Source organism: Streptomyces sp. TN58 (assembly GCF_001941845.1).
Classification (GTDB): Bacteria; Actinomycetota; Actinomycetes; order Streptomycetales; family Streptomycetaceae; genus Streptomyces.
Genome location: NZ_CP018870.1, coordinates 4,384,732 through 4,438,537 on the forward strand (window position 1 = coordinate 4,384,732; position 53,806 = coordinate 4,438,537).

Annotated in this window: 66 protein-coding genes (2 of these 66 running past the window's edge); 56 read left to right on the forward strand and 10 right to left on the reverse strand. The window is 70.0% G+C overall.

Annotated elements, in window-relative coordinates; all coding sequences use genetic code 11:
* From rplC to glmM, 35 genes are all read left to right on the forward strand, one after another.
* Window positions 1–401 carry the 3' portion of a 50S ribosomal protein L3 gene (gene rplC / locus BSL84_RS19960; protein WP_007265899.1) on the forward strand. The gene continues 244 nt to the left of window position 1, outside the view, so 401 of the gene's 645 nt are visible here — the last part of the coding sequence; its start codon lies beyond the left edge, outside the window; it ends in the stop codon at window positions 399–401.
* Between the two features lie 5 nt (window positions 402–406).
* Window positions 407–1,057: a 50S ribosomal protein L4 gene (rplD, locus tag BSL84_RS19965; protein WP_030026322.1), complete on the forward strand. Its 651-nt coding sequence runs from the start codon at window positions 407–409 to the stop codon at window positions 1,055–1,057.
* A complete protein-coding gene (gene rplW / locus BSL84_RS19970; protein ID WP_007265901.1) occupies window positions 1,057–1,380 on the forward strand; it encodes a 50S ribosomal protein L23 in 324 nt (107 codons plus the stop codon). Before rplD ends, rplW begins: the two co-directional genes overlap by 1 nt.
* Before the next feature lie 39 nt (window positions 1,381–1,419).
* Window positions 1,420–2,256: a 50S ribosomal protein L2 gene (gene rplB, locus BSL84_RS19975; protein WP_030026325.1), complete on the forward strand. Its 837-nt coding sequence runs from the start codon at window positions 1,420–1,422 to the stop codon at window positions 2,254–2,256.
* Between the two features lie 12 nt (window positions 2,257–2,268).
* Window positions 2,269–2,550, forward strand: a complete 282-nt coding sequence (rpsS, locus tag BSL84_RS19980; RefSeq protein ID WP_007265903.1) for a 30S ribosomal protein S19 — start codon at window positions 2,269–2,271, stop codon at window positions 2,548–2,550.
* Between the two features lie 43 nt (window positions 2,551–2,593).
* Window positions 2,594–2,941 (forward strand): 50S ribosomal protein L22, encoded by a 348-nt coding sequence (rplV, locus tag BSL84_RS19985; RefSeq protein WP_007265904.1) that lies wholly within the window; start codon window positions 2,594–2,596, stop codon window positions 2,939–2,941.
* Window positions 2,941–3,780 carry a 30S ribosomal protein S3 gene (gene rpsC, locus BSL84_RS19990; RefSeq protein WP_007265905.1) on the forward strand — a complete coding sequence of 280 codons (840 nt, stop codon included), beginning with the start codon at window positions 2,941–2,943 and terminating at the stop codon, window positions 3,778–3,780. Before rplV ends, rpsC begins: the two co-directional genes overlap by 1 nt.
* Before the next feature lie 5 nt (window positions 3,781–3,785).
* Window positions 3,786–4,205: a 50S ribosomal protein L16 gene (rplP, locus tag BSL84_RS19995; protein ID WP_030026326.1), complete on the forward strand. Its 420-nt coding sequence runs from the start codon at window positions 3,786–3,788 to the stop codon at window positions 4,203–4,205.
* A complete protein-coding gene (gene rpmC / locus BSL84_RS20000; protein ID WP_008739703.1) occupies window positions 4,205–4,429 on the forward strand; it encodes a 50S ribosomal protein L29 in 225 nt (74 codons plus the stop codon). The genes rplP and rpmC overlap by 1 nt, the downstream gene beginning before the upstream one ends.
* Entirely contained in the window at window positions 4,429–4,710 is a 282-nt protein-coding gene (gene rpsQ / locus BSL84_RS20005; protein ID WP_030026328.1) for a 30S ribosomal protein S17, read from the forward strand. The genes rpmC and rpsQ overlap by 1 nt, the downstream gene beginning before the upstream one ends.
* Before the next feature lie 110 nt (window positions 4,711–4,820).
* Complete coding sequence (gene rplN / locus BSL84_RS20010) at window positions 4,821–5,189, forward strand: 50S ribosomal protein L14 (RefSeq protein ID WP_003956455.1); 369 nt, start codon at window positions 4,821–4,823, stop codon at window positions 5,187–5,189.
* Window positions 5,190–5,191: 2 nt separating this feature from the next.
* Complete coding sequence (gene rplX, locus BSL84_RS20015) at window positions 5,192–5,503, forward strand: 50S ribosomal protein L24 (protein ID WP_030026329.1); 312 nt, start codon at window positions 5,192–5,194, stop codon at window positions 5,501–5,503.
* Window positions 5,503–6,054: a 50S ribosomal protein L5 gene (rplE, locus tag BSL84_RS20020; protein ID WP_030026331.1), complete on the forward strand. Its 552-nt coding sequence runs from the start codon at window positions 5,503–5,505 to the stop codon at window positions 6,052–6,054. The genes rplX and rplE overlap by 1 nt, the downstream gene beginning before the upstream one ends.
* Before the next feature lie 5 nt (window positions 6,055–6,059).
* On the forward strand, window positions 6,060–6,245 hold the full coding sequence (locus BSL84_RS20025) for a type Z 30S ribosomal protein S14 (RefSeq protein ID WP_003956452.1): 186 nt from the start codon (window positions 6,060–6,062) through the stop codon (window positions 6,243–6,245).
* Between the two features lie 220 nt (window positions 6,246–6,465).
* Window positions 6,466–6,864 (forward strand): 30S ribosomal protein S8, encoded by a 399-nt coding sequence (rpsH, locus tag BSL84_RS20035; protein ID WP_007265911.1) that lies wholly within the window; start codon window positions 6,466–6,468, stop codon window positions 6,862–6,864.
* A gap of 20 nt (window positions 6,865–6,884) precedes the next feature.
* Complete coding sequence (rplF, locus tag BSL84_RS20040) at window positions 6,885–7,424, forward strand: 50S ribosomal protein L6 (protein WP_030653648.1); 540 nt, start codon at window positions 6,885–6,887, stop codon at window positions 7,422–7,424.
* A gap of 2 nt (window positions 7,425–7,426) precedes the next feature.
* The gene (rplR, locus tag BSL84_RS20045; protein ID WP_030026334.1) at window positions 7,427–7,810 is read left to right on the forward strand and encodes a 50S ribosomal protein L18; all 384 of its coding nucleotides are present in this window, start codon (window positions 7,427–7,429) and stop codon (window positions 7,808–7,810) included.
* 45 nt (window positions 7,811–7,855) lie between these two features.
* Complete coding sequence (gene rpsE / locus BSL84_RS20050; RefSeq protein WP_015035588.1) at window positions 7,856–8,458, forward strand: 30S ribosomal protein S5; 603 nt, start codon at window positions 7,856–7,858, stop codon at window positions 8,456–8,458.
* Window positions 8,458–8,640 (forward strand): 50S ribosomal protein L30, encoded by a 183-nt coding sequence (gene rpmD / locus BSL84_RS20055; RefSeq protein WP_005313525.1) that lies wholly within the window; start codon window positions 8,458–8,460, stop codon window positions 8,638–8,640. The genes rpsE and rpmD overlap by 1 nt, the downstream gene beginning before the upstream one ends.
* 2 nt (window positions 8,641–8,642) lie before the next feature.
* Entirely contained in the window at window positions 8,643–9,098 is a 456-nt protein-coding gene (gene rplO, locus BSL84_RS20060) for a 50S ribosomal protein L15 (RefSeq protein ID WP_030026337.1), read from the forward strand.
* A 187-nt stretch (window positions 9,099–9,285) separates the two neighbouring features.
* Window positions 9,286–10,599: a preprotein translocase subunit SecY gene (gene secY / locus BSL84_RS20065; RefSeq protein WP_030026339.1), complete on the forward strand. Its 1,314-nt coding sequence runs from the start codon at window positions 9,286–9,288 to the stop codon at window positions 10,597–10,599.
* Entirely contained in the window at window positions 10,599–11,246 is a 648-nt protein-coding gene (locus BSL84_RS20070) for an adenylate kinase (protein WP_030026341.1), read from the forward strand. The genes secY and BSL84_RS20070 overlap by 1 nt, the downstream gene beginning before the upstream one ends.
* 170 nt (window positions 11,247–11,416) lie before the next feature.
* Window positions 11,417–12,268, forward strand: a complete 852-nt coding sequence (map, locus tag BSL84_RS20075) for a type I methionyl aminopeptidase (protein WP_045323411.1) — start codon at window positions 11,417–11,419, stop codon at window positions 12,266–12,268.
* Between the two features lie 138 nt (window positions 12,269–12,406).
* Entirely contained in the window at window positions 12,407–12,628 is a 222-nt protein-coding gene (infA, locus tag BSL84_RS20080; RefSeq protein ID WP_003956442.1) for a translation initiation factor IF-1, read from the forward strand.
* A gap of 73 nt (window positions 12,629–12,701) precedes the next feature.
* The gene (rpmJ, locus tag BSL84_RS20085; protein WP_003956441.1) at window positions 12,702–12,815 is read left to right on the forward strand and encodes a 50S ribosomal protein L36; all 114 of its coding nucleotides are present in this window, start codon (window positions 12,702–12,704) and stop codon (window positions 12,813–12,815) included.
* 199 nt (window positions 12,816–13,014) lie between these two features.
* On the forward strand, window positions 13,015–13,395 hold the full coding sequence (rpsM, locus tag BSL84_RS20090) for a 30S ribosomal protein S13 (RefSeq protein WP_007265919.1): 381 nt from the start codon (window positions 13,015–13,017) through the stop codon (window positions 13,393–13,395).
* 54 nt (window positions 13,396–13,449) lie between these two features.
* Window positions 13,450–13,854, forward strand: coding sequence for a 30S ribosomal protein S11 (gene rpsK, locus BSL84_RS20095; RefSeq protein ID WP_003956432.1), 405 nt, complete (start codon window positions 13,450–13,452; stop codon window positions 13,852–13,854).
* A 157-nt stretch (window positions 13,855–14,011) separates the two neighbouring features.
* Entirely contained in the window at window positions 14,012–15,034 is a 1,023-nt protein-coding gene (locus tag BSL84_RS20100; protein ID WP_007265920.1) for a DNA-directed RNA polymerase subunit alpha, read from the forward strand.
* Between the two features lie 106 nt (window positions 15,035–15,140).
* Entirely contained in the window at window positions 15,141–15,617 is a 477-nt protein-coding gene (gene rplQ, locus BSL84_RS20105; RefSeq protein WP_007265921.1) for a 50S ribosomal protein L17, read from the forward strand.
* Window positions 15,618–15,719: 102 nt separating this feature from the next.
* Entirely contained in the window at window positions 15,720–16,571 is an 852-nt protein-coding gene (gene truA, locus BSL84_RS20110; RefSeq protein WP_075970845.1) for a tRNA pseudouridine(38-40) synthase TruA, read from the forward strand.
* Window positions 16,572–16,624: 53 nt separating this feature from the next.
* Window positions 16,625–18,244, forward strand: coding sequence for an ABC-F family ATP-binding cassette domain-containing protein (locus tag BSL84_RS20115; RefSeq protein WP_030026345.1), 1,620 nt, complete (start codon window positions 16,625–16,627; stop codon window positions 18,242–18,244).
* A gap of 18 nt (window positions 18,245–18,262) precedes the next feature.
* The gene (locus BSL84_RS20120) at window positions 18,263–19,546 is read left to right on the forward strand and encodes a glycosyltransferase 87 family protein (protein WP_075970846.1); all 1,284 of its coding nucleotides are present in this window, start codon (window positions 18,263–18,265) and stop codon (window positions 19,544–19,546) included.
* A 242-nt stretch (window positions 19,547–19,788) separates the two neighbouring features.
* Window positions 19,789–20,232: a 50S ribosomal protein L13 gene (gene rplM / locus BSL84_RS20125; RefSeq protein WP_030031260.1), complete on the forward strand. Its 444-nt coding sequence runs from the start codon at window positions 19,789–19,791 to the stop codon at window positions 20,230–20,232.
* A gap of 42 nt (window positions 20,233–20,274) precedes the next feature.
* The gene (rpsI, locus tag BSL84_RS20130; protein ID WP_030031261.1) at window positions 20,275–20,790 is read left to right on the forward strand and encodes a 30S ribosomal protein S9; all 516 of its coding nucleotides are present in this window, start codon (window positions 20,275–20,277) and stop codon (window positions 20,788–20,790) included.
* A gap of 135 nt (window positions 20,791–20,925) precedes the next feature.
* A complete protein-coding gene (glmM, locus tag BSL84_RS20135) occupies window positions 20,926–22,284 on the forward strand; it encodes a phosphoglucosamine mutase (protein ID WP_075970847.1) in 1,359 nt (452 codons plus the stop codon).
* Between the two features lie 181 nt (window positions 22,285–22,465).
* Here the strand turns inward: glmM and coaA are convergent, their stop codons facing one another.
* On the reverse strand, window positions 22,466–23,515 hold the full coding sequence (gene coaA, locus BSL84_RS20140; protein WP_030030570.1) for a type I pantothenate kinase: 1,050 nt from the start codon (window positions 23,513–23,515) through the stop codon (window positions 22,466–22,468).
* 263 nt (window positions 23,516–23,778) lie between these two features.
* On the opposite strand from coaA, the gene BSL84_RS20145 reads away from it, so the two are divergent.
* The 8 genes from BSL84_RS20145 to BSL84_RS35565 all read left to right on the forward strand — a co-directional run bounded on the left by BSL84_RS20145 (window position 23,779) and on the right by BSL84_RS35565 (window position 31,815).
* The gene (locus BSL84_RS20145; RefSeq protein ID WP_075970848.1) at window positions 23,779–24,552 is read left to right on the forward strand and encodes a hypothetical protein; all 774 of its coding nucleotides are present in this window, start codon (window positions 23,779–23,781) and stop codon (window positions 24,550–24,552) included.
* 115 nt (window positions 24,553–24,667) lie between these two features.
* Window positions 24,668–26,515: a glutamine--fructose-6-phosphate transaminase (isomerizing) gene (glmS, locus tag BSL84_RS20150; protein WP_030030568.1), complete on the forward strand. Its 1,848-nt coding sequence runs from the start codon at window positions 24,668–24,670 to the stop codon at window positions 26,513–26,515.
* Window positions 26,516–26,535: 20 nt separating this feature from the next.
* Window positions 26,536–26,904, forward strand: a complete 369-nt coding sequence (locus BSL84_RS20155; protein ID WP_030030567.1) for a holo-ACP synthase — start codon at window positions 26,536–26,538, stop codon at window positions 26,902–26,904.
* A gap of 4 nt (window positions 26,905–26,908) precedes the next feature.
* Window positions 26,909–28,312 carry a bifunctional ADP-dependent NAD(P)H-hydrate dehydratase/NAD(P)H-hydrate epimerase gene (locus BSL84_RS20160; RefSeq protein WP_075970849.1) on the forward strand — a complete coding sequence of 468 codons (1,404 nt, stop codon included), beginning with the start codon at window positions 26,909–26,911 and terminating at the stop codon, window positions 28,310–28,312.
* 335 nt (window positions 28,313–28,647) lie between these two features.
* Window positions 28,648–29,784, forward strand: a complete 1,137-nt coding sequence (gene alr, locus BSL84_RS20165; RefSeq protein ID WP_045324207.1) for an alanine racemase — start codon at window positions 28,648–28,650, stop codon at window positions 29,782–29,784.
* The gene (locus BSL84_RS20170; protein ID WP_079273249.1) at window positions 29,729–30,988 is read left to right on the forward strand and encodes an alpha/beta fold hydrolase; all 1,260 of its coding nucleotides are present in this window, start codon (window positions 29,729–29,731) and stop codon (window positions 30,986–30,988) included. Before alr ends, BSL84_RS20170 begins: the two co-directional genes overlap by 56 nt.
* Entirely contained in the window at window positions 30,939–31,505 is a 567-nt protein-coding gene (tsaE, locus tag BSL84_RS20175; protein WP_234308593.1) for a tRNA (adenosine(37)-N6)-threonylcarbamoyltransferase complex ATPase subunit type 1 TsaE, read from the forward strand. Before BSL84_RS20170 ends, tsaE begins: the two co-directional genes overlap by 50 nt.
* A gap of 121 nt (window positions 31,506–31,626) precedes the next feature.
* A complete protein-coding gene (locus tag BSL84_RS35565) occupies window positions 31,627–31,815 on the forward strand; it encodes a hypothetical protein (RefSeq protein ID WP_075970851.1) in 189 nt (62 codons plus the stop codon).
* A 100-nt stretch (window positions 31,816–31,915) separates the two neighbouring features.
* On the opposite strand, the gene BSL84_RS20185 is transcribed toward BSL84_RS35565, so the two are convergent.
* Entirely contained in the window at window positions 31,916–32,476 is a 561-nt protein-coding gene (locus BSL84_RS20185; protein WP_075970852.1) for a hypothetical protein, read from the reverse strand.
* 128 nt (window positions 32,477–32,604) lie between these two features.
* On the opposite strand from BSL84_RS20185, the gene tsaB reads away from it, so the two are divergent.
* The 4 genes from tsaB to BSL84_RS20205 are packed head-to-tail and all read left to right on the forward strand — an operon-like array spanning window position 32,605 to window position 35,228.
* On the forward strand, window positions 32,605–33,267 hold the full coding sequence (tsaB, locus tag BSL84_RS20190) for a tRNA (adenosine(37)-N6)-threonylcarbamoyltransferase complex dimerization subunit type 1 TsaB (RefSeq protein ID WP_075970853.1): 663 nt from the start codon (window positions 32,605–32,607) through the stop codon (window positions 33,265–33,267).
* A gap of 26 nt (window positions 33,268–33,293) precedes the next feature.
* A complete protein-coding gene (gene rimI, locus BSL84_RS20195; RefSeq protein ID WP_037662599.1) occupies window positions 33,294–33,773 on the forward strand; it encodes a ribosomal protein S18-alanine N-acetyltransferase in 480 nt (159 codons plus the stop codon).
* The gene (tsaD, locus tag BSL84_RS20200) at window positions 33,766–34,959 is read left to right on the forward strand and encodes a tRNA (adenosine(37)-N6)-threonylcarbamoyltransferase complex transferase subunit TsaD (RefSeq protein ID WP_075970854.1); all 1,194 of its coding nucleotides are present in this window, start codon (window positions 33,766–33,768) and stop codon (window positions 34,957–34,959) included. Before rimI ends, tsaD begins: the two co-directional genes overlap by 8 nt.
* Window positions 34,960–34,973: 14 nt before the next feature.
* On the forward strand, window positions 34,974–35,228 hold the full coding sequence (locus BSL84_RS20205; RefSeq protein ID WP_037662602.1) for a hypothetical protein: 255 nt from the start codon (window positions 34,974–34,976) through the stop codon (window positions 35,226–35,228).
* Between the two features lie 15 nt (window positions 35,229–35,243).
* Here BSL84_RS20205 and BSL84_RS20210 read toward each other — a convergent pair whose 3' ends face one another.
* Window positions 35,244–36,494 (reverse strand): THUMP-like domain-containing protein, encoded by a 1,251-nt coding sequence (locus tag BSL84_RS20210; protein ID WP_051873237.1) that lies wholly within the window; start codon window positions 36,492–36,494, stop codon window positions 35,244–35,246.
* Between the two features lie 139 nt (window positions 36,495–36,633).
* Here BSL84_RS20210 and BSL84_RS20215 point away from each other — a divergent pair, with 139 nt between their 5' ends.
* Both BSL84_RS20215 and BSL84_RS20220 read left to right on the forward strand, forming a co-directional pair.
* Window positions 36,634–37,512, forward strand: coding sequence for a polysaccharide deacetylase family protein (locus BSL84_RS20215; RefSeq protein ID WP_030029508.1), 879 nt, complete (start codon window positions 36,634–36,636; stop codon window positions 37,510–37,512).
* Between the two features lie 14 nt (window positions 37,513–37,526).
* Window positions 37,527–38,411, forward strand: coding sequence for a polysaccharide deacetylase family protein (locus tag BSL84_RS20220; protein WP_079273463.1), 885 nt, complete (start codon window positions 37,527–37,529; stop codon window positions 38,409–38,411).
* A 1,805-nt stretch (window positions 38,412–40,216) separates the two neighbouring features.
* Here BSL84_RS20220 and BSL84_RS20225 read toward each other — a convergent pair.
* Window positions 40,217–41,608 (reverse strand): FtsW/RodA/SpoVE family cell cycle protein, encoded by a 1,392-nt coding sequence (locus tag BSL84_RS20225; RefSeq protein WP_037662159.1) that lies wholly within the window; start codon window positions 41,606–41,608, stop codon window positions 40,217–40,219.
* Between the two features lie 454 nt (window positions 41,609–42,062).
* Between BSL84_RS20225 and groES the strand changes: the two genes are divergently transcribed.
* The gene (gene groES / locus BSL84_RS20230) at window positions 42,063–42,371 is read left to right on the forward strand and encodes a co-chaperone GroES (RefSeq protein ID WP_030011064.1); all 309 of its coding nucleotides are present in this window, start codon (window positions 42,063–42,065) and stop codon (window positions 42,369–42,371) included.
* A gap of 111 nt (window positions 42,372–42,482) precedes the next feature.
* A complete protein-coding gene (gene groL, locus BSL84_RS20235) occupies window positions 42,483–44,111 on the forward strand; it encodes a chaperonin GroEL (RefSeq protein WP_030028865.1) in 1,629 nt (542 codons plus the stop codon).
* Window positions 44,112–44,185: 74 nt separating this feature from the next.
* On the opposite strand, the gene BSL84_RS20240 is transcribed toward groL, so the two are convergent.
* The 3 genes from BSL84_RS20240 to BSL84_RS20250 all read right to left on the reverse strand — a co-directional run bounded on the left by BSL84_RS20240 (window position 44,186) and on the right by BSL84_RS20250 (window position 46,504).
* Window positions 44,186–44,896, reverse strand: a complete 711-nt coding sequence (locus tag BSL84_RS20240) for an ester cyclase (RefSeq protein WP_030028867.1) — start codon at window positions 44,894–44,896, stop codon at window positions 44,186–44,188.
* Between the two features lie 116 nt (window positions 44,897–45,012).
* The gene (locus tag BSL84_RS20245; protein ID WP_030028868.1) at window positions 45,013–45,786 is read right to left on the reverse strand and encodes an SDR family NAD(P)-dependent oxidoreductase; all 774 of its coding nucleotides are present in this window, start codon (window positions 45,784–45,786) and stop codon (window positions 45,013–45,015) included.
* A 31-nt stretch (window positions 45,787–45,817) separates the two neighbouring features.
* Window positions 45,818–46,504, reverse strand: a complete 687-nt coding sequence (locus BSL84_RS20250; protein ID WP_030028869.1) for an MOSC domain-containing protein — start codon at window positions 46,502–46,504, stop codon at window positions 45,818–45,820.
* 88 nt (window positions 46,505–46,592) lie between these two features.
* Here BSL84_RS20250 and BSL84_RS20255 point away from each other — a divergent pair, with 88 nt between their 5' ends.
* A complete protein-coding gene (locus BSL84_RS20255) occupies window positions 46,593–47,492 on the forward strand; it encodes a LysR family transcriptional regulator (protein WP_045323141.1) in 900 nt (299 codons plus the stop codon).
* Between the two features lie 173 nt (window positions 47,493–47,665).
* Here the strand turns inward: BSL84_RS20255 and BSL84_RS20260 are convergent, their stop codons facing one another.
* Window positions 47,666–47,992, reverse strand: coding sequence for a WhiB family transcriptional regulator (locus BSL84_RS20260; protein WP_030027725.1), 327 nt, complete (start codon window positions 47,990–47,992; stop codon window positions 47,666–47,668).
* Between the two features lie 389 nt (window positions 47,993–48,381).
* On the opposite strand from BSL84_RS20260, the gene BSL84_RS20265 reads away from it, so the two are divergent.
* From BSL84_RS20265 to BSL84_RS20280, 4 genes are all read left to right on the forward strand, one after another.
* Window positions 48,382–48,993 carry a response regulator transcription factor gene (locus BSL84_RS20265; protein ID WP_003948568.1) on the forward strand — a complete coding sequence of 204 codons (612 nt, stop codon included), beginning with the start codon at window positions 48,382–48,384 and terminating at the stop codon, window positions 48,991–48,993.
* Between the two features lie 374 nt (window positions 48,994–49,367).
* Complete coding sequence (locus tag BSL84_RS20270) at window positions 49,368–49,997, forward strand: sigma-70 family RNA polymerase sigma factor (RefSeq protein ID WP_030659530.1); 630 nt, start codon at window positions 49,368–49,370, stop codon at window positions 49,995–49,997.
* 126 nt (window positions 49,998–50,123) lie between these two features.
* Window positions 50,124–51,632 carry an IMP dehydrogenase gene (gene guaB / locus BSL84_RS20275; protein WP_030027727.1) on the forward strand — a complete coding sequence of 503 codons (1,509 nt, stop codon included), beginning with the start codon at window positions 50,124–50,126 and terminating at the stop codon, window positions 51,630–51,632.
* A 160-nt stretch (window positions 51,633–51,792) separates the two neighbouring features.
* On the forward strand, window positions 51,793–52,917 hold the full coding sequence (locus BSL84_RS20280) for a GuaB3 family IMP dehydrogenase-related protein (RefSeq protein WP_030027728.1): 1,125 nt from the start codon (window positions 51,793–51,795) through the stop codon (window positions 52,915–52,917).
* Window positions 52,918–52,984: 67 nt separating this feature from the next.
* Here the strand turns inward: BSL84_RS20280 and BSL84_RS20285 are convergent, their stop codons facing one another.
* Window positions 52,985–53,302 carry a type II toxin-antitoxin system PemK/MazF family toxin gene (locus BSL84_RS20285; protein WP_075970855.1) on the reverse strand — a complete coding sequence of 106 codons (318 nt, stop codon included), beginning with the start codon at window positions 53,300–53,302 and terminating at the stop codon, window positions 52,985–52,987.
* Between the two features lie 53 nt (window positions 53,303–53,355).
* Window positions 53,356–53,806, reverse strand: the 3' portion of a protein-coding gene (locus BSL84_RS20290; protein WP_030027730.1) for a hypothetical protein. Its footprint extends 17 nt past the window's final position; only the last 451 of its 468 coding nucleotides appear in the window; its start codon lies beyond the right edge, outside the window; its stop codon occupies window positions 53,356–53,358.

The following is a 53,806-nucleotide window of genomic DNA, read 5'->3' on the forward strand; positions in this document are numbered from 1 at the left end:
ACCTGGTGGAGCTCCGCACCTCCGACGCCAGCGAGTACACGCTCGGCCAGGAGATCACTGCTGAGGTGTTCGAGTCCGGCGTCAAGGTCGACGTCACGGGCAACAGCAAGGGCAAGGGCTTCGCCGGTGTCATGAAGCGGCACAACTTCCGGGGCCTCGGCGCCGGTCACGGTGTGCAGCGCAAGCACCGCTCCCCCGGTTCGATCGGTGGCTGTGCCACCCCTGGGCGTGTCTTCAAGGGCATGCGCATGGCCGGTCGCATGGGTAACGAGCGCGTCACCACCCAGAACCTGACCATCCACGCGGTAGACGCGGAGAAGGGTCTGCTCCTCATCAAGGGCGCAGTCCCCGGTCCGAACGGCGGCCTCGTCCTGGTCCGTACCGCGGCCAAGGGGGCTTGAGGTTAATGAGCACCATTGACATCCTTTCGCCGGCAGGCGACAAGGCCGGTACCGTCGAGCTCCCCGCGGAGATCTTCGACGCGAAGACCAGCGTTCCGCTGATCCACCAGGTCGTCGTCGCACAGCTGGCCGCTGCCCGTCAGGGCACGCACAAGACCAAGACCCGTGGCGAAGTCCGTGGTGGTGGCAAGAAGCCTTACCGCCAGAAGGGCACCGGCCGCGCCCGTCAGGGTTCGACCCGCGCTCCGCAGTTCGCCGGCGGTGGCGTCGTCCACGGCCCGCAGCCGCGTGACTACTCGCAGCGGACCCCCAAGAAGATGAAGGTCGCCGCCCTCCGCGGTGCCCTCTCGGACCGCGCGCGTCACTCCCGCATCCACGTCGTCACCGGCGTGGTCGAGGGTGCCGCCTCCACGAAGGCCGCCAAGACGCTGTTCGGCAAGATCTCGGAGCGCAAGAACCTGCTCCTGGTCGTCGAGCGCGCCGACGAGGCCGCGTGGCTGTCCGCCCGCAACCTGCCCCAGGTTCACATCCTGGAGCCGGGCCAGCTGAACACGTACGACGTGATCGTCTCTGACGACGTGGTCTTCACCCAGGCCGCGCTGGAGTCCTTCGTGTCTGGCCCCAAGGCCGACGAGACCGAAGGGAGCGACGCCTGATGTCTGAGGCGACCGTTACCAGCAAGACCTTCACCGACCCGCGCGACCTGCTGATCAAGCCGGTCGTCTCGGAGAAGAGCTACGCGCTGCTGGACGAGAACAAGTACACGTTCATCGTCGCGCCCGGCGCCAACAAGACCCAGATCAAGCAGGCCGTCGAGGCGGTCTTCTCGGTCAAGGTCACCGGGGTCAACACGATCAACCGTCAGGGTAAGCGCAAGCGCACCAAGACCGGTTTCGGCAAGCGCGCCAACACCAAGCGCGCCATCGTGACCCTTGCCGAGGGCAACCGTATCGACATCTTCGGCGGCCAGGCCTCCTAACGGAGGTCTAGTCGTCCGGAATCGGACGAGGACTGAGAAATGGGTATCCGCAAGTACAAGCCGACGACCCCGGGCCGTCGTGGCTCCAGCGTCGCCGACTTTGTCGAGATCACGCGGTCCACGCCGGAGAAGTCGCTGGTCCGCCCCCTGCACAGCAAGGGCGGCCGTAACAACACCGGTCGTGTGACCGTTCGCCACCAGGGCGGTGGCCACAAGCGCGCCTACCGCGTGATCGACTTCCGTCGTCACGACAAGGACGGCGTGCCGGCCAAGGTCGCGCACATCGAGTACGACCCCAACCGCACCGCGCGCATCGCGCTGCTGCACTACGCCGACGGCGAGAAGCGCTACATCATCGCGCCGCGCGGTCTGCAGCAGGGTGACCGGATCGAGAACGGCCCCACGGCCGACATCAAGCCGGGCAACAACCTCGCGCTCCGCAACATCCCGGTCGGTACCACGATCCACGCGATCGAGCTCCGCCCCGGTGGCGGCGCCAAGTTCGCGCGTTCCGCTGGTGCCTCCGTGCAGCTGCTGGCGAAGGAGGGCGTGATGGCCCACCTTCGTATGCCGTCCGGTGAGATCCGTCTCGTCGACGCGCGCTGCCGCGCCACGGTCGGCGAGGTCGGCAACGCCGAGCAGTCGAACATCAACTGGGGCAAGGCCGGCCGCATGCGCTGGAAGGGCGTCCGCCCCTCCGTCCGCGGTGTCGCGATGAACCCGGTTGACCACCCGCACGGTGGTGGTGAGGGCAAGACCAGTGGTGGTCGCCACCCGGTCTCCCCGTGGGGTCAGAAGGAGGGTCGTACTCGTTCGCCGAAGAAGGCTTCGAACAAGTACATCGTCCGCCGCCGCAAGACGAACAAGAAGCGCTAGGAGCGGGTTTAGATGCCGCGCAGTCTCAAGAAGGGGCCCTTCGTCGACGACCACCTCGTAAAGAAGGTGGACGCCCAGAACGAAGCCGGCACCAAGAACGTCATCAAGACCTGGTCCCGTCGCTCGATGATCATCCCCAGCATGCTGGGTCACACCATCGCGGTGCACAACGGCAAGACCCACGTCCCGGTGTTCGTCACCGAGTCGATGGTCGGCCACAAGCTCGGCGAGTTCTCGCCGACTCGCACCTTCCGCGGCCACGTCAAGGACGACCGGAAGTCGAAGCGCCGCTAAAGGCGGGGTGGTTACGACTATGACTTACACCGAAGGGACAACCATGGAAGCCAGGGCCCAGGCGCGGTACATCCGCGTCACGCCCATGAAGGCCCGCCGCGTGGTGGACCTTATCCGTGGCATGGATGCCACGGAGGCTCAGGCGGTCCTGCGTTTCGCCCCGCAGGCCGCGAGCGTGCCGGTCGGCAAGGTGCTGGACAGCGCCATTGCCAACGCCGCGCACAACTACAACCACCCGGACGCCTCCACGCTGGTCATCAGCGAGGCGTACGTGGACGAGGGCCCGACCCTGAAGCGGTTCCGTCCGCGCGCCCAGGGCCGTGCCTACCGGATCCGCAAGCGGACCAGCCACATCACCGTGGTCGTCAGCAGCAAGGAAGGTTCCCGGTAATGGGCCAGAAGGTAAACCCGCACGGGTTCCGACTCGGCATCACCACGGACTTCAAGTCCCGTTGGTACGCCGACAAGCTGTACAAGGACTACGTCAAGGAAGACGTCGCCATCCGTCGGATGATGACGTCCGGCATGGAGCGCGCCGGCATCTCGAAGGTTGAGATCGAGCGCACCCGTGACCGCGTGCGTGTGGACATCCACACCGCTCGTCCGGGCATCGTCATCGGCCGCCGTGGCGCCGAGGCCGACCGCATCCGCGGCGACCTCGAAAAGCTCACGGGCAAGCAGGTCCAGCTGAACATCCTCGAGGTCAAGAACCCCGAGCTCGACGCTCAGCTGGTTGCCCAGGCCGTTGCCGAGCAGCTCTCCTCCCGCGTCTCCTTCCGTCGTGCCATGCGCAAGAGCATGCAGGGCACCATGAAGGCCGGCGCCAAGGGCATCAAGATCCAGTGCGGCGGCCGTCTCGGCGGCGCCGAGATGTCCCGCTCCGAGTTCTACCGCGAGGGTCGTGTGCCGCTGCACACGCTGCGCGCGAACGTGGACTACGGCTTCTTCGAGGCCAAGACCACCTTCGGCCGTATCGGCGTGAAGGTCTGGATCTACAAGGGCGACGTCAAGAACATCGCCGAGGTTCGCGCCGAGAACGCTGCGGCCCGTGCGGGTAACCGCCCGGCCCGTGGTGCCGGCGCTGGCGACCGTCCCGCCGGCCGTGGTGGCCGTGGTGGCGAGCGCGGCGGCCGTGGTGGCCGCAAGCCGCAGCAGGCTGCTGGTGCCGAGGCCCCCAAGGCCGACGCTCCCGCCGCCGCTCCGGCTGAGAGCACCGGAACGGAGGCCTGACCGACATGCTGATCCCTCGTAGGGTCAAGCACCGCAAGCAGCACCACCCGAAGCGCCGCGGTATGGCCAAGGGCGGTACTGAGGTCTCGTTCGGCGAGTACGGCATCCAGGCGCTGACCCCGGCGTACGTGACGAACCGCCAGATCGAGGCGGCTCGTATCGCGATGACCCGCCACATCAAGCGTGGCGGCAAGGTCTGGATCAACATCTACCCGGACCGCCCGCTCACGAAGAAGCCCGCCGAGACCCGCATGGGTTCCGGTAAGGGTTCTCCCGAGTGGTGGATCGCCAACGTGCACCCGGGCCGGGTCATGTTCGAGCTGTCCTACCCGAACGAGAAGATTGCTCGTGAGGCGCTCACCCGCGCTGCTCACAAGCTTCCGATGAAGTGCCGGATTGTTCGGCGCGAGGCAGGTGAGTCGTGATGGCGACGGGAACCAAGGCGTCCGAGCTGCGTGAGCTCGGCAACGAGGAGCTCGTTGGCAAGCTGCGCGAGGCCAAGGAGGAGCTGTTCAAGCTCCGCTTCCAGGCGGCCACGGGTCAGCTGGAGAACAACGGCCGGCTCAAGTCCGTCCGTAAGGACATCGCTCGCATCTACACCCTGATGCACGAGCGTGAGCTCGGTATCGAGACGGTGGAGAGCGCCTGATGAGCGAGAAGAACGTGACTGAGACGAACGAGCGCGGTTTCCGCAAGACCCGTGAGGGTCTCGTCGTCAGCGACAAGATGGACAAGACCGTCGTCGTCGCCGTCGAGGACCGCGTCAAGCACGCGCTGTACGGCAAGGTCATCCGCCGTACGAACAAGCTCAAGGCGCACGACGAGCAGAACGCTGCCGGCGTCGGCGACCGCGTCCTCATCATGGAGACGCGTCCGCTGTCGGCGAGCAAGCGCTGGCGCATCGTCGAGATCCTCGAGAAGGCCAAGTAATCAAGTCCGGGGGGTTTCCCCCGGATTCGTTCCGCCAGGCTCGGTGGGGGCCACCGCTCTTCGGAGTGTGAGGCCCCCGCCGGGAACCGGCAGACAAACAGGAGATAGACGTGATCCAGCAGGAGTCGCGACTGCGTGTCGCCGACAACACTGGTGCCAAGGAGATCCTTTGCATCCGTGTTCTCGGTGGCTCCGGTCGCCGCTACGCGGGCATCGGTGACGTCATCGTCGCCACCGTCAAGGACGCGATCCCCGGTGGCAACGTGAAGAAGGGTGACGTCGTCAAGGCGGTCATCGTTCGCACCGTCAAGGAGCGCCGCCGCCAGGACGGCTCGTACATCCGCTTCGACGAGAACGCCGCCGTCATTCTGAAGAACGACGGCGACCCTCGCGGCACCCGTATCTTCGGCCCCGTCGGCCGTGAGCTGCGCGAGAAGAAGTTCATGAAGATCATCTCGCTCGCGCCGGAGGTGCTGTAAGCATGAAGATCAAGAAGGGCGACCTGGTACAGGTCATCACCGGTAAGGACAAGGGCAAGCAGGGCAAGGTCATCGTCGCCTTCCCCGCCGAGAACCGCGTCCTGGTCGAGGGTGTCAACCGGGTCAAGAAGCACACCAAGGCCGGACAGAACCAGGCCGGCGGCATCGTGATCACCGAGGCCCCGGTCCACGTGTCCAACGTCCAGCTGGTCGTGGAGAAGGACGGCAAGAAGGTCGTCACCCGCGTCGGTTACCGCTTCGACGACGAGGGCAACAAGATCCGCGTTGCCAAGCGCACGGGTGAGGACATCTGATGGCTACCACTCCGCGTCTGAAGACGAAGTACCGCGAGGAGATCGCGGGCAAGCTGCGTGAGGAGTTCTCCTACGAGAACGTCATGCAGATCCCCGGCCTCGTCAAGATCGTCGTGAACATGGGTGTCGGCGACGCCGCCCGTGACTCGAAGCTGATCGACGGCGCCATCCGCGACCTGACGACGATCACCGGTCAGAAGCCGGCCGTCACGAAGGCCCGCAAGTCCATCGCGCAGTTCAAGCTGCGCGAGGGTCAGCCGATCGGCTGCCACGTCACCCTCCGTGGTGACCGTATGTGGGAGTTCCTGGACCGTACGCTGTCGCTCGCGCTGCCGCGTATCCGTGACTTCCGTGGTCTGTCGCCGAAGCAGTTCGACGGCCGTGGCAACTACACCTTCGGTCTCACGGAGCAGGTCATGTTCCACGAGATCGACCAGGACAAGATCGACCGTACCCGGGGTATGGACATCACCGTGGTCACCACGGCGACCAACGACGCTGAGGGCCGCGCGCTCCTTCGTCACCTCGGCTTCCCCTTCAAGGAGGCGTAAGCGAGATGGCGAAGAAGGCTCTCATCGCGAAGGCTGCCCGTAAGCCCAAGTTCGGTGTGCGTGCGTACACCCGCTGCCAGCGCTGCGGTCGCCCCCACTCCGTGTACCGCAAGTTCGGCCTCTGCCGCGTGTGCCTCCGTGAGATGGCTCACCGTGGCGAGCTGCCGGGCGTGACCAAGAGCTCCTGGTAATCCCCACGCCCTTTGGGTGTTGAGGTTTTCCAGACGCTCTCGGTAAGCATCAGGTCGGCGGACCGCCCTGCCCGCATGCCGTAGGCTTGTGGGGTTGGGCGTCCGCCGCCCTATCGACTTACTACGCCGTAGGTCCCCGTGCCGCACCCGTCCCGCCACTGAGTGGGGAGAGGGATGGCGCATACAGGAAACCCCGGCGAGAGAGGCCGAAGGCCACTTCATGACCATGACTGACCCCATCGCAGACATGCTCACGCGTCTGCGTAACGCTAACTCGGCGTACCACGACACCGTCGTGATGCCGCACAGCAAGATCAAGTCGCACATCGCGGAGATCCTCAAGCAGGAGGGTTTCATCACCGGCTGGAAGGTCGAGGACGCCGAGGTCGGCAAGAACCTCGTCCTTGAGCTGAAGTTCGGGCCGAACCGTGAGCGCTCCATCGCGGGCATCAAGCGGATCTCGAAGCCCGGTCTGCGCGTGTACGCGAAGTCCACCAACCTGCCGAAGGTCCTCGGCGGCCTGGGCGTGGCGATCATCTCCACGTCCCACGGTCTCCTGACCGGCCAGCAGGCAGGCAAGAAGGGCGTAGGTGGGGAAGTCCTCGCCTACGTCTGGTAGTCGGGAACGGAGGAAAAGCAATGTCGCGAATCGGCAAGCTCCCCATCCAGGTTCCCGCCGGTGTGGACGTCACCATCGATGGCCAGACGGTCAACGTGAAGGGCCCCAAGGGTTCCCTCGCGCACACCGTCAAGGCGCCCATCGCAGTTGTCAAGGACGAGGACGGCGTTCTGAACGTCACCCGTCCGAACGACGAGCGTCAGAACAAGGCCCTGCACGGCCTGTCCCGCACGCTGGTGGCGAACATGATCACCGGTGTGACCACGGGATACGTCAAGGCCCTTGAGATCAGCGGTGTCGGTTACCGCGTGGCCGCGAAGGGCTCCAACCTGGAGTTCCAGCTCGGCTACAGCCACCCGATCCTGGTGGAGGCGCCCGAGGGCATCTCCTTCAAGGTCGAGTCGCCGACCAAGTTCTCGGTCGAGGGCATCGACAAGCAGAAGGTCGGCGAGGTCGCCGCCAACATCCGCAAGCTGCGGAAGCCCGACCCGTACAAGGCCAAGGGTGTCAAGTACGCCGGCGAGGTCATCCGCCGCAAGGTCGGAAAGGCTGGTAAGTAGCCATGGCATACGGTGTGAAGATCGCCAAGGGCGACGCGTACAAGCGCGCTGCCAAGGCTCGCCGCCACATCCGCATCCGCAAGAACGTCTCGGGTACGGCGGAGCGTCCGCGCCTCGTCGTGACGCGTTCCAACCGCAACATCGTTGCTCAGGTCATCGACGACCTCCAGGGCCACACCCTGGCGTCGGCGTCGACCCTGGACGCTTCGATCCGCGGTGGCGAAGGCGACAAGAGCGCCCAGGCCCAGGCTGTCGGCGCGCTCGTCGCCGAGCGTGCCAAGGCCGCGGGTGTCGAGACCGTCGTCTTTGACCGCGGTGGCAACCGATACGCCGGGCGCATTGCCGCTCTGGCTGACGCCGCCCGCGAAGCCGGGCTGAAGTTCTAAGCCCCGGTTCCGGGACTCACGGACGTAACAGAGAGAGGTAATCCAATGGCTGGACCCCAGCGCCGCGGAAGCGGTGCCGGTGGCGGCGAGCGGCGGGACCGGAAGGGTCGCGACGGTGGCGCTGCCGCCGAGAAGACCGCTTACGTTGAGCGCGTTGTCGCGATCAACCGTGTCGCCAAGGTTGTCAAGGGTGGTCGTCGCTTCAGCTTCACCGCGCTCGTCGTGGTGGGTGACGGTGACGGCACCGTAGGTGTCGGTTACGGCAAGGCCAAGGAAGTTCCCGCGGCCATCGCCAAGGGCGTCGAGGAAGCCAAGAAGAACTTCTTCAAGGTTCCCCGCATCCAGGGCACCATCCCGCACCCGATCCAGGGCGAGAAGGCGGCCGGCGTTGTCCTGCTGAAGCCTGCTTCCCCCGGTACCGGTGTTATCGCCGGTGGCCCGGTGCGCGCCGTTCTGGAGTGCGCCGGCGTTCACGACATCCTGTCGAAGTCCCTGGGCTCCGACAACGCGATCAACATCGTGCACGCGACCGTGGAGGCCCTCAAGGGCCTGCAGCGTCCCGAGGAGATCGCGGCTCGCCGTGGTCTGCCCCTTGAGGACGTCGCTCCCGCGGCTCTGCTCCGTGCGCGGGCTGGGGCGGGTGCGTAATGGCTCGCCTCAAGATCACGCAGACGAAGTCGTACATCGGCAGCAAGCAGAACCACCGCGACACGCTGCGTTCGCTCGGGCTCAAGCGCCTGAACGACGTCGTCGTCAAGGAGGACCGCCCCGAGTTCCGCGGAATGGTGCACACCGTCCGCCACCTCGTGACGGTTGAGGAGGTTGACTAATCATGGCTGAGAACAGCCCGCTGAAGGCCCACAACCTCCGTCCCGCCCCCGGTGCCAAGACCGCGAAGACCCGTGTGGGTCGCGGTGAGGCGTCGAAGGGTAAGACGGCCGGTCGTGGTACGAAGGGCCAGAAGGCCCGTTACCAGATCCCGCAGCGCTTCGAGGGTGGGCAGATGCCCCTCCACATGCGCCTGCCGAAGCTCAAGGGCTTCAAGAACCCGTTCCGCACCGAGTTCCAGGTTGTCAACCTGGACAAGCTCGGCGCTCTCTACCCCGAGGGTGGAGAAGTCACGGTGGCCGACCTGGTCGCCAAGGGCGCGGTTCGCAAGAACAGCCTCGTCAAGGTCCTGGGCCAGGGCGAGCTCTCCGTGGCGCTGCAGGTTTCGGTTGACGCCGTTTCCGCCTCCGCCAAGGAGAAGATCACCGCTGCCGGCGGTACCGTCACCGAGCTCGTCTAAGACGATTTCAGTGGCTGAATAGCTCAAAACCCGACCGGGGATGCCTCACATATGGGGCATCCCCGGTTGGTCGTTCCACGGGGGGCACACTCGCCGGTAAGGTGGCGTGCACCATTGCTTTGTCGTATACGTCGATCCCTCAGACCGTCACCTCTGACGCAGTAGCGCGGGGGTCGCAGGAGGCACCGTGCTCACCGCGTTCGCCCGGGCGTTCAAGACGCCCGACCTGCGCAAGAAGCTGCTCTTCACGCTCGGCATCATCGTGCTGTTCCGGCTCGGGTCCCATGTCCCCGTACCCGGCGTGAGCTACAAGAACGTACAGATCTGCGTGGAACAGGCCGGAAGCAGCAATGGTCTGTTCGGCCTCGTCAACATGTTCAGCGGCGGTGCGCTGCTGCAGATCACGATCTTCGCGCTCGGCATCATGCCGTACATCACGGCGAGCATCATCCTGCAGCTGCTGACCGTGGTCATCCCGAAGCTGGAGACCCTCAAGAAAGAGGGCCAGTCCGGCACGGCGAAGATCACTCAGTACACGCGTTATCTGACGGTCGCGCTCGCGATCCTCCAGGGCACCGGCCTCGTCGCCACCGCCCGTACCGGCGCCCTGTTCCAGGGCTGCCAGGTCGCCAGCCAGATCGTTCCCGACCGGTCGATCTTCACCACGGTCGTGATGGTGGTCACCATGACCGCCGGTACCTGCGTCGTGATGTGGCTCGGTGAGCTCATCACCGACCGCGGCATCGGCAACGGCATGTCGATCCTCATGTTCATCTCGATCGCCGCCGGCTTCATCGGCGCCCTCTGGCAGATCAAGCTCCAGGGCAAGATCGCGGACGGCTGGGTCGAGTTCGGCGTGGTCATGCTGGTCGGCCTCGCGATGGTCGGCCTGGTGGTCTTCGTCGAGCAGGCGCAGCGCCGGATCCCGGTCCAGTACGCGAAGCGCATGATCGGCCGCCGCGCCTACGGCGGCACCTCCACCTACATCCCGCTCAAGGTGAACCAGGCGGGCATCATCCCCGTCATCTTCGCCTCGTCGCTGCTCTACATCCCGGCGCTGGTCGTGCAGTTCAGCGGGTCCACCGCGGGCTGGGCCACCTGGATCCAGAAGCACTTCGTCAAGGGCGACCACCCGTACTACATCGCGGTCTACTTCCTCCTGATCGTCTTCTTCGCGTTCTTCTACGTGGCGATCTCGTTCAACCCCGAGGAAGTTGCAGACAACATGAAGAAGTATGGTGGGTTCATCCCGGGTATCCGTGCCGGCCGACCCACCGCCGAGTACCTGAGCTACGTGCTCAACCGGATCACCTGGCCGGGGTCGCTGTACCTGGGTCTCATCGCTCTTGTGCCGACGATGGCGTTGGCCGGCTTCGGAGCGAACCAGAACTTCCCGTTCGGCGGGACGAGCATCCTCATCATCGTGGGTGTGGGTCTGGAAACCGTGAAGCAGATCGAGAGCCAGCTCCAGCAGCGTAATTACGAAGGGTTCCTCCGCTGATGCGAATCGTCCTCGTCGGACCGCCCGGTGCGGGCAAGGGAACGCAGGCCGCGTTCCTTGCCAAGAACCTGTCGATCCCGCACATCTCCACGGGCGACCTGTTCCGGGCCAACATCAGCCAGGGCACCGAGCTGGGCAAGCAGGCGAAGGCGTTCATGGACGCCGGCGACCTGGTCCCCGACGAGGTGACCATCGGCATGGCGAAGGACCGGATGGAGCAGGCCGACGCCGCGGGCGGGTTCCTGCTCGACGGCTTCCCGCGCAACGTCTCGCAGGCCGAGGCGCTCGACGTGATGCTCCAGGCGGAGGGCATGAAGCTCGACGCCGTCCTCGACCTGGAGGTTGAGGAGGACGAGGTCGTCAAGCGCATCGCCGGCCGCCGGATCTGCCGCAACGACTCCGCGCACGTCTTCCACGTGACGTACGCCCCGCCGAAGGCCGAGGGTGTCTGCGACACCTGCGGCGGCGAGCTGTACCAGCGCGGTGACGACTCGGAGGCGACGGTCCGCAACCGGCTGGAGGTCTACCACACGCAGACCGAGCCGATCATCGACTACTACAAGGCCCAGGGCCTGCTGGTGACGATCCCTGCCCTCGGTGAGGTCTCCGACGTCACCAAGCGCGCCATGGACGCTCTCCAGAAGTAGTCAGCCCCTTGCTGTGCAGGCACGGCCGCGGTGTCCCCTCGGGGCACCGCGGCCGTCTGCATGACGCGCCGCGGTACGACATCAGCCGATAATTGAGCAATCACAGCGGACGGCGACCTCGTCCGCGAGAGCGGCGGCGGTTCAGCCGCAGAAGACGGAAGGCACGCTTAATGGTGCAGATCAAGACCCCCGAGCAGATCGCGAAGATGCGCGAGGCGGGGCTGGTCGTCGCCGCGATCCATGCCGCGACCCGTGAGGCGGCCGTACCGGGTGCCACGACGCGGGACCTGGACATGGTGGCCCGCAAGGTCATCGCGGACGCCGGGGCGAAGTCGAACTTCCTCGGCTACGGCGGTTTCCCCGCGACGATCTGCACCTCGGTCAACGAGGTCGTCGTCCACGGCATCCCGGACGACAAGACCGTCCTCAAGGACGGCGACGTCATCTCCATCGACGCCGGCGCGATCGTGGACGGCTGGCACGGCGACGCGGCGTACACCGCCTTCGTCGGTACCGGTCACGCGCCCGAGCTGGTGGAGCTCTCCCGGGTGACGGAGGAGTCGATGTGGGCCGGCATCGCCGCGATGAAGCTGGGCAACCGCCTCGTGGACATCTCCAAGGCGATCGAGACGTACATCAAGCGCCAGCCCCGCCCCGCCACCGGTGAGAACAGCCGCGGCAAGTTCGGGATCATCGAGGACTACGGCGGCCACGGCATCGGGTCCGAGATGCACATGGACCCCCACCTGCTGAACTACGTCTCGCGCAAGCGGGGCAAGGGGATCAAGCTCGTCCCGGGTGTCTGCCTGGCGATCGAGCCGATGGTCTCCCTGGGCACCGCCCAGACGGAGGTCCTCTCGGACGACTGGACGGTCATCACCACGGACGGCACCTGGTCCTCGCACTGGGAGCACTCCGTCGCACTGACGGAGGCCGGTCCGATCGTCCTGACCAGTCCGGACTGCGGCAAGGCGAAGCTGGCGGAGTACGGGGTCACGACGGCCCCGGACCCCCTCGGTTAATGATCTAGACTCTGGGGCAAACTTTCCGGATTCGTCTTTCTGGGTGCCCTGACGTAGACTGACTCGTCGGCTCTCGTGCACTTCCATGTCTCCATGGCGCGCGAGGCCGATCAAGGTAGCCGATTCGAAAGGCGAAGCGTGGCCAAGAAGCAAGGTGCCATCGAAATCGAGGGCACCGTGATCGAGTCCCTCCCGAACGCCATGTTCAAGGTGGAGCTCCAGAACGGTCACAAGGTCCTCGCGCACATCAGCGGGAAGATGCGCATGCACTACATCCGCATCCTGCCCGATGACCGGGTTGTCGTGGAGCTCTCTCCCTACGACCTGACGCGTGGCCGGATCGTCTACCGATACAAGTAGATCTTGCTCTCACTCCTGCCTGGGCGTCCGTCCCGGTGCGGGTGGTGGCACTGACCCGGAGAACCTCACCAACATGAAGGTCAAGCCGAGCGTCAAGAAGATCTGCGACAAGTGCAAGGTGATCCGCCGTCACGGCCGGGTCATGGTCATCTGCGACAACCTGCGCCACAAGCAGCGCCAGGGCTGACGCACGCCGACCGACCTGCCTTAACGCAGTTCTTCGCGCGACGTAAGAAAACGTACATACGCAGAACCCGCCCAGCCCCGCAAGGGCCGGCGGCACCTCCGGCGGGGGCCGGGGACCCGGACGTACCATCACCCGACACGGGTGGTCGGCGGTCGGGATCGGTTCTGTGGAAGACCCCCGAACACACAGGAGCCATTGAATGGCACGCGTTTCCGGTGTTGACATCCCGCGCGAAAAGCGTGTGGAGATCGCACTCACCTACGTCTTCGGTATCGGGCGCACCCGGTCCAAGGAGATCCTCGCCTCCACCGGCGTGAACCCGAACACCCGCGTTCGTGACCTGGCCGAAGAGGACCTCGTCAAGATCCGCGAGTACGTGGACGCCAACCTCCGTACCGAGGGTGACCTCCGCCGCGAGATCCAGGGCGACATCCGCCGCAAGATCGAGATCCAGTGCTACCAGGGCATCCGCCACCGTCGCGGCCTCCCGGTGCACGGTCAGCGCACCAGCACGAACGCGCGTACCCGCAAGGGCCCGCGTCGCGCGATCGCCGGTAAGAAGAAGCCGGGCAAGAAGTAGTCCTGTTCAGCGGTCTTGCGCTGTAGGACCGACCACCTCCCGTAGGAGATTTAGATGCCCCCCAAGGGTCGTCAGGGCGCTGCCAAGAAGGTGCGCCGCAAGGAAAAGAAGAACGTCGCTCACGGGCACGCCCACATCAAGAGCACGTTCAACAACACCATCGTTTCGATCACGGACCCGTCCGGCAACGTGATCTCCTGGGCCTCCGCCGGCCACGTCGGCTTCAAGGGCTCGCGCAAGTCCACCCCCTTCGCCGCGCAGATGGCCGCCGAGTCGGCCGCCCGCCGCGCGCAGGAGCACGGCATGCGCAAGGTCGACGTCTTCGTCAAGGGTCCCGGCTCCGGCCGTGAGACCGCGATCCGCTCCCTCCAGGCCACCGGCCTCGAAGTCGGCTCGATCCAGGACGTCACCCCCACCCCGCACAACGGCTGCCGCCCGCCGAAGCGCCGCCGCGTCTGACGCAGCGGACGCACAGTGCGTCTTTGAGTGTCCGGGCGGTACGACCCCTTCGGGGGGCGTACCGCCCGTACCCTTGCAGTAGCCGTCCCGGGCAGCGCCCGGTACGGCCCCCGTCGGGCGTCAAATAGTGGGCGTCCACGAATGAAGGAACACAGACATGCTTATCGCTCAGCGTCCGTCGCTGACCGAAGAGGTCGTAGACGAGTACCGCTCGCGCTTCGTGATCGAGCCGCTGGAGCCGGGCTTCGGTTACACCCTCGGCAACTCCCTGCGCCGTACCCTCCTGTCCTCCATCCCGGGTGCCGCTGTCACCAGCATCCGCGTGGACGGCGTCCTGCACGAGTTCACCACCGTGCCGGGCGTCAAGGAAGACGTCACGGACATCATCCTCAACATCAAGCAGCTGGTCGTCTCCTCGGAGCACGACGAGCCGGTCGTGATGTACCTGCGCAAGCAGGGTCCCGGCCTGGTCACCGCTGCCGACATCGCGCCCCCGGCCGGTGTCGAGGTGCACAACCCGGACCTCGTCCTCGCCACGCTCAACGGCAAGGGCAAGCTGGAGATGGAGCTGACCGTCGAGCGCGGTCGCGGCTACGTCTCCGCCGTCCAGAACAAGCAGCTGGGCCAGGAGATCGGCCGCATCCCGGTCGACTCCATCTACAGCCCGGTCCTCAAGGTCACCTACAAGGTCGAGGCGACCCGAGTCGAGCAGCGCACCGACTTCGACAAGCTGATCGTCGACGTCGAGACCAAGCAGGCCATGCGCCCGCGCGACGCCATGGCGTCCGCCGGCAAGACCCTGGTCGAGCTGTTCGGTCTGGCCCGCGAGCTCAACATCGACGCCGAGGGCATCGACATGGGCCCGTCCCCGACGGACGCCGCCCTGGCCGCCGACCTGGCGCTGCCGATCGAGGAGCTGGAGCTCACCGTTCGGTCGTACAACTGCCTCAAGCGCGAGGGCATCCACTCCGTGGGTGAGCTCGTCGCCCGCTCCGAGGCCGACCTGCTCGACATCCGCAACTTCGGTGCGAAGTCGATCGACGAGGTCAAGGCGAAGCTGGCCGGCATGGGCCTGGCCCTGAAGGACAGCCCGCCCGGATTCGACCCGACCGCCGCCGCCGACGCCTTCGGCGCCGACGACGACGCGGACGCCGGTTTCGTCGAGACCGAGCAGTACTGAGAAAGCTTGCGGGGGGCTCGCGCCCCCCGCACCCACCCTCTCGCGACCGCCTGAGGGAACTGACACCGGTACCTGACACGGCCGGTGCAGATGTGAAGGAGTAACAATGCCGCGTCCCGCAAAGGGTGCCCGCCTGGGCGGCTCCGCCGCACACGAGAAGCACCTGCTCGCGAACCTCGCGAAGGCGCTCTTCGAGCACGGCCGCATCACCACCACCGAGGCCAAGGCCCGCCGCCTGCGTCCCTACGCCGAGCGTCTGGTCACCAAGGCCAAGAAGGGCGACATCCACAACCGTCGCCTGGTGCTGCAGACGATCACGGACAAGAGCATCGTGCACACGCTGTTCACCGAGATCGCCCCGCGCTACGAGAACCGCCCCGGTGGTTACACGCGCATCACCAAGATCGGCAACCGTCGCGGCGACAACGCCCCGATGGCCGTGATCGAGCTGGTCGAGGCCCTTACGGTCGCCCAGCAGGCCACCGGCGAGGCCGAGGCCGCCACGAAGCGCGCGGTCAAGGAGGCGGAGGCCAAGGCCGAGGCCACCGAGACCGAGGCCGTCGAGGAGACCAAGGAGGCCTGATCCCGCTCCGGGATCGAGCTTGCTTGATCGGCTCTGAACGGGCCCGCCCCTTCCCGGGGCGGGCCCGTTCTGCATATGGGTGACTCTGAGAGGATCGGTCACGTGAGTGACGAGGTGGAGCCCGGGCACGTCCGGGTACGGCTGGACCTGAGCTACGACGGCAGGGACTTCTCCGGCTGGGCGAAGCAGCGCACGCTGCGGACCGTCCAGGGAGAGCTGGAGAGCGCCCTGCAGACCGTGATGCGGCTGAAGCAGCCGGTCGAGCTGACCGTGGCCGGGCGTACGGACGCGGGCGTCCACGCCCGCGGGCAGGTCGCGCAGTTCGACCTCGCCGAGGAGGTCTGGGCCGAGCACCACGACAGACTGCTGCGCCGCCTCGCCGGCCGCCTCCCGCACGACGTACGGGTGTGGAAGGTCGCCGAGGCCCCCGAGGGCTTCAACGCCCGCTTCTCCGCCGTCTGGCGCCGCTACGCCTACCGCGTCGGCGACCACCAGGGCGGCGTGGACCCGCTGCGCCGCGGCCACGTCCTCTGGCACCAGTGGCCCCTCGACGTGGCCGCCATGAACGAGGCGGCCACCGCGCTGCTGGGCGAGCACGACTTCGCCGCCTACTGCAAGAAGCGCGAGGGCGCCACGACCATCCGCACGCTCCAGCAGCTCAGCTGGGAGCGCGCCGAGGACGGCATCGTCACCGCGACGGTCCGCGCCGACGCCTTCTGCCACAACATGGTCCGCTCCCTAGTGGGCGCCCTGCTGCACGTCGGCGACGGCCACCGGCCCGTCGACTGGCCCGGCAAGGTGCTGGCGGCCGGCGTACGGGACTCCTCGGTGCACGTGGTCAAGCCGCACGGGCTGACCCTGGAGGAGGTCGGCTACCCGGCCGACGAGCTGCTGGCCGCGCGCAGCCGGGAAGCCCGCAACATGCGGACCCTGCCGGGCGCCGGCTGCTGCTGAGCCGCCGGCAAATCGTTTGGGCGTATCCGGCGCCGCCCTGGACAATGCCCGGCATGGGACATCTCGAAGCCAGCCATCTGGAGTACTACCTTCCCGACGGGCGGGTACTGCTCCCCGACGTCTCCTTCCGCGTGGGGGAGGGGGCGGTGGCCGCCCTGGTCGGGGCGAACGGCGCCGGCAAGACCACCCTGCTGAAGCTGATCTCCGGCGAGCTCCAGCCGCACGGCGGCGGCGTGTCCATCAGCGGCGGGCTCGGCGTGATGTCCCAGTTCGTGGGCTCCGTACGGGACGAGACGACCGTACGGGACCTGCTGGTGTCGGTGGCCCAGCCGCGGATCCGGGAGGCCGCGAAGGCCGTCGACCGCGCCGAGCACCTGATCATGACGGTGGACGACGAGGCCGCCCAGATGGCCTACGCCCAGGCCCTCAGCGACTGGGCGGACGTCCAGGGCTACGAGGCGGAGACCCTGTGGGACGTCTGCACGATGGCCGCGCTGGCCATCCCGTACGACTCCGCGCAGTTCCGCGAGGTGCGCACGCTCTCCGGCGGTGAGCAGAAGCGGCTCGTGCTGGAGGCGCTGCTGCGCGGGCCGGACGAGGTGCTGCTGCTCGACGAGCCGGACAACTACCTCGACGTACCCGGCAAGCGGTGGCTGGAGGAGCAGCTGAAGGCGACCCGCAAGACGGTCCTGTTCGTCTCCCACGACCGGGAGCTGCTGACCCAGGCGGCCGAGAAGATCATCAGCCTGGAGGCGAGCCCGACCGGCTCCGACGTCTGGGTGCACGGTGCGGGCTTCGCCACCTACCACGACGCCCGCAAGGAGCGCTTCGCCCGCTTCGAGGAGCTCAAGAGGCGCTGGGACGAGGAGCACGCCCGCCTCAAGGCCCTGGTACTGCGGCTGCGAAACCAGGCCGCGAGCAGCCCCGACATGGCGTCGCGCTACCGGGCGATGCAGACCCGCTTCCAGAAGTTCGAGGAGGCCGGCCCGCCGCCGGAGCCGCCGCGCGAGCAGGACATCAAGATGCGGCTCAAGGGCGGCCGGACCGGCGTGCGCGCGCTGACCGTGGAGAACCTGGAGCTCACCGGGCTGATGAAACCGTTCTCCCTGGAGGTCTTCTACGGGGAGCGGGTCGCGGTGCTCGGCTCGAACGGCTCCGGCAAGTCGCACTTCCTGCGGCTGCTGGCGGGCGAGGACGTCAAGCACACCGGCGACTGGAAGCTGGGCGCACGGGTGGTTCCCGGCCATTTCGCGCAGACCCACGCCCATCCGGAGCTGTTCGGCCGGACCCTCGTCGAGATCCTGTGGACGGAGGCCGCCAAGCCCCTGGGACAGGCCATGGGGGCCCTGCGCCGCTACGAGCTGGAGCGCCAGGCCGAGCAGCCCTTCGAGAAGCTGTCGGGCGGCCAGCAGGCACGTTTCCAGATCCTGCTGCTGGAGCTGGCGGGCACCACGGCGCTGCTGCTCGACGAGCCCACCGACAACCTGGACCTGGAGTCCGCGGAGGCCCTCCAGGACGGCCTGGAGTCCTACGACGGGACGGTGCTGTGCGTCACCCACGACCGCTGGTTCGCGCGCACATTTGACCGTTACCTGGTCTTCGGTTCGGACGGTGTTGTGCGGGAGACTCAGGAGCCCGTCTGGGACGAACGCAGGGTAGAACGCAAGCGCTGACGGTGAGGGAGAGGCGTCGTGGGCCTGAGGCCTGGCATCCGGCTCATGAGGTGGGAGGCGCTGAGGTCCGGCGACCGGTTCCTCCCCTGGCTGCTGCGGCCGGCTCCCCGGTCGTGGCAGGCGGCCTCCCTCGCGGTGCTCCTCGGGATCTGCGTCTCCACGAGCCTGCGGGCGAACTGGGGCTCTGACAACGCCTTCGTCGTCAAGGCGGCGCAGACGCTGCTGGAGGGCGGGTCGCCGTACGAGGACAAGCGCTTCCTCTACCTGCCCAGCGCCGTGCTCATGGCGGTGCCGGAGGCGCTGGTACCGCGGGAGGTGCTGCGCTGGATCCTGCCGGTCGGTATGTCGGGGCTGCTGGGCGTCGGCTGGCTGGCCGCCCTGCGGCTGTTCTCCGTGCCGCTGCGCTCCCGTCTCGCGGTCGGTGGTCTCGCCGTCTTCGCCCTCGCCTACAAGCCGTACGTGAACCTGGTGCTGATCGGCAACTGGACGGCCGTCTCGGCGGCCGCGCTGCCCGTGGCGCTGCTGCTCGCGCACCGGCGGTCGTGGGGGAGGGCCGGGCTGGTGGTGGGGCTGGCCATCGCCTGCAAGCCGATGCTGGTGCCGATCGGGCTGCTCTTCCTGCTGGCCCGCCGGTGGCGGGCGCTGGCCGCGGCGGTGCTGGTGCCGCTCGGGATCTCGCTGGCCGGGGCGCTGGTGATGCCGAGCCCGACGCTGTTCTTCACCAAGACCCTGCCGTTCCTGCTCCAGGGGCAGGACGCGTACGCGCTGCCCTGGGACGCCTCGCCGATCGCGGTGCTGCCGCGGCTGGGGGTGCCGCAGCCGGTGGCGGTGCTGGTGGCCTTCGCGGGGGCGGCGGCCGGCCTGTGGGCGGCCCGGGCGCGGTGGCGGCGTACGGACCAGGACGGCGACGGGGGTGAGCTGCGTCTCGTGGAGACGGCCTGCATGGCGATGCTCGCCGCGTTCCTGGTGTCGCGGCCGTCCTTCGACCACTACCTGCTGGTGGTGCTGCCGCTGCTGCTGGCGTCGGTCGTGAGACCGGGCTCGGCGGTGCGTTCGCCCTGGTTCTGGGTGGCCCTGGCGCCGCAGCTGGCCCTGGTCCCGTGGCCGTCGGAGCTGGACCGCAAACGGCGTGCCTTCAAGGACTGCGCGACCCTGTGCGGGCTCGCGATCGTGGTGGGGCGTCGTGCGCTGCGCTCCGGTCGGGTTATTCTGGAGCCCGTAACAACTGCGGGGTCCCCACCCAGGACCGAACCGGAGTGCGCCGCGACGCCAGCAGAATCGGCATCGCGGACCGCGTTTTGACCCGTACGGGTCTGCTTGGGTATCCTGCTGGTTTGTTATGCGTATTGGCTTTCTCATTCTCACGTGAAAGGGCCTTACGCCGGTCCACCGGACCGATGACCAGCAGTGGCCGTTCACCCGGGTTGCGTCCCCGAGGTGAACGAGGGCTGTCGTGATCGTCCGTGGTGACCCTGTCAGGACCCTTCCCGCAGGGCTTCGTGCCCTCTGGGATGACCCACCACTGAAGAAGCGAAGGCATACGCGTGCGTACGTACAGCCCCAAGCCCGGCGACATCTCGCGCCAGTGGCTCGTCATCGACGCCCAGGACGTCGTCCTCGGCCGTCTGGCGACCCAGGCCGCTGCCCTCCTCAAGGGCAAGCACAAGCCGACCTATGCGCCCCACATGGACATGGGCGACTTCGTCGTCATCATCAACGCCGACAAGGTGCACCTGTCCGGCAACAAGGCCTCCCAGAAGATGGCGTACCGCCACTCCGGTTTCCCGGGCGGTCTGCGCGCCGTGCGCTACGACGACCTCCTGGCGAACAACCCGGAGAAGGCCGTCGAGAAGGCCGTCAAGGGCATGCTCCCCAAGAACACCCTGGGCCGTCAGATGCTCTCGAAGCTGAAGGTCTACTCGGGCGACCAGCACCCCCACGCTGCCCAGCAGCCGGTGCCGTTCGAGATCACCCAGGTCGCGCAGTAGTTCCGGCCACCCCCTAAGACACAGAGAATTCTGAGGAGCATCGTGGCCGAGACCACCGCCGAGACCCCCGTCGACGAGTTCGAGGGCGTCGAGGAGTACACCACCGAGTCGGACGTCGCCGTCGAGGGCGACTACACCTCCGAGTCCCTTGCCGGTCGCTTCGGCGACCCCCAGCCGGCCGCCGGCCTGGGCCGTCGCAAGAACGCCATCGCCCGCGTCCGGATCGTCCCGGGCACCGGCAAGTGGAAGATCAACGGTCGCACCCTTGAGGACTACTTCCCCAACAAGGTGCACCAGCAGGAAGTCAACGAGCCCTTCAAGCTCCTGGAGCTCGACGGCCGCTACGACGTCATCGCCCGCATCTCGGGTGGCGGCGTCTCCGGTCAGGCCGGCGCCCTGCGCCTCGGCGTGGCCCGCGCGCTGAACGAGGCGGACGTGGACAACAACCGCCCGGCGCTGAAGAAGGCCGGCTTCCTCTCCCGCGACGACCGTGCGGTCGAGCGCAAGAAGGCCGGTCTCAAGAAGGCCCGTAAGGCTCCGCAGTACAGCAAGCGTTAATCTGCGCCTGCTGTTCTGCAACGAAACCGCCCCGGCAGCACTCTTTGTGCTGCCGGGGCGGTTCGTTTACCGCCACAAGCGGCACATACCTGACACAAGCGGTCACACGCGAAGCGCAAACTCGGGAGGACAACAGTGGGACGACTCTTCGGGACGGACGGTGTACGCGGCGTCGCCAACGCGGATCTGACGGCGGAGCTCGCGCTCGGCCTCTCCGTGGCAGCTGCCCACGTACTGGCCGAGGCGGGCACCTTTGAAGGCCACCGGGCGACCGCCGTGGTCGGCCGGGACCCCCGGGCCTCCGGCGAGTTCCTTGAGGCCGCGGTCGTGGCCGGCCTCGCGAGCGCGGGCGTGGACGTCCTGCGCGTCGGTGTGCTGCCCACCCCGGCGGTGGCGTATCTCACCGGTGCGCTGGGTGCCGACCTCGGCGTGATGCTCTCCGCCAGCCACAACGCCATGCCCGACAACGGCATCAAGTTCTTCGCCCGCGGCGGCCACAAGCTCGCCGACGAGCTGGAGGACCGTATCGAGTCGACCTACGAGGAGCACCGCACCGGCGCCCCCTGGGACCGGCCCACCGGCTCCGGTGTCGGCCGCGTCTCGGACTACACCGAGGGCTTCGAGAAGTACGTCTCCCACCTCATCGGCATCCTGCCCAACCGCCTGGACGGCCTGAAGGTCGTCCTCGACGAGGCGCACGGCGCCGCCGCCTACGTCTCGCCCGAGGCGTTCGCCCGGGCCGGCGCGGAGATCGTCACGATCGGTGCCGAGCCGGACGGCCTGAACATCAACGACGGCTGCGGCTCCACCCATCTCGGCCTGCTGAAGGCGGCCGTGGTCGAGCACGGGGCCGACTTCGGCATCGCGCACGACGGCGACGCGGACCGCTGCCTGGCCGTGGACGGCACCGGCGCAGAGGTCGACGGCGACCAGATCCTCGCGGTGCTGGCGCTGGCCATGCGCGAGGCCGGCCAGCTGCGCGAGAACACCGTGGTCGGGACCGTCATGTCCAACCTGGGCTTCAAGCTGGCCATGGAGGGCGAAGGCATCCAGGTCGTGCAGACCGGCGTCGGCGACCGGTACGTGCTGGAGTCCATGAAGGAGCACGGCTACGCGCTCGGCGGCGAGCAGTCCGGCCACGTGATCATCCTCGACCACGCGACCACCGGCGACGGCACGCTGACCGGGCTGCTGCTGGCGGCCCGCGTCGCGGCCACCGGCAAGTCGCTGGCCGAGCTGGCGGGCGTCATGCAGCGGCTGCCGCAGGTCCTGATCAACGTCCCCGACGTGGACAAGTCCCGGGTGACGACCTCGGCCGAGCTGGCGGCCGCGGTGACCGACGCCGAGCGCGAGCTCGGCACCGCCGGCCGGGTGCTGCTGCGCTCGTCCGGCACGGAGCCGCTCGTACGGGTGATGGTCGAGGCCGCCGACATCGAGCAGGCCCGCGCGGTCGCCGGCCGGCTCGCGGACGTCGTGAAGTCGGCGCTCGGCTAGCCGTCGGCTGCCCCTGGGTCTGCGTGGCGCACCCGTTGTCCGGATCATCCGGTTCCGGCGGGTGCGCCACCGCTGTGTCGGGGCTGTTGCCGGAGAGCTAGGGTCTGTATCGAGTTGCCCCGTGGAGCAAGGAGGGTGCGTGCCGGGCGTCGCGACGCCGCGGGGCAACTCGATACAGGCCCTAGAGCTTGCGCAGGCTCAGCTTCTGCACCTTGTGGTCCGGTCCCTTGCGGACGACGAGGGTGGCCCGGCCGCGGGTGGGCGCCACGTTCTCCAGCAGGTTGGGCCTGTTGATCGTCCGCCACATCGTCTGCGCGTACTCCATGGCCTCCTCCTCGGAGACCTGCGTGTACTTGCGGAAGTACGAGAACGGGTTCTGGAAGGCGGTCTCGCGCAGCTTGCGGAAGCGGTTGAGGTACCAGCGCTCGATGTCCTCGGGCCGGGCGTCGACGTACACGCTGAAGTCGAAGTAGTCGGCGAGCGCGACGCGGGTCCGGCCGTCGGTGCCGGGGAGCGCCGGCTGGAGCACGTTGAGACCCTCGACGATGAGGATGTCCGGGCGGCGTACGACGAGCTCCTCACCCGGCACGATGTCGTAGATCAGGTGCGAGTACACCGGGGCCCGCACCTCGTCCTTGCCGGCCTTGATGTCGGCGACGAAGCGGGTGAGCGCGCGGCGGTCGTAGGACTCGGGGAAGCCCTTGCGGGAGGTGAGCCCGCGGCGCTGGAGCTCCTTCATCGGGTACAGGAAGCCGTCGGTGGTGACCAGCTCCACCCGCGGGTGCTCCGGCCAGCGGGCGAGCAGCGCCTGGAGCAGGCGGGCCACGGTGGACTTGCCGACGGCGACGGATCCGGCCACACCTATGACGAAGGGGGTGCCCGCCTGCGCGCCGTGGCCGTTGCCGGCGTCGCCGAGGAAGGTGTTGAGGGTGCCCCGGAGGTTGCTGGTGGCGCCGACGTAGAGGTTCAGCAGGCGCGAGAGCGGCAGGTACACGTCGCGGACCTCGTCGAGATCGATGACGTCGCCGAGGCCGCGCAGGCGCTCCACCTCGTCGGCGGTGAGCGGCAGCGGCGTCCGCTCGCGCAGGGCGCTCCACTCGGCCCGGGTGAGGTCGACGTACGGCGAGGCCTCGGGCCCGCGGCGCTGCGCGGTGCGCGGGGACTGCCCCTCCCGGCCGGTGTGCTCCGTTGCACCCCCGGGCGTGCTGCTTCGTGGCGGCGAAGTGATCACACCGCCATTGTCGGGGCTCGGGGGCGGTTGTGGGTGGTGGGGTCGGTCACGTGACCAAAGGGACGGGGAGCGGCATCCGTCTCGATTCGGGGGGCGCGGGGTCTCGCCCCGGTCACGATCGGCCAGGAACGGCGTATTTGAGCGCGTGCATGTCAGCGGGGGCACGTACCTTTGATCACCGAGGTTCCGGCGAGCCCCTGGGGAGGGGGCGCCGTGCGAGCCGTTCCGATCGTCACCGCTTCACCCAATGGGGGAGATCTTCCGTGCGCACCACCCTGATCCGTCGTTCCGTCCTGTCCGCGTCCGCCGTCTCGCTGGCCCTGCTGGCCACCGCCTGCGGCTCCGACAAGACCGACACGAAGGCCGATGCCAAGCCGTCCGAGGCGTCCTCCTCCGCCCCCGCCGCGGCCAAGGGCAAGACGGCCGCCGAGCTGGAGGCCCTCCTGCTGACGCAGGCCGACGCCCCCAAGGACTCCGTCGTCAAGGCGCCCACCGCGGCCCAGCTCGCCGCGCTGACGGCCACCACAGACAAGGCCGACTGCAAGCCGCTCGTCCAGGCCGCCTCGATGGCGCCCCAGGGCACCTCCACCGGTGTGGCCCGTACCCAGGTCGGCGGCACCTCCGGCAAGGCCGCCGACCCCGGCGCCTCGGAGGCCGACAAGCTGAAGGCCGGCCTGGAGATGCTCACCGGCGCCACCGGCACCGCCGTGACGCTGACCTCCTACGACGGCAAGGGCGCCGAGGAGGCGTTCGCCGGCTTCAAGAAGGCCGGCACCGCCTGCGCCGGCGGCTACACGATGACGCAGGACGGCGAGACCGTGAAGGTCAACAAGGTGACGCCGGGTGACGCCGTCACGGCCGGCGACGAGGCCGTCTCCCTCATCGCGGACTTCGGCGACGCCGAAGCCCCGATGGCCGCCCAGCTGGTCATGGTCCGCAAGGGCAACACCCTCGCCACGTTCTCGGTGCAGAACCTCGGCGGCAAGCCCGCGCTCCCCAAGGACGTCATCGACGCCCAGGCCAAGAAGCTCGGCTGACCGCGGCCGCGCCCGGCCCCGCACCCCGACCCCGCTCCGGCAGCACCGCCGGGGCGGGGTTTTCGGCGTGTTCAGGTACGGGGCAGACGGCCAACTACGGCGTACGCTGCGGCCTATGTGCGGAATTGTGGGTTACGTGGGAGCGCAGTCTGCGCTCGATGTGGTCATCGCCGGGCTCAAGCGACTGGAGTACCGCGGCTACGACTCGGCAGGGGTCGCCGTACTCGCCGACGGCAGCATGGCCGCCGCCAAGAAGGCCGGCAAGCTCGTCAATCTGGAGAAGGAACTGGTCGCGCACCCGCTGCCGGCCGGTTCCACGGGACTCGGGCACACCCGGTGGGCGACGCACGGCGGGCCCACCGACGCCAACGCCCACCCGCACCTGGACAATTCGGGTCGTGTGGCCGTCGTGCACAACGGCATCATCGAGAACTTCGCCGCGCTGCGGGAGGAGCTCGCCGAGCGCGGGCACCGGCTGGAGTCCGAGACGGACACCGAGGTCGTGGCGCACCTGCTGGCCGAGCAGTTCTCGGCCGCCGGCGACCTCCCCGAGGCGATGCGGCAGGTGTGCCGCCGGCTGGAAGGCGCCTTCACCCTGGTGGCCGTGCACGCCGACGAGCCGGACGTGGTGGTCGGCGCCCGCCGGAACTCGCCCCTCGTGGTGGGCGTTGGAGAGGGAGAGAACTTCCTCGCCTCGGACGTGGCCGCGTTCATCGCCCACACGCGGTCCGCGATCGAGCTGGGGCAGGACCAGGTCGTCGAACTCCGCCGCGAAGGGGTCACGGTGACCAACTTCGACGGCACGCCCGCCACCGTGCGGGCGTACCACGTGGACTGGGACGCCTCGGCGGCCGAGAAGGGGGGATATGACTACTTCATGCTCAAGGAGATCGCCGAGCAGCCGAAGGCTGTCGCCGACACCCTCCTGGGCAGGATCGACGCGAGCGGCTCGCTGACCCTGGACGAGGTGCGCATTCCCGTCTCGGTGCTCAGGGAGGTCGACAAGGTCGTGATCGTGGCCTGCGGCACGGCCTACCACGCGGGCATGATCGCGAAGCTGGCCATCGAGCACTGGACCCGCATCCCGTGCGAGACGGAGCTGGCGAGCGAGTTCCGCTACCGCGACCCGATCCTGGACCAGCGGACGCTGGTGGTCGCGATCTCGCAGTCAGGCGAGACCATGGACACCCTGATGGCGCTGCGCCACGCACGCGAGCAGGGCGCCAAGGTGCTGGCCATCTGCAATACGAACGGGTCGACGATCCCGCGCGAATCGGACGCCGTGCTCTACACGCACGCCGGCCCGGAGGTCGCCGTCGCCTCCACCAAGGCCTTCCTGACACAGCTGGTGGCCTGCTACCTGGTCGCCCTGTACCTCGGGCAGGTCCGCGGCACCAAGTGGGGTGACGAGATCCAGGCGGTGATCCGCGAGCTGTCGGACATCGCCGCGGCCGTGGACACCGTCCTGGAGACCATGGAGCCCGTGCGCGAACTCGCCCGCTCCCTCGCCGAGAAGGACACCGTCCTCTTCCTCGGACGCCACGTGGGCTACCCGGTGGCGTTGGAAGGCGCCCTCAAGCTCAAGGAGCTGGCGTACATGCACGCCGAGGGCTTCGCGGCGGGCGAGCTCAAGCACGGGCCGATCGCGCTCATCGACAAGGACCTGCCGGTGGTCGTGGTCGTCCCGTCGCCGCGCGGCCGGTCGGTGCTCCACGACAAGATCGTCTCGAACATCCAGGAGATCCGGGCGCGCGGGGCCCGGACCATCGTGATCGCGGAGGAGGGCGACGAGGCGGTCGTCCCCTACGCCGACCACCTGATCCGCATCCCAGCCACGCCGACGCTGCTCCAGCCCCTGGTGGCGACGGTGCCGTTGCAGGTGTTTGCCTGCGAACTGGCCACGGCCCGCGGCAACGAGGTGGACCAGCCGCGTAACCTCGCAAAGTCCGTGACAGTGGAGTAGCCGGTAGTGGGGTGGGCCAAGTGATCGTCGGCGTCGGGATCGATGTGGCGGAGATCGAACGGTTCGGCGCGGCGCTGGAGCGCACGCCGGGACTCGCCGGGCGGCTGTTCGTCGAGGCTGAGCTGATGCTCCCGAGCGGCGAGCGGCGCGGTACCGCCTCGCTCGCCGCCCGGTTCGCCGCCAAGGAGGCGCTGGCCAAGGCGCTCGGCGCGCCGGCCGGGCTGCTGTGGACCGACGCCGAGGTCTACGTGGAGGACAGCGGGCAGCCGCGGCTGCGCGTGTCGGGGACGGTACAGGCGCGGGCGCTGGCGCTGGGCGTGAAGTCCTGGCACATCTCGCTGAGCCACGACGCCGGTGTGGCCTCCGCCGTGGTGATCGCCGAGGGTTGATGCCATGCGTACTGCCTACAGCGTGGACACCGTACGGGCCGCCGAGCGGGAGCTGATGGCCCGGCTGCCGGAAGGCACCCTGATGCAGCGGGCGGCGGCCGGACTGGCCGCCGCCTGCGCGGGACTCCTGGCACGGCGGCGCGGCCGGGTCTACGGCGCCCGGGTCGTGCTGCTCGTCGGGCCCGGCGACAACGGCGGCGACGCCCTGTACGCCGGCGCGCGGCTGGCCCGGCGCGGCGCCGGGGTGACGGCCGTGCCGATGGACCCCGAACGGATGCACACCGGCGGGCTGGCCGCCCTGCGGGCGGCCGGCGGCCGGGTGGAGCAGGCCGTACCGCAGCGCGCGGACCTGGTGGTGGACGGACTGCTCGGCATCGGCGGCCGGGGCGGGCTACGGCCCGCGGGCGCCGCACTGGTGGAGCGGATCCCGCCCGGGGTCCCCGTGGTCGCGGTGGACCTGCCCAGCGGGGTGGACGCCGACACCGGGGAGGTCGCCGGGCCCGCCGTCACCGCCGAGGTGACCGTGACGTTCGGGGCGTACAAGCCGGGGCTGCTGATCGACCCCGGTGCCTCCCGCGCGGGCGCGGTGCACCTGGTGGACATCGGGCTGGAGCTGCCGGAGCCGGAGCTGGAGGCCCTGCAGCACGCGGACGTGGCAGAGCTGCTGCCGGAGCCGACGGCGTCGAGCGACAAGTACCGGCGCGGCGTCGTCGGCATCGTCGCCGGATCGGCGCAGTACCCGGGAGCGGCCGTGCTGGCTGTCGCGGGAGCCCTGCGCGGCGGCGCGGGAGCGGTCCGCTACGTCGGCCCGGCCGCGGACGCCGTCCTGGCCCGCTACCCGGAGACGCTGATCGGGCCGGGCCGGGTGCAGGCGTGGGTGATCGGCCCGGGGCTGGGCGAGGGGCGCGCCGGTGAGGTCGCGGACGTCCTCGCGGGGGACGCGGCGGTACTCGTCGACGCGGACGGGCTGCGCGGCCTGGACCCGCAGGTGCTGCGCGCGCGGACGGCCCCGACCCTGCTGACCCCGCACGCGGGGGAGGCCGCGGCGCTGCTGGGGGTGGCGCGGGAGGCGGTGGAGGCCGGCCGGCTGGCGGCCGTACGGCGGCTGGCGGAGCGGTACGGGGCGACGGTCCTGCTGAAGGGCTCCACGACGCTGGTCGCCTCCGCGGGGGGCCGGCCGGTCCGGGTCAACCCGACGGGCACGCCGTGGCTGGCCACCGCGGGCAGCGGGGACGTCCTGTCCGGACTGGCCGGCTCCCTTCTGGCGGCCGGCCTGTCCGCGGCGGACGCCGGCTCGGTGGCGGCGTACCTGCACGGCCTCGCGGCCCGCCGCACGGGCGGCCCCCTCCTGGCCCACGCCCTGGCCGAAGCCCTCCCCGCCGCCTGGCAGGACACCACCCACCCCTGACCCCCGCCTCAATCGCCGGCGGAGCTGGGTGTGCCGGGCTCTGCCCGGACCCGCGCCTCAAACGCCGGCGGGGCTGATCCAGCCCGGCGGAGCTGTTTTTCCGGGCGCTGCCCGCACCCCGCGCCTCAAGCGCCGGCGGGGCTGGGTGTGTCGGGGCTCCGCCCCGCACCCCGCGCCTCAAGCGCCGGCGGGGTCGGGGTTTCAGCCTCGCCGGCGTTTGAGGCGCGGGTCCGGGCAGCGCCCGGGAAACGGAGAAAGGGCGGGGCGGGGAGAAAGGCCCCGCGCAGCGGCGACCCGCACCCGGGCCCGGCGCGGATTCTGAGAGACTGTGGGCGATGAACGAGACACCGACGCGCGTGTACGCCGAGATCGATCTTGGCGCCGTACGGGACAACGTGCGCGCACTGCGCGAGCGGGCACCCCGGTCCGAGCTGATGGCCGTCGTCAAGGCGAACGCCTACGGACACGGCGCGGTGCAGTGCGCGACGGCCGCCCGGCAGGCCGGCGCCACCTGGCTCGGGACCGCCACCCCCGAGGAGGCCCTCGCGCTGCGCGCGGCCGGGCTCGAAGGCCCGATCATGTGCTGGCTCTGGACCCCCGGCGGCCCCTGGCGCGAGGCCGTCGAGGCCGGCCTGGACGTCTCCGTCAGCGGGATGTGGGCCCTCGACGAGGTGCGCGACGCCGCCCGCGCGGCCGGCCGCACCGCCCGCGTCCAGCTCAAGGCCGACACCGGCCTCGGCCGTAACGGCTGCCAGCCCGCCGACTGGGAGGAACTGGTCGGCGCGGCCGTCTCCGCCGAGGCCGAGGGCACCGTCAAGGTCACCGGCGTCTGGTCGCACTTCGCCTGCGCCGACGAGCCCGGCCATCCCTCGATCCGGCTCCAGCTCGACGCCTTCCGCGAGATGCTCGCGTACGCGGAGAAGGAGGGCATCGACCCCGAGGTCCGGCACATGGCCAACTCGCCCGCCACCCTCACCCTCCCCGAGTCGCACTTCGACCTGGTGCGCCCCGGCCTCGCCGTCTACGGCGTCTCGCCCGCGCCCGAGATCGGGACCCCCGCCCAGCTCGGCCTGCGGCCCGCCATGACCCTCAAGGCCTCCCTGGCCCTGGTCAAGACGGTGCCCGCCGGGCACGGGGTCAGCTACGGCCACCACTACGTCACCGGCGGCGAGACGACCCTCGCGCTGGTCCCGGCCGGCTACGCCGACGGCATCCCGCGCCACGCCTCGGGCGCCGGGCCGGTCCTGGTCGGCGGCAGGATCCGCCGCGTCGCCGGCCGCGTCGCCATGGACCAGTTCGTGGTCGACCTGGACGGGGACCGGGCCCGCGCCGGTGACGAGGTCGTCATCTTCGGGGACGCGGAGCGCGGTGAACCCTCCGCCGAGGACTGGGCTCAGGCCGCGCACACGATCGCGTATGAGATCGTCACCCGTATCGGTGGACGCGTGCCCCGGGTGTACCTGGGCGGCTGAGCGGAGTGAGGACGGCGGCGTGAGCGAGAACTGGCGCAGGGCCGGCTGGGCCGGCGCCGCCATCGGCGTGATAGCGGCGGGCGCGGCGGCCGGTGTGGCGGTCGAGCGGATCACCGTCGGACGCGGCATGCGCCGCAAGGCCCGCCTGGCCCTCGACGCCGCGGGGGACTACGGCTCCCTGCGCGGCACCGAGGGCACCTGCCGGGCCGAGGACGCCACCGAGCTGTACTACGAGGTCGACGAACTCCCCGAGGACGGCAAGCGGCGCCGGCTGCGCCGCAAGGCCGACGCACCGGCCACCGTCGTCTTCTGCCACGGCTACTGCCTCGCCCAGGACTCCTGGCACTTCCAGCGCGCGGCCCTGCGCGGGGTGGTCCGCTCCGTCTACTGGGACCAGCGCAGCCACGGGCGCAGCGCGCGCGGCCTGGCCCAGGCCGACGGCGAGCCGCTGACCATGGAGCAGCTCGGCCGGGACCTGAAGGCCGTCGTCGACGCCGCGGCCCCCGAGGGCCCGCTGATCCTGGTGGGTCACTCGATGGGCGGAATGACCATCATGGGATTCGCCGAGCAGTACCCCGACCTGGTGCGCGAGCGGGTCGTCGGCGTGGCCCTGGTCGGCACTTCCAGCGGCCGCCTCGACGAGGTGACCTACGGGCTTCCCGCCGCCGGCATGGGCGCCGTGCGCAGGATCCTGCCGGGCGTGCTGAGGGCCCTGGGTTCGCAGGTGGAACTGGTGGAGAAGGGCCGCCGGGCCACCGCGGACCTCTTCGCCGGCATGATCAAGATGTACTCGTTCGGCTCCCGGGACGTGGACCCGGGCGTCGCGCGCTTCGCGGAGCGGCTCATCGAGGCCACGCCGATCGACGTCGTCGCCGAGTTCTACCCGGCCTTCCAGACCCACGACAAGACCGCGGCGCTCCAGCAGTTCGCCGGCATCCCGGTCACCGTCGTCGCCGGGGACAAGGACATGATCACCCCGCCGGGGCACAGCGTCGCCATCAAGGACGTGCTGCCGGCCGCCGAGCTGGTCGTCCTGGAGTCCACCGGGCACCTGATGATGCTGGAGCGCCCCGAGACGGTGACGCGGCTGCTCACCGAGCTGCTGGCCCGCACCGGGACGGTGCCGGTCCCGGTAGCGGCTAACGTTGGCACGCATGGAAGAAGTACCGCTGGAAGCACAGCGCAGCCAGGCACCGGCAGCTGAGTCCGGGCACGGCGCACAGACCCGGATCACCGTCGACTCCCCCCACGCGATGCAGGAGCTGGGCCGCCGTATCGCCGGCCTGCTGCGCCCCGGCGACCTCGTCCTGCTGACCGGCGAGCTGGGCGCGGGCAAGACCACGCTGACCCGCGGCCTGGGCGAGGGCCTGGGCGTGCGCGGGGCCGTGACCTCGCCGACCTTCGTGATCGCCCGGGTGCACCCCTCGCTGACCGGCGGGCCGGCGCTGGTGCACGTGGACGCGTACCGGCTGGGCGGCGGGCTGGACGAGATGGAGGACCTGGACCTCGACGTCTCGCTGCCCGAGTCCGTGGTCGTCGTCGAGTGGGGCGACGGCAAGGTCGAGGAGCTCTCCGACGACCGGCTGCACGTGGTGATCGCGCGGGCCGTCGGCCACGAGGAGGTCCTGGACGACGTCCGCGAGGTGTCCGTGCGCGGGGTCGGGGAGCGCTGGGGAGCGGGAGCGGGGCTGGAGGCCCTGGCCGGGGCGCTCTCGGAGTAGGAGCGGCGTACCGACAACTCGTCGGCAAGATATTGCGTCGGCGGCAGCGCTCGTGATGACATGGTACCGAGAGTTTCTTAGGTATGCCTAAGTACGGTGTCCCGGGGTCCAGGAGGCAGCCATGTCGGCACCAGCAGGAGCACAGCGCCACCCCCGCCCGTCCACCGTCTCCATGCACGCGCTGCTGGCCGCCGGCATGGCCGCCAGCGCCGTCTCGACGCCGCCCGCGCGCGAGGAGCGCCCCCGGCGTGAGGACGGGCCCGAGGGCGGCGTACGCGAACAGGCCGCTCCGGAGTCCGAAGCGGCCTGAAAGGGCCTGCGAAGCCCGAGAGGGCGGGGGGCTCATCGCGCCCCTACCGTACGAGCGCGCTCTTGCGGGTCGCCCGTACGGGTGAAGCAGCGGCGGCCCGTCAGGGAATGACGACGATCTTGGAATTGATCGTCGCGAACGCCCACATCGCGTCGCCGTCGGCGCGCGCCATCCGGATGCCGCCGGTCTTCTTGTTCCGGTCGGGCTCCGGGGTCGAGCCGTCCACGCGGGCGCTGAAACCGACCGCGACGCCCTCGGCGGTGGCGAACCGGACCACGTGCTCGATCGGCACCCCGTCCGAGCCGGTGACCGCGCCCGAACGCGAACCGACGAGGTAGGTGCCCGGCTTCGGGTGCACCGTGCTCGGCATCACCGTGAACGACCTCGTCGGCTGCCCGGCGTCCCCCACCAGCCACACCCGCTTCTGACCCAGCGAGTACACGACGCGCACACCGGTGCCGGAACCTTCCGGCACGGGCACCGGCTTCGCCGGATCCACCTTGCCCGCGGCCGCGGGGCTCGCGGCCGGCGCCGGCTCCTGCGCGGCCGCCGCCGGGGGGTGCGCCGGCGCCGTCGCGGAGGCCTGGTAGCCGAGGAAGCCGACGGCGGCGATCGCCGCGGCGGTGAGCCCGGCCACGATTCCCGAGCTGCTGCGTGCCACCTTGCTCCACCTCTCCGCGCTGACGTGATCCCTGTGATCGCTGGTGATCCCTCGGTCGAAAGGTAGCAGCCGCCCCGCTCCACGACCGGGCGCAAGGGGCGCGGCCACCGGAGTCGTAGGCTGTTCGCGTGCTCTTGCTCGCAGTAGATACCGCCACGCCCGCCGTCACCGTCGCCCTGCACGACGGCGATTCCGTCCTCGCCGAGTCCGGCCAGGTCGACGCCCGCCGCCACGGGGAGCTGCTCATCCCCTCCGTGGACCGGATCCTCGCCGAGGCCGGGCTGAAGCTCGACGCCGTCACCGGCATCGTCGTCGGCGTCGGCCCCGGCCCCTACACCGGACTGCGCGTCGGCCTCGTCACCGCCTCCACGTTCGCCGCCGTACTGGGGGTGCCCGTCCACGGACTGTGCACCCTCGACGGACTCGCCTACGCCGCGGGCGCCGCCGGGATCGAGGGCCCCTTCACCGTCGCCACCGACGCGCGGCGCAAGGAGGTCTACTGGGCACGCTACGAGGACCCCCGCACCCGCGTCGGCGAGCCCGCCGTGGACCGCCCGGCCGAGATCGCGGAGCAGGTCGCCGGAATGCCCGCGGTCGGACAGGGCGCCCTCCTGTACCCCGAGGTGTTCCCGGACGCGCGCGGCCCCGAGCACCAGTCGGCCGCCGCGCTGGCCTCCCTGGCCGCGGAACGCCTCGCAGCCGGCGCGGAGTTCCTGCCTCCCACCCCGCTCTACCTGCGCCGCCCCGACGCGCAGGTGCCCAAGAACTACAAGGTGGTCACCCCGCAGTGACCGTGGCCGAGACGGTTCTGCGCGAGATGCGCTGGTGGGACATCGCACCGGTGCTCGAACTGGAACACGACCTCTTCCCCGAGGACGCCTGGTCCGCCGGCATGTTCTGGTCCGAACTGGCCCACGCGCGCGGCCCGCGGGCCACCCGCCGCTACGTCGTCGCCGAGACGGCCGACGGCCGCCTCGTCGGCTACGCCGGACTGGCCGCCGCCGGTGACCTGGCCGACGTACAGACCATCGCGGCCGCCCGCGACCAGTGGGGGACCGGCCTCGGCGCCCGGCTCCTGACCGAACTGCTGCGCGCCGCCACCGCGTTCGAGTGCGCCGAAGTGCTGCTGGAGGTGCGCGTGGACAACACCCGCGCCCAGAAGCTCTACGAGCGCTTCGGGTTCGAGCCCATCGGCTTCCGGCGCGGCTACTACCAGCCGGGCAACGTCGACGCGCTCGTCATGAGACTGACCGACCCCGCACAAGCACGAACTGAGAGCAGTGAGAGCAATGGCTGACGAACCGCTCGTCCTCGGCATCGAGACCTCCTGCGACGAGACCGGTGTCGGCGTCGTCCGCGGCACCACCCTCCTCGCGGACGCGGTCGCGTCGAGCGTCGACGAGCACGCCCGCTTCGGCGGAGTCGTGCCCGAGGTCGCCTCGCGGGCCCACCTGGAGGCCATGGTCCCCACCATCGAGCGCGCACTGAAGGAGGCCGGCGTCAGCGCCCGCGACCTCGACGGCATCGCGGTCACCGCCGGACCCGGCCTCGCCGGGGCGCTGCTCGTGGGCACCTCGGCCGCCAAGGCCTACGCGTACGCCCTCGGCAAGCCCCTGTACGGCGTCAACCACCTGGCCTCCCACATCTGCGTGGACCAGCTGGAGCACGGCCCGCTGCCCGAGCCGACGATGGCGCTCCTGGTGTCCGGCGGACACTCCTCGCTGCTCCTGGCGCCCGACATCACCTCCGACGTACGGCCGCTCGGCGCGACCATCGACGACGCCGCGGGCGAGGCCTTCGACAAGATCGCGCGCGTGCTGCAGCTCGGCTTCCCCGGCGGCCCGGTCATCGACCGGCTCGCCAAGGAGGGCGACCCGAAGGCGATCAACTTCCCACGCGGCCTGACGGGCTCGCGCGACCCCGCGTACGACTTCTCCTTCTCCGGCCTGAAGACGGCCGTCGCCCGCTGGATCGAGGCGAAGCGGAACGCCGGCGAGGACGTGCCGGTGCGCGACGTGGCGGCTTCCTTCCAGGAAGCCGTGGTGGACGTCCTGACGCGCAAGGCGATCCGGGCGTGCAAGGACGAGGGCGTCGACCACCTGATGATCGGTGGCGGTGTGGCGGCCAACTCCCGGCTCCGCTCGCTCGCCCAGGAGCGCTGCGACGCCGCGGGGATCATCCTGCGCGTGCCGCGGCCCAAGCTGTGCACGGACAACGGCGCGATGGTGGCCGCACTGGGCGCGGAGATGGTCAGGCGCAACCGGCCGGCCTCGGACTGGGACCTCTCGGCGGACTCCTCGCTGCCGGTCACGGACCCGCACGTGCCGGGAACGTCCCACACACAGGACCACGAGCACGAGAACGGGCACTCGCACGGCTCCTCGCACGGGCACTCGCACGGCCACGGCCACGGCCACGGCCACGGCCACGGCCACGGCCACGACCACGTGCACGAGCTGAGCAAGGACAACCTGTACTCGTGAGCACCGTCGTCCTGATGTGGGAGGCCCGGGCCGCGACCGGCCGGGGCAACGAGCTGCTCGAATGGGCCCGGGCCCAGATCCTGGCCCGGGATCCGGTGCGCCGCGAGGTGCTGCGGGCACCGCAGGACCGGGTGCTCGTGATGACCTGGTGGGAAGCGGCCGAAGGCCTCGCGGCGGACCTGCCCGAACTGCCCGAGCCGGCCGCCGACCTGATCACGCGCGCCGTCCACCGCTGGCGCTTCGAGTCGGTGGAGGCCGACGGGGCCTGACCCGGCCCGGGGCGCCTACGCCGGGTGCGCCTGAGCCGGGGGCGGGACGGCCGGCGCCGGGGCACCGATCAGCATCGAGGGGGCGCCCGCCACCCGCGTCAGGAAGACGGTCGCCGAGTTCGGGCCCTGCGGCTTGACCTTCTTGCGCAGCTCCTCCGGCTCGATCGCCGAACCACGCTTCTTCACGGTCAGGACCCCGACCCCGCGCTCGCGCAGCAGGGCCTTCAGCTTCTTCAGGCCGAAGGGCAGCACGTCGGTGATCTCGTACGCCGTCGCGTACGGCGTCGCACGCAGCTCGTCCGCGGTGATGTAGGCGATGGTCGGGTCGATGAGCCGGCCGTCCAGCTGCCCGGCCACCTCGGCGACCAGGTGGGCGCGGATCACGGCGCCGTCGGGCTCGTAGAGCCACCGGCCCACCGGCCCGGCCTCCGGATCGGGCAGCGGCTCGGTGGTGTGCAGACCGCGCGGCCCGGGGAGCAGGGTGGCGCGCACCGTTCCGGGGGTCGTGCCGAACCAGAGCACGGCCTCCTTCACGTCCCCGTGGTCGGAGATCCACTCGGCCTCGGCCTCGGCGGGGACCGCCTCGTGCGGGATCCCGGGGGCGATCTTGACGGCGGCGTACTTCGCCGCGCGGGCCGTCTCCACGGCCCACGACAGCGGCGGCGAATACGACTCCGGATCGAAGGTCCGGCCCCGGCCCCCGCGCCGGGCCGGGTCGATGAAGACCGCGTCGAAGCCGGAGGCGTCCACCTCCGTCACATCGGCCTCGCGGACCTCGATCAGGTCCGCCAGGCCCAGCGCCTCGGCGTTGGCGCGCGCGACGGCGGCCGTCAGCGGGTCGCGGTCCACCGCGAGCACCCGGATACCCACGCGGGCCAGGGCGAGGGCGTCCCCGCCGATGCCGCAGCACAGGTCCACGAGGCTGCGCACACCGAGGGCCGCGAGTCGCTCCGCCCGGTACGAGGCCACCGACGCGCGGGTGGCCATCTCGCCGCCGCCGGGGGTGAAGTACATCCGGAAGGCGTCCTCGGCCCCGAACTTGGCCACCGCGCGCTGCCGCAGCCGGGCCTGCCCGAGGGCCGCGGAGACCAGCGCGGCGGGGTGCTCGCGGCGCAGCCGGGTGGCGACGGCCAGCTCCTGGGCGGGGTCGTGGTCGCGGAGCGAGTCGAGGAGGGCGCGGCCCTCGGGGGTGAGGAGCGCGGCGAAGTCTTCGGGGGTCACGGGTCCATTGTCGGCGACGGGGATGTGGGCCGGTCGGAGGAACATCGCACCCCGGTGCGCGGTGTCGGCCCGGGACCCCGCGTGTCGGGTGCCAGGATGCGCAGCTATGCAGCTAGTCGGACAAAGGGAAGATAAGACGCAACTGGGTCACCGGTACGCGGCGGGTCCGCGCGGCCGGTTCGGGGTGGCCGTGGCCGCCCTGCTGGTGGCAGCCCTCGGCACGGCCTGCGGCTCCGGGCAGTCGGGCGGGCCGGACAAGGCCGAGAAGGCCAAGGCGGCCAAGGGCTCGGAGGCGGGCGCCGCCGGTGCGCTCAGCGCCGCCGAGAAGGCCAAGGCGCTGCAGCAGGCACGCGTCGCCGCGGCGAAGAAGTGGGGGCTGCGCCAGGTGCCGCTCGCGGCCCCGCCGGCGCCGAAGGAGAAGCCGGAGATCGAGACGCGTGACGGCTTCGAGGTGTGGAACCACGAAGAGGACGAACTGCCGCCGGTCTTCACCACCGTGCCCACCGAGGACAAGGTCGTCTTCCTGACCATCGACGACGGCTCGGAGAAGGACCCCGAGTTCCTGAAGATGATGCAGGAGCTGAAGATCCCGTACACGGCCTTCCTCAGCGACTACCTCGTTAAGGACAACTACCCGTACTTCAAGCAGATGCAGGCCGCGGGCGTCACGCTGAACAACCACACGCTCAACCACCGCTACATGCCCGGGCTGTCGTACGAGCAGCAGCGCGAGGAGATCTGCGGCCAGCAGGACACCATCCAGAAGACGTTCGGCAAGCGGCCGACGCTCTTCCGGCCGCCGTACGGCAACTACAACGACGACACCCTCAAGGCGGCGAAGTCCTGCGGCATCAAGGCCGTCCCGCTGTGGAACGCCGAGGCGTTCACGAACCGCATGGACTACCGCGAGTGGGACCGCGACCTGCACCCCGGTGACATCATCCTCACGCACTTCCGGGGTAAGGAGGACTGGAAGGGCACGATGCCTGACATGATCCGTCATGTCATGAAGACCGTCACGGACAAGGGCTATGCCGTGGCCCGCCTGGAGGACTACTTGTGAGGTACGTGCGCCGGTTGGTAGCCGGAACGCTGGCGGCCGGCGCGCTCGCGCTCTCGCTGACGGGGTGCGGCAAGAACGTGGACCCCACCGAACGGCTGGGCAACAAGGCCACGCCGAACCCGTCGTCGCCGACGCCGTCCGCGTCGACGACGGGTCCCGCGGCTGCTCCCGGGGGCGGGCAGGGGGGCGGGCAGGGGGGCGCGTCCGACGAGGCGTACAAGAAGTGGGGCCTGACGGCCCCGCTCCAGTACGCACCGAAGCCCGCCCAGAAGCCGCAGATCCCGAAGGCGGCCCCCGGCAAGGTCCCGGTGATAGACCGAATACCCCTGCCGGCCGGGGAGAAGACGGTCTTCCTGACCTTCGACGACGGCGCCGAGAAGGACCCCGAGTTCCTGAAGATGGCGGCCGACCTCAAGCTGCCGATCAGCATGTTCCTCACGGACAGCGTGGCCTCGTCGGACTACGGGCACTTCGAGAAGCTTCGCGACAACGGCTCGGCGAGCACGGTGAACAACCACACGCTGACCCACCCGAACCTGCGGACCCTCTCCTTCGAGGCGCAGAAGAAGGAGATATGCGGCCAGCAGGACAAGCTGGAGAAGCGCTTCGGCCAGCGCCCGCCGTTCTTCCGCCCGCCCTTCGGCAACTACAACGACGACACCCTCCGGGCTGCCTCGGAGTGCGGCGTCTCGTCGGTGCTCCTTTGGCGGGTGTCGATGCAGATAAACAACTTCCAGTACGCCCAGGGCTCCACCCTCCAGCCCGGCGACATCATCCTGGCCCACTTCCGCGGCCCGTCCGAACTCAAGGGCGCGACGGAAACCCAGATGACGACCCGCATGCTCCAGCGCATCCAGGAACAGGGCTATCGCATAGGCCGCCTGGAGGACTACCTGTAGGACCGCGGGCGCTTCGGGGGCGGGGGCCGCGGGGGCGGTGGCGGAAGGCGCGGCGGCGGTGCGGGTCGGCAGCCGCCGGGGCGGGCTTCGAGGGGTGCGGAGGTGGCTTCGAGGGACGGGATCCCGCCGGGGCGAGGCTTCGAGAGTCACGACGGCGGTGCGAGGAGCAGGATCCGCTGGGGCGGTGTCGGTGGGGTTCTGGGGGTTTCCCGTCAGTCCCATCGTCTCTCCGCGTCGGGCCGGCCCGTCAAGGGCGCTCCCGTTGGTCGCGTCGCTATGCGAGGGCCTTCGGCCCCCCTTGACCGACCGTCCCGCCACGGAAATCCGAAAGACTGCCGGGAAGCCCCCAGAGGAACGGGCCGGCCATCCAGACATCCCTCGGGCAGGTCGGCGCCGCGCAGCGGGAGCCGGGTACGCCCCAAATCGCTACGCGCTCCTGAAGGACGGCGTCAGCGGACCCCTGTGGCTGGACATAGGCCGCCCCAGATCGCTACGCGCTTCTCCATCACGCGTCCGCGAGCCTCTGGGGTCGGGCATAAGCCGCCACCAATCGCTACGCGCTCCTCGACGACCGCGTCCGCCCCTCGTTCGGGGCTGGGAGGGGCGAAATCGAGGGCCGGGAAAGCCATTCCTCGGCTCAGCCGAACTCAACCCCCATCAAGACCACGACGAGATCCCACCCGTCGGCACAGACGGGGGCAATTAGGGCGAATGGCAGCCTCTCGGCCGTGCGCACTCTCCCAGACATGGATTGGCATCGCTCCAGCCGTCATCCGGCGCTTTTCCACCCCACCCAGGGGCCGGACGCCGTCCAAGAGGGGCGCGGAAAGCTTTCTGCGGCTTGTGCCCAGCCCCAGACGAACCGCAGACGCGTGATCGAGAAGCGCGCGGCCACCACTGGCGGCCTCTGCCCAACCCATGAGACTCGCGGACGCGTGATGGATAAGCGCGTAGCGATCGCTGGCGGCCTATTCCCAGCCCAAGAGGCTTGCTGACGCCGTCAGGCAGGAGCGCGTAGCGATTGGTGGCGGCCTATGTCCAGCCCATGGGGCTCGGAGACGCCGTCAGGCAGGAGCGCGTAGCGATTGGTGGCGGCCTATGTCCAGCCCATAGGGCTCGCAGGCGCCGTCGGGCAGGAGCGCGTAGCGATTTGACGCGCTCCTGGATCCGGGCACGCGGCCCCGACCTCCCCGAGGGATGTCTGGATGGCCGGCCCGTTCCTCTGGGGGCTTCCCGGCAGTCTTTCGGATTTCCGTGGCGGGACGGTCGGTCAAGGGGGGCCGAAGGCCCTCACGAAGTGACGCGACCAACGGGAGCGCCCTTGACGGGCCGGCCCGACGCGGAGAGACGATGGGACTGACGGGAAACCCCCAGGGCATTTCCGACCCTGCCCGAGTGGATCCCATTCTTCTGAAGCCTCCGCGCCCTTCTGAAGTTCGCCTTGGCTGGATCCCTCTCCGCGTATCGCCGCTGCGCCGTCCCGCCCCCGCCCCGGCGGCTCCCGCTCCGCGTATCGCCGCCGCGCCTTCCCGCCCCCGCCCCGGCGGCTCCCGCCCCCCCCCGCCGCTGCGCCTTGCGCCCCGCCCCGGCGGCTCCCGCCCCACCCCCGCCCCGGCGGCTCCCGCTCCGCGTATCGCCGCCGCGCCTTCCCGCCCCCGCCTCGGCGGCTCCCGCCCCCTACCGCCGCTGCGCCTTGCGCCCCGCCCCGGCGGCTCCCGCCCCCCCCACCGCCGCTGCGCCTTGCGCCCCGCCTCGGCGGCTCCCGCCCCACCCCCGCCCGGCGGCTGCCGCCCCGCCCCCGCCTCCTACCCCGCCACCGGGGTGATCGTTGTTTCCGCCGGGCCTCGGGCGTCCGCCTCGCGTTGGCGTTCCGCGCTGTCGCTGATGCGGAGGAGGAGGGCGATCATGATCCAGTTGGCCAGGAGGGACGAGCCGCCCTTGGCCAGGAAGGGCAGGGCCTTGCCCGTGAGGGGGATCAGGCCCGTGACGCCTCCGGCGACCACGAAGACCTGGAGCGCCAGCGCCGAGGCGAGCCCCACCGCCAGCAGCTTGCCGAAGGGGTCGCGGGCGCCGAGTGCCATCCGCAGCCCGCGCTGCACGAGGAGCCCGTAGAGGATCAGTACGGCCATGACCCCGGCCAGGCCCAGCTCCTCGCCCACCGTCGTGAGGATGAAGTCGCTGCGCCCGGCGAACTTGATCAGCTCGGGGTGGCCCATGCCGAGGCCGGTCCCCGAGACGCCGCCCGTGCCGAAGCTGAACAGCGCCTGCGCCGACTGGTCCGAGGTGACACCTGGGGGAGGGGTCTCCCAGTAGACGGAGAGCGGATTCAGCCAGGCCGCCACGCGCGCCTTCACATGCGGCTCGGTCGAGCCCACGACGAAGGCGCCCGCCGCAGCCATGAGCACACCGCAGACGATCCAGCTGGTGCGCTCGGTGGCGACGTACAGCATCACGACGAAGACGCCGAAGAAGATCAGCGACGTGCCCAGGTCCCGCTCGAAGACCAGCACCAGCATCGACAGGATCCACACCGTGACGATGGGTCCGAGCTGGCGCATCGGGGGCAGGCGCACCCCGAGGAACCGGCGGCCCGTCAGGGCGAGGGAGTCGCGGTGGATGACCAGGTAGCCGGCGAAGAAGATCGCGATCATGATCTTCACGAACTCCCCGGGCTGGACCGAGAAGCCGAAGAGGATGATCCACCGCTTGGCGCCGTACGTGTCCGCGCCGAAGAACGCCGGTGCGATCAGCAGCACCAGCGCGACCGCCATCGTGATGTAGATGAACCGCTGGAGCAGCCGGTGGTCGCGCAGCAGTGCCAGCACCGCGATGCACGCGGCCACGCCGACCACGGTCCACAGCAGCTGGCCCGGGGCGTTCGCGTCGGAGTTCCACCGCTCGATGTAGCCCTGGTCGAGCCGGTGGATCAGTACGAGCCCCAGGCCGGTCAGCAGCATGGCGAGCGGGAAGACCAGCGGGTCCGCGTAGGCGGCGAAGCGGCGTACGCCCAGATGCCCCACCAGCGACAGCAGCGTCATGCTGATGGTGAAGCCGGCGAGGTTGGGCGGGAGCTCGCCGTTCATCGCGAGGCCCGCGGCCGCGTGCCCGAAGACGGCGATGGCGATGACGAGAACGAGGAGCAGCGCCTCGGTGCGACGGCGGGCACCCGCCGTCGTCAGCGGCCTCAGTCCACGCACGGGACGCCGCCGACACCCTCGGGGGCGGGCAGGGGGCCTGCGGCGGAGGGCGGGCGGGATCCTGGATCGCCGGCGGCGCCCGGTGCGCAGGGGCCGGCGGAAGCCATGGGTCCGATTCGCTCTCCAATGAGGCGCTTTATCTTCATATCTTCTACGACGTCGATGCCGTCCCCGGGGTTCCTCCCCGAAGCCCGTAGGCCCGCCGTCCGTCCGCCGGACGCCCCGCCGAAGCCCCCGCCGGGCACCCCGCGGGGGGTGCCCGCGCAACGCCCGGCCGACGGGAATTGGCACTCCGCTTGACCGAGTGCTAATCGCCGGAATAGTCTCGCACCTGGCACTCGCCCCCGGTGAGTGCCAACACAGCGACAGGCAGGTCCGGCACCCGCGACGACGGATCGACCTGGTCGCCACCTCAGACAGTTAACCCCGGATCTCCGAAGGGGGAGGTCGGATCGTGACGACCGCCAGCTCCAAGGTTGCCATCAAGCCGCTTGAGGACCGCATCGTGGTCCAGCCGCTCGACGCCGAGCAGACCACGGCCTCCGGCCTGGTCATCCCGGACACCGCGAAGGAGAAGCCCCAGGAGGGCGTCGTCCTCGCGGTCGGCCCGGGTCGCTTCGAGGACGGCCAGCGTCTCCCGCTGGACGTCACCGTCGGCGACATCGTGCTGTACAGCAAGTACGGCGGCACCGAAGTGAAGTACAGCGGCGAGGAGTACCTCGTCCTCTCGGCTCGCGACGTGCTCGCGATCGTCGAGAAGTAATTTCGCTTCACAGCACTGCTTTGAGCTGCGCCCCTGGTCACCCCGCTGATTGCCGGGCGGCGAGGGGCGCAGCCCGTTAAACCGAGTTTTCGAGAGGGCTGAACCGCTCCCATGGCGAAGATCCTGAAGTTCGACGAGGACGCCCGTCGCGCCCTCGAGCGCGGCGTCAACAAGCTTGCCGACACGGTCAAGGTGACGATCGGCCCCAAGGGCCGCAACGTCGTCATCGACAAGAAGTTCGGCGCCCCCACCATCACCAACGACGGTGTCACCATCGCCCGCGAGGTCGAGCTGGACGACCCGTACGAGAACCTGGGCGCGCAGCTCGTGAAGGAGGTGGCGACCAAGACCAACGACATCGCGGGCGACGGCACCACCACCGCCACCGTGCTGGCCCAGGCGCTGGTCCGCGAGGGTCTGCGCAACGTCGCCGCCGGCGCTTCCCCGGCCGCCCTGAAGAAGGGCATCGACGCCGCGGTCAAGGCCGTGTCCGAGGACCTCCTCGCGACCGCCCGCCCGATCGAGGACAAGTCCGACATCGCCGCCGTCGCCGCGCTCTCCGCGCAGGACGCCCAGGTCGGCGAGCTCATCGCCGAGGCGATGGACAAGGTCGGCAAGGACGGTGTCATCACCGTCGAGGAGTCCAACACCTTCGGCCTGGAGCTGGAGTTCACCGAGGGCATGGCCTTCGACAAGGGCTACCTCTCGCCGTACATGGTCTCCGACCAGGAGCGTATGGAGGCCGTCCTCGACGACCCGTACATCCTGATCAACCAGGGCAAGATCTCCTCCATCCAGGACCTCCTGCCGCTGCTGGAGAAGGTCATCCAGGCGGGTGGCTCCAAGCCGCTGCTGATCATCGCCGAGGACGTCGAGGGCGAGGCGCTCTCCACCCTCGTCGTCAACAAGATCCGCGGCACCTTCAACGCGGTGGCCGTCAAGGCCCCGGGCTTCGGTGACCGCCGCAAGGCGATGCTGCAGGACATGGCCACCCTCACCGGTGCCACCGTCATCGCCGAGGAGGTCGGCCTCAAGCTCGACCAGGCCGGTCTGGACGTGCTGGGTTCCGCCCGCCGCGTGACCATCTCCAAGGACGACACCACCATCGTCGACGGTGCGGGCAGCTCCGACGAGGTCCTCGGCCGCGTGAACCAGATCAAGGCCGAGATCGAGGCCACGGACTCCGACTGGGACCGCGAGAAGCTGCAGGAGCGCCTGGCGAAGCTCGCCGGTGGCGTCTGCGTCATCAAGGTCGGCGCCGCCACCGAGGTGGAGCTCAAGGAGAAGAAGCACCGTCTGGAGGACGCCATCTCCGCGACCCGCGCCGCGGTCGAGGAGGGCATCGTCTCCGGTGGTGGCTCCGCGCTCGTCCACGCCGTGAAGGTCCTCGACGGCAACCTCGGCCTGTCGGGCGACGAGGCCACCGGTGTCGCGGTCGTGCGCCGCGCCGCCGTCGAGCCGCTGCGCTGGATCGCCGAGAACGCGGGCCTTGAGGGCTACGTCATCACCTCGAAGGTCTCCGAGCTCGACAAGGGCCAGGGCTTCAACGCCGCCTCCGGCGAGTACGGCGACCTGGTCAAGGCCGGCGTCATCGACCCGGTGAAGGTCACCCGTTCCGCGCTGGAGAACGCCGCCTCCATCGCCTCCCTGCTGCTCACGACCGAGACCCTGGTCGTCGAGAAGCCGGCCGAGGACGAGGGCGACGCCGGTCACGGCCACGGTCACGGCCACAGCCACTGACCCGCTCCACGTCGAAGGCCCCGCTCCGCAGCCGCGGAGCGGGGCCTTCCCCGTGTGCGGACACCCCCCTGGAGCTAGGTGGCGTAGGGCGATCCGGTTCCGCCCATCTGGCGCTGGAGGGCGCCGGGGTTGTAGTGCCACCAGCCCTCGATGATCTCTCCGTCCTGGCACCGGAAGGTCGTGGTGCCGGACATCTCGTACGTCTTCCCGGTCGGTGGGACCCCCATGAACTCTCCCGTGTGGGTGCCGCGCCAGTTCCAGATGGTCGTGACCATGTCCCCCTCGGCCACCTGCGCGGTCGGCTCGAAGGTCATGTCGAAGGCGGCGCGCCACATCTCCATGTCGGAGCGCATGTTCTCGCGCCCGATGACGGTGGGTTCCTCCTTGCTGACGTCGTGGTCGATGTAGTTCGTCGCGAAGCACTCGTCGATGACGCTCATGTCGCCGGCCATGGCGGCTTCCTGGAACACCCGGCTGCAGAGTTGCTTGTTGAGGTGTTCGTCGCGGACGACGTCGAGGTTCATGAACTTCGGCATCCCCTCGCAGAGGGACACCATCTCGTGGAACATCCGGTCCGTCTCGGGGAGCTGAGAGTTCTTCATCGCCTCCTCGTACGAGGCGAACTCCACCATGTCCACGAAGTGGGTCGGGGCATCGCGGTCCTGGCCGATCATCGTGTGCGTGGCGGTGCGCCTGCCGCTGCTCTGTTCAGCCCAGCGGTCGATGAGCGCGTTCATCTCATCGAACCGCGTGGTCTCATAATCGATCACCTGTACGAATGTCATCGCGTCGCCTCCCGCTGGAGATGGGACATGTCCAGTTTAGGGAGAGTTAGCCCGTTTGGCGGTCCAGGTCGTCCAGACGGGACCGCGGCGGAGGGCCTGCCGACAGGCCATGAACGCTACTGCGGCCCGTACTTGCGGCCGGTACGCGAGGACACCCCGCCCAGCAGCCCGCGCGGCGTCAGCTTCACGACACCCATCAGCGCCTTGTACCGCGGGTCCGGGATCGACACCGTCTTCCCGCGCGCCAGGTCGGCCAGCGCGGCGGCCACCAGCTTGTCGGCGTCCAGCCACATCCAGCCGGGGATGTTGTCCGTGCCCATGCCGGCGCGCTGGTGGAACTCCGTGCGTACGAAGCCGGGGCACAGCGCCATCAGCCGGACCCCGGACCCCGCCATGTCCCGCGCCGCGCCCTGGGTGAACTGCACGACCCAGGCCTTGCTGGCCCCGTACGTACCGCGCGGTACGAAGGCGGCCACCGAGGCCACGTTGATCACGCCGCCGCGGCCGCGCGTGCGCATCGACTCCGAAGCCGCCGAGGTCAGCCGCAGCACGGCCTCGACGTGGACCTTGAGCATGGTCAGCTCGTCGGCCATGGAGACTTCCAGGTAGCGGCCCTTGTTGCCGAAGCCCGCGTTGTTGACCAGCAGGTCGACCGGATGCGTACGGTCGCCGAGGCGTTTCTCCACCGCCGCGATGCCCGCGTCGGTGGAGAGGTCGGCGGCCAGCACCTCGGCCTCGATCCCGTGCAGGTCGTGGAGCTCCGTGGCCTGCTCGCCGAGCCGCTTGGTGTCGCGCGCCACCAGCACGAGGTTGTGCCCCTGGGCGGCCAGCCGCCGGGCGAAGGCGGCGCCGATGCCCGCCGTGGATCCCGTAATCAACGCAGTCGTCATAGGCGCAACCTAGCCGCCCCGGACGACGCCGCTATCGCACCCCGGCCCCGGTCCCGTGCTTCTCCACGTACTGGAGCACCTTCTCGTGCGCCTCCGGCTCCATCGCCGCCCCCGCTGCCAGGGTCCGCGGCAGCAGGGCGCGCTCGGTGGTGAAGGCGCGGAACCACAGCTGCACCGTCACGTCGTGGTCCGGCCGGTGGATGATCTCGATGGGGTCGCCGGGGGAGACGGAACCCTCCTGGATCACCCTCAGGTACGCGCCCGGCCGGGCCTCCCGGGTGAAGCGCCTGACCCAGCCGGCCTCGCCCAGCACACCCTGGAAGGTGCGGCACGGGATGCGGGCCGAGGCCACTTCGAGGACCAGGTCCGAGCCGACCCGCCAGCGGTCGCCGAGCCGCGCGGTGTTCAGGTCGACGCCGGAGGTCGTGAAGTTCTCGCCGAAGAGGCCTCCGGGCAGTTCGCGACCCAGCTCGCGCTCCCACAGGTCCAGGTCCTCGCGGGCGTACGCGTAGACGGCCTGGTGGTCGCCGCCGTGGTGGCGCCGGTTGCAGACGGTGTCGCCCTCAAGGCCGCTGCCGAGGCCGGTGGCCTTGGCGCCGGGGGCGAAGACGCGGACGGGGCCGGGGACGGGGCGCTTGCCGATGCCCGTCACCCCGCTCTCCGCGTCGGTGTGCTCGGAAGGGGTGGCGGCGCCGAGGTTCACGGAGATCAGATGCATGGGACCCATGGGCACAGGCTAACCGCGCACCCCCAAAGCGGCACAGAGGTATTCGCGCAGGCGTCAAAGGGGGCCTTATGCTCGCAGGGTGATCGAGGCACGTCATCTCCGGGTACTGCGCGCCGTCGCCGGGACCGGATCCTTCTCCGCCGCCGCGCGCGAGCTCGGCTGCACCCAGCCCGCCGTCTCCCAGCAGATGAAGGCGCTGGAGCAGTCGGCCGGCACCCCGCTGCTCATCCGCACCGGCCGCGAGATGCGGCTGACCCAGGCGGGCGAGGCCCTGGTCCGGCACGCGGCCGGAATCCTCGCGGGGCTGACCGCCGCCGAGGAGGAGGTCGCGGCCATCGCGGGGCTGCGCGCGGGCCGGGTGCGGCTCGTGTCCTTCCCCAGCGGCAGTTCCACCCTGGTGCCGACCGCGCTCGCGGCGATGCGCGCCGAGCACCCGGGCACCCGTATCTCCCTGGTCGAGGCCGAGCCGCCGCGCTCGGTGGAGATGCTGCGTGAGGGCGACTGCGACCTGGCGCTGGCCTTCCGCTACGGAGGCTCCGCCGGGTCCGCCGCCGAGTGGGAGGACCTCGTGGTGCGGCCGCTGCTGACCGACCGGCTCGTCGGGCTGGTCCCCGAGGGGCACGCACTGGCCGGCGCGGAGCGGGTGGGCATGGCGGAGCTGGCCGGCGAGCCCTGGATCGCGGGCTGCCCGCGTTGCCGCCGCCATCTGGTGGAGGTGTGCGAGGACGCGGGCTTCACCCCGCGCATCGACTTCGCCACCGACGACTATCCGGCGGTGGTCGGCCTGGTCGGCGCGGGGCTGGGCGTGGCCGTGCTGCCGGAGCTCGCGGTGGAGTCCGTACGGGCCAAGGGCGTCAGCACCGTGGCCGTGGAGCCGGCCGTCGAGCGGGAGGTCGTGGCGCTGACGCTGCCCGACCTGGCCCGGGTGCCGGCCGTGGCGGCGACCCTGGCCGAGCTGGAGCGGGCAGCGACGCGCTGACCGTACGCCCGGGCCTGCCGAAGTCCCGCGTCGGCCGTACGTCCGGGCCCGTCACGCGCCGGCCGCACGCACGGGGGCGCGTACGGCCGAACGCGTGAAACCGGGACCGGGCGGCGACACGCCCGGCGTGCGGATGGTGTTGAGGAAACGTTCCTTCGTCGTTTCGTCGGCTCTCAGTGCGGCGCGATCGGTCCGATCGCACTCGACGCGGGGATGAGTCGATGCCGGGCGCGGCCCATCAGTTCCTCGCGCTCGTCCTCCGTGAGGCCGCCCCACACCCCGTAGGGCTCGCGGACGGCCAGTGCGTGCGCAGCGCATTCCGAACGAACCGGGCATCGCATGCAGACCTCTTTAGCCGAGGCCTCACGCGCGCTCCTGGCCGCGCCCCGCTCGCCTTCCGGGTGGAAGAAGAGGGAGCTGTCGACCCCGCGGCAGGCGGCTAGCAGCTGCCAGTCCCAGAGGTCGGCGTTCGGTCCGGGGAGGCGGGAGAAATCTGCCATTGGTAGTCCTCTTGGTGCCGGTACTGAGGCGGATACGGTCCATGTCTCCAAGGGTCTCCACACCTACTGTCGGAGTAGATGTAAATATGACTCATTGGGAATCTAGCCTCAGACACGTGCCAAACGGAAGGAAAGCCGCCAAATAGGGCATAGCTCCAGATGGAGGACAGGCCGGTTGCGCCTCCCCCGCCGTGATCGCTTCCTCACGTAGAGTGCCGAAGGTGTCCGTCCGACCCGTAACTCTTTCGAGTGACCATCGTTGAGAGTGCGAAGGCGGTTGAACCGACAAGTTCTCGGACAGGTGTCCGGGAGCATCGACCGCACAGGTGACGATACGTACCAGCCTGGAGGCTCAAGGTGACGCGCATCAGCAGCTGCGGAGGGCGGTCATGACATCCGTCCTCGTCTGCGACGACTCCCCGCTTGCCCGAGAGGCGCTCCGTCGCGCGGTTGCCACCGTGCCCGGCGTCGAGCGTGTGACGACGGCTGCCAACGGCGAGGAAGTCCTCCGCCGCTGGGGCGCCGACCGCTCCGACCTGATCCTGATGGATGTACGGATGCCCGGGCTCGGCGGTGTGGAGACGGTCCGCCGCCTCCTCTCGGCCGACCCCGGCGCCCGCATCATCATGCTGACGGTCGCCGAGGACCTGGACGGCGTGGCCCTCGCGGTCGCCGCCGGCGCCCGCGGATACCTGCACAAGGACGCCTCGCGCGCCGAACTGCGGGCCACGGTCACCCAGGCGCTCGCCGACCCCACCTGGCGACTGGCCCCGCGCCGGCTCCGCTCCGCCGAGATGGGCGCGGCGCCCACCCTCACCGCGCGCGAGATCCAGGTGCTGGAGGGCATGAGCCACGGCCGGTCCAACGCGGAGATCGGGCGCGAGCTCTTCCTCTCCGAGGACACGGTCAAGACCCACGCCCGCCGGCTCTTCAAGAAGCTCGGCGCCTCGGACCGTGCGCACGCCGTCGCACTCGGCTTCCGCTGGGGTCTCGTCCGCTGACCCGGCCGCGGCCGGGTCCGCCCGGACCGCCGCACACCGCGGATCGTCGAGAGCGGTCCCGTCCGCCACCGGTGGGCGGGGCGGCGCGCCGCTCTTGCCGCCTCCCGGCGCCCCACGGCGCCTCTTCTCGTCACGGTGGCCCCGTCCCGCCGTACCCGGTGCGCACCCGGGGGTTGGCGGGGCACAATCCGGGGGACGTCTCGCTTCGTGCGCGATGCCGCATCCTTGAGGGTGTGGAGTCTCTCGGGGACTATTCGGCCGAGCGGGAGGGGAGGGCGCAGATGATGAGTTCCGGCGCACCCGCTCATAACGCTTCGACGCACAACAAGGGCCACGGTGCCGCGGATGCTCCGGCGCCAAGGCACCATGGACGGATGCGCGACGACGAGGCCCTGGGGTCCCCCGCGGCCACAGGCCCCACCGGCGCCGCCGGAGGCGGCAGTGCCGGGGGCGTCAGCGCGCTGGTCCGCCGGGCGGTGGAGGGCGACGAACAGGCCACGCACGACCTGCTCGCCTTCGTGCACCCCCTCGCGATCCGCTATTGCCGCACCCGGCTGTCACGGCTTCCGGGTGACGCTCGCCACTTCGTGGAGGACCTGGCACAGGAGGTCTGCGTCGCCGTCCTGATGGCGCTGCCGCGCTACCGGGACACCGGTCGGCCCTTCGAGGCATTCGTCTTCGCCATCGCCGCGCACAAGGTCGCCGACCTGCAGCGGGCCGCCATGAGGCACCCGGGCAGCACGGCCGTGCCGTCGGACGAGATGCCCGAGCGGCCGGACGACTCGCTGGGCCCGGAGGAGCGCGCGCTGCTCAGCAGCGACGCCGCCTGGGCCAAGAAGCTGCTGGCGAACCTTCCGGAGAACCAGCGCGAGCTCCTCGTCCTGCGGGTGGCCGTCGGGCTGACCGCCGAGGAGACCGGCCAGATGCTCGGGATGTCCCCCGGAGCCGTACGCGTGGCCCAGCACCGGGCGCTCAGCCGGCTCCGCGCGCTCGCCGAGCAGTAGGCATACCCGTAGGTATACCCGTAGGAAACTACGAATCTTCTGGTTGACCTTGGTCGTGGAATGAGACGCGTCGCTATCCCGTTAGCATGGACATCCGCGCTGAGCAAGACCATTTGGGAAGGTGTCATGACTGACAGCGGTTCGACTGGAGTGCCCGACAAATTCGCCACGCTCGGACTGACCTACGACGACGTGCTGCTGCTGCCGGGCGCGTCGGACATGGCGCCGGACGACATCGACACCTCCTCCCTCATCTCCCGCAACGTGCGCGTGAACATCCCGCTGCTGTCCGCGGCCATGGACAAGGTCACCGAGGCCCGCATGGCCATCGCGATGGCCCGCCAGGGCGGCGTCGGCGTGCTGCACCGCAACCTCTCGATCGCCGACCAGGCCAACCAGGTCGACCTCGTCAAGCGCTCCGAGTCCGGCATGGTCTCCGACCCGATCACGGTGCACCCGGACGCGACCCTGCGCGAGGCCGACGAGCTCTGCGCGAAGTTCCGTATCTCCGGCGTCCCGGTCACCGACCCCGCGGGCAAGCTCCTCGGCATCGTCACCAACCGCGACATGGCCTTCGAGTCGGACCGCAGCCGCCAGGTGCGCGAGGTCATGACCCCGATGCCGCTGGTCACGGGCAAGGTGGGCATCTCCGGCGTGGACGCCATGGAGCTGCTGCGCCGCCACAAGATCGAGAAGCTTCCGCTGGTCGACGACGCGGGCGTCCTCAAGGGCCTCATCACGGTCAAGGACTTCGTCAAGGCCGAGAAGTACCCCAACGCCGCCAAGGACAAGGACGGCCGCCTCCTGGTGGGCGCCGCCGTCGGCGTCGCCGGGGACGCGTACGACCGTGCCCAGGCCCTGATCGAGGCGGGCGCCGACTTCATCGTCGTCGACACCGCCCACGGCCACTCCCGGCTGGTCGGCGACATGGTCGCCAAGATCAAGTCGAACTCCTCCGTGGACGTCATCGGCGGCAACGTCGCGACCCGCGACGGCGCCCAGTCGCTGATCGACGCCGGCTGCGACGGCATCAAGGTCGGCGTCGGCCCCGGCTCCATCTGCACCACCCGCGTCGTCGCCGGCATCGGCGTCCCGCAGGTCACCGCGATCTACGAGGCCTCGCTCGCCGCCAAGGCGGCCGGCGTCCCGGTCATCGGCGACGGCGGCCTGCAGTACTCCGGCGACATCGCGAAGGCCCTCGTCGCGGGCGCCGACACGGTGATGCTCGGCTCGCTGCTCGCGGGGTGCGAGGAGTCCCCGGGCGAGCTGCTCTTCATCAACGGCAAGCAGTTCAAGTCCTACCGCGGCATGGGCTCGCTCGGCGCGATGCAGTCCCGCGGCGACCAGCGCTCCTTCTCCAAGGACCGCTACTTCCAGGAGGGCGTGGGCGGCGACGACAAGCTCATCCCCGAGGGCATCGAGGGCCAGGTGCCCTACCGCGGCCCGCTGTCCGCGGTCGTCCACCAGCTCGTCGGCGGCCTGCGCCAGTCGATGTTCTACGTGGGCGGGCGCACCGTGCCCGAGCTCCAGGAGAACGGCCGCTTCGTGCGCATCACGTCGGCGGGCCTCAAGGAGAGCCACCCGCACGACATCCAGATGACCGTCGAGGCCCCGAACTACAGCCGCAAGGGCTGAGCAGGCGCGACACCAGAGGGGCGGATCCGGGTCGGCACCGGGTCCGCCCCTCCCGCATGGCGTCGTACGGCACGGCACGTCCGTACAGCGGTCACCGGAACGCGGCCCGCCGGGGTTCGGGGATACTGGACGGGCAGACCCAGAGGAAAGGCCACCACACGTGACTGAGATCGAGATCGGGCGCGGCAAGCGCGGCCGCAGGGCGTACGCGTTCGACGACATCGCCATCGTCCCGAGCCGGCGTACCCGGGACCCGAAGGAGGTCTCGATCGCCTGGCAGATCGACGCGTACCGCTTCGAGCTCCCCTTCCTGGCCGCCCCCATGGACTCGGTCGTCTCCCCGCAGACCGCGATCCGTATCGGCGAGCTCGGCGGCCTCGGTGTGCTGAACCTCGAAGGCCTGTGGACCCGTTACGAGGACCCGCAGCCGCTGCTCGACGAGATCACGGAGCTGGACGAGGAGGCCGCCACCCGCCGGCTCCAGGAGATCTACTCCGCGCCGATCCAGGCCGACCTGATCCGGCAGCGGATCAAGGAGGTGCGCGACTCCGGTGTCGTCACCGCCGCCGCCCTCTCCCCGCAGCGCACGGCCGAGTTCTCCAAGGCCGTCGTCGACGCGGGCGTGGACATCTTCGTGATCCGCGGCACCACCGTGTCGGCCGAGCACGTCTCGGGCGCCGCCGAGCCGCTGAACCTCAAGCAGTTCATCTACGAGCTCGACGTGCCGGTCATCGTCGGCGGCTGCGCCACCTACACGGCGGCCCTGCACCTGATGCGCACCGGCGCCGCGGGCGTGCTGGTCGGCTTCGGCGGCGGCGCCGCCCACACCACGCGCAACGTCCTCGGCATCCAGGTCCCGATGGCGACGGCCGTCGCGGACGTGGCCGCGGCGCGCCGCGACTACATGGACGAGTCCGGCGGCCGCTACGTGCACGTCATCGCCGACGGCGGCGTGGGCTGGTCGGGCGACATCCCGAAGGCCGTGGCCTGCGGCGCCGACGCCGTGATGATGGGCTCCCCGCTGGCCCGCGCCACGGACGCGCCCGGCCGGGGCAACCACTGGGGCATGGAGGCCGTCCACGAGGACGTGCCGCGCGGCAAGAAGGTCGACCTCGGCACCGTCGGCACCACCGAGGAGATCCTGACCGGTCCCTCGCACAGCCCTGACGGCTCGATGAACATCTTCGGTGCGCTGCGCCGCTCGATGGCCACCACCGGCTACAGCGAGCTGAAGGAGTTCCAGCGGGTCGAGGTCACGGTCGCGGACTCCCAGCACAGCCGCTGACCCCGCGCCGCACACACGACGCCGGAGGGCGGGCCCCCTGCAACGGGGGCCCGCCCTCCGGCGTGTGTCAGAGCCCGAGGTACAGCGTCACGGCGTGTTCGACCTGGGCGAGCTCGTACCGGTCCGGATAGTGCACCGGGTCGCCGTGGACGAAGGACACGTCGACCGTGCGGATCTGGTCGACCAGCAGCCGGGTGGCCGTTCCGGCGATCTCCAGCTCGGGCCGGAACGGGGAGCCCTGGGCGCTGGTGGAGGCGGGCACGATCGTCACCACGCTCCAGGCCATGCCACTCGGACTCAGCACGAGACCGAATCGCTTGCCGCGCCGCTCGTGCCCGCGCTTGGCGTCACCCAGGTCCACGCGGTAGACGGCGCCCCGGATCATTACGGAAGGGTGCGACATCTGTGCAACGGATGTTGCACAGATGTCGGCGTGCGTCAGCCGGACTTGCGGGCCGTCTGGAAGGCCGCGTACGCGCCGATCGCGTAGAAGAGCAGCGAGATCGGGTCGATGTTGTCGACGTAGACCTGGTTCAGCTTCACGAACTCGGTGGTGAGCAGTTCGGAGACGGGGATGCCCTGGTGCTCGGACACGGCGAGGGCCAGGTCCAGGACGTATCCGACGTACACGCCGAGGAGCGTGAAGACGGCGCTCAGGACCGGGAGGAGCGGGTTGCGGCCGCCGAGGCGGACGGCGACGAGGGCGACCGCGAGGCCGACACCGGCGGCCAGGTAGCCGATCTGGAACGAGATCGCGTTCATGATGCCGCCGTAGGCGGCGCCCGCGACCAGGGCGGTGCCGGCCGCCGCGAGGATCGCCAGGCCGAAGTTGCCGCTGCGGGCCGGTGCCGGGGCGGCGACCGGGGAGTAGGAGTCGGGCGCGGGCGGC

Bases quoted from the DNA above. Each gene is read 5' to 3' on its own strand.
- guaB (WP_030027727.1), top strand. From the start codon at position 50,124: ATGACTGACAGCGGTTCGACTGGAGTGCCCGACAAATTCGCCACGCTC.
- rplF (WP_030653648.1), top strand. From the start codon at position 6,885: ATGTCGCGAATCGGCAAGCTCCCCATCCAGGTTCCCGCCGGTGTGGAC.
- rpsH (WP_007265911.1), top strand. From the start codon at position 6,466: ATGACCATGACTGACCCCATCGCAGACATGCTCACGCGTCTGCGTAAC.
- rplO (WP_030026337.1), top strand. From the start codon at position 8,643: ATGGCTGAGAACAGCCCGCTGAAGGCCCACAACCTCCGTCCCGCCCCC.
- rimI (WP_037662599.1), top strand. From the start codon at position 33,294: ATGCGCTGGTGGGACATCGCACCGGTGCTCGAACTGGAACACGACCTC.
- groL (WP_030028865.1), top strand. From the start codon at position 42,483: ATGGCGAAGATCCTGAAGTTCGACGAGGACGCCCGTCGCGCCCTCGAG.
- rplD (WP_030026322.1), top strand. From the start codon at position 407: ATGAGCACCATTGACATCCTTTCGCCGGCAGGCGACAAGGCCGGTACC.
- BSL84_RS20265 (WP_003948568.1), top strand. From the start codon at position 48,382: ATGACATCCGTCCTCGTCTGCGACGACTCCCCGCTTGCCCGAGAGGCG.
- glmS (WP_030030568.1), top strand. From the start codon at position 24,668: ATGTGCGGAATTGTGGGTTACGTGGGAGCGCAGTCTGCGCTCGATGTG.
- BSL84_RS20100 (WP_007265920.1), top strand. From the start codon at position 14,012: ATGCTTATCGCTCAGCGTCCGTCGCTGACCGAAGAGGTCGTAGACGAG.
- rpmJ (WP_003956441.1), top strand. From the start codon at position 12,702: ATGAAGGTCAAGCCGAGCGTCAAGAAGATCTGCGACAAGTGCAAGGTG.
- rpsS (WP_007265903.1), top strand. From the start codon at position 2,269: ATGCCGCGCAGTCTCAAGAAGGGGCCCTTCGTCGACGACCACCTCGTA.
- rplP (WP_030026326.1), top strand. From the start codon at position 3,786: ATGCTGATCCCTCGTAGGGTCAAGCACCGCAAGCAGCACCACCCGAAG.
- BSL84_RS20160 (WP_075970849.1), top strand. From the start codon at position 26,909: ATGCGTACTGCCTACAGCGTGGACACCGTACGGGCCGCCGAGCGGGAG.
- rplE (WP_030026331.1), top strand. From the start codon at position 5,503: ATGGCTACCACTCCGCGTCTGAAGACGAAGTACCGCGAGGAGATCGCG.
- rpsE (WP_015035588.1), top strand. From the start codon at position 7,856: ATGGCTGGACCCCAGCGCCGCGGAAGCGGTGCCGGTGGCGGCGAGCGG.
- BSL84_RS20245 (WP_030028868.1), bottom strand. From the start codon at position 45,786: ATGACGACTGCGTTGATTACGGGATCCACGGCGGGCATCGGCGCCGCC.
- map (WP_045323411.1), top strand. From the start codon at position 11,417: ATGGTGCAGATCAAGACCCCCGAGCAGATCGCGAAGATGCGCGAGGCG.
- alr (WP_045324207.1), top strand. From the start codon at position 28,648: ATGAACGAGACACCGACGCGCGTGTACGCCGAGATCGATCTTGGCGCC.
- rplB (WP_030026325.1), top strand. From the start codon at position 1,420: ATGGGTATCCGCAAGTACAAGCCGACGACCCCGGGCCGTCGTGGCTCC.
- BSL84_RS20210 (WP_051873237.1), bottom strand. From the start codon at position 36,494: ATGTTCCTCCGACCGGCCCACATCCCCGTCGCCGACAATGGACCCGTG.
- rpmC (WP_008739703.1), top strand. From the start codon at position 4,205: ATGGCGACGGGAACCAAGGCGTCCGAGCTGCGTGAGCTCGGCAACGAG.
- BSL84_RS20115 (WP_030026345.1), top strand. From the start codon at position 16,625: ATGGGACATCTCGAAGCCAGCCATCTGGAGTACTACCTTCCCGACGGG.
- BSL84_RS35565 (WP_075970851.1), top strand. From the start codon at position 31,627: ATGTCGGCACCAGCAGGAGCACAGCGCCACCCCCGCCCGTCCACCGTC.
- rplW (WP_007265901.1), top strand. From the start codon at position 1,057: ATGTCTGAGGCGACCGTTACCAGCAAGACCTTCACCGACCCGCGCGAC.
- BSL84_RS20070 (WP_030026341.1), top strand. From the start codon at position 10,599: ATGCGAATCGTCCTCGTCGGACCGCCCGGTGCGGGCAAGGGAACGCAG.
- rpsM (WP_007265919.1), top strand. From the start codon at position 13,015: ATGGCACGCGTTTCCGGTGTTGACATCCCGCGCGAAAAGCGTGTGGAG.
- BSL84_RS20270 (WP_030659530.1), top strand. From the start codon at position 49,368: ATGCGCGACGACGAGGCCCTGGGGTCCCCCGCGGCCACAGGCCCCACC.
- tsaE (WP_234308593.1), top strand. From the start codon at position 30,939: ATGGAAGAAGTACCGCTGGAAGCACAGCGCAGCCAGGCACCGGCAGCT.
- rpsC (WP_007265905.1), top strand. From the start codon at position 2,941: ATGGGCCAGAAGGTAAACCCGCACGGGTTCCGACTCGGCATCACCACG.
- BSL84_RS20285 (WP_075970855.1), bottom strand. From the start codon at position 53,302: ATGATCCGGGGCGCCGTCTACCGCGTGGACCTGGGTGACGCCAAGCGC.
- rpsQ (WP_030026328.1), top strand. From the start codon at position 4,429: ATGAGCGAGAAGAACGTGACTGAGACGAACGAGCGCGGTTTCCGCAAG.
- BSL84_RS20240 (WP_030028867.1), bottom strand. From the start codon at position 44,896: ATGACATTCGTACAGGTGATCGATTATGAGACCACGCGGTTCGATGAG.
- rplR (WP_030026334.1), top strand. From the start codon at position 7,427: ATGGCATACGGTGTGAAGATCGCCAAGGGCGACGCGTACAAGCGCGCT.
- rpsK (WP_003956432.1), top strand. From the start codon at position 13,450: ATGCCCCCCAAGGGTCGTCAGGGCGCTGCCAAGAAGGTGCGCCGCAAG.
- rplX (WP_030026329.1), top strand. From the start codon at position 5,192: ATGAAGATCAAGAAGGGCGACCTGGTACAGGTCATCACCGGTAAGGAC.
- BSL84_RS20025 (WP_003956452.1), top strand. From the start codon at position 6,060: ATGGCGAAGAAGGCTCTCATCGCGAAGGCTGCCCGTAAGCCCAAGTTC.
- rplQ (WP_007265921.1), top strand. From the start codon at position 15,141: ATGCCGCGTCCCGCAAAGGGTGCCCGCCTGGGCGGCTCCGCCGCACAC.
- BSL84_RS20205 (WP_037662602.1), top strand. From the start codon at position 34,974: ATGTGGGAGGCCCGGGCCGCGACCGGCCGGGGCAACGAGCTGCTCGAA.
- rpmD (WP_005313525.1), top strand. From the start codon at position 8,458: ATGGCTCGCCTCAAGATCACGCAGACGAAGTCGTACATCGGCAGCAAG.
- rplV (WP_007265904.1), top strand. From the start codon at position 2,594: ATGGAAGCCAGGGCCCAGGCGCGGTACATCCGCGTCACGCCCATGAAG.
- BSL84_RS20170 (WP_079273249.1), top strand. From the start codon at position 29,729: ATGAGATCGTCACCCGTATCGGTGGACGCGTGCCCCGGGTGTACCTGG.
- BSL84_RS20260 (WP_030027725.1), bottom strand. From the start codon at position 47,992: ATGGCAGATTTCTCCCGCCTCCCCGGACCGAACGCCGACCTCTGGGAC.
- BSL84_RS20250 (WP_030028869.1), bottom strand. From the start codon at position 46,504: ATGCATCTGATCTCCGTGAACCTCGGCGCCGCCACCCCTTCCGAGCAC.
- tsaD (WP_075970854.1), top strand. From the start codon at position 33,766: ATGGCTGACGAACCGCTCGTCCTCGGCATCGAGACCTCCTGCGACGAG.